Below are 41,581 nucleotides of genomic sequence, written 5' to 3' on the forward strand. Positions count from 1 at the left end.
AAGTAATATTAATTTTTACGCTGCTCTCACGAATAATTAACCGAGAGACAATTTCGTGCATTTCTATACTGTCCGGCTGCTGTTGATGTTTCACCATCTGAAACGCGAGGTGAGCAATTTCATTTACCGGCTGTGCAACGCTGGTGATTTTTTTAGTTTGCGCCAGCAGGGTATTGTCAAAGCTGGCAATCGCAATATCTTCAGGAACGGAGATGCCTTTTTCTTTTAGCCCATCGATAATATAGTTTGCCGCAATGTCGTTATACACTAACAGGCATGTACAGGTTCGCGTCGGCTCGCTGAGTTTCTCGATAATGTCATCAAGAATACTAATATGGCCTGATATCTTTTCACCCTCGCCTTTGGCTATCCAGAACGAATTATCTTTAGCAAGCTTTAAACCGTGACTCGCTATTTTTTTGCTGTACGACGAAACCTTACGGCTATCCACCCCTTCCTGGGCCACAAAGCCAAATGAAAGATGGCCTGTATGAATAAAATGTTCCGCAATACTTTCTGCGCCCCGGTCCTGATTAATCGATACGGAATTAAAGAACCGGGATACCTGGGTGACGACGGCGACCGGGATCCGGGTAATGCTTAACCATTCTGAAAGTTCGGCTTCTGCTTCTGTCGGCACCCATAGCAAACTGTCAATGCCCATCCCCACTAAGTTCTGAATAATATGTTTATCCTGCTGCGGCTGATTCTGATGCGTTTTAACGATCACCGATTTGCCGATATACCGGGCCTCTTCTTCCACCGTCGCCAGCAGTTCACAGAAGTGAGGATTCACCAGATTAGGCAAAACCACACCAATCAGCCCTGAACATTTCCCGCTAAGCTGAAACGAACTTTTGCTGGGAACATAGCAAAGATAATCCATCGCCTCCCGCACCGCCTTACGCGTTTCCGCGACTACGCTGGGGTGATTATTCAGGACTCGTGATACGGTCGCCGTCGAGACCCCAGCTCTTTTCGCTACGTCTTTAATCGATGCCATGGTGATTGATCATACCCTCTAACAATGGTGTTCACTATAAATTGTGAACTCTGCCAGGAATGTAATCCAGTTCACATGTTGCTGCGTTACATAGATCCATACTCTGGCCTCGCATTTTTATTTTACTGGTCATCTTTATTAAGATACGTTAATTGAGAAAAATAAAATAATAAAAAGATATCAAGCTTTCCAGACAGGAAATACAGAGGTGTGATGATATCATTACAGCTCATCACGAGTATGAGGGAGTTAACTTTTATTGACCGAAAGGATTATCTCTTTTTTACAAAAAGAAGAATAAGTTATAGCCCTTATATAGGGTAAAGCCTGGTACAATTCTGGCGGTTATTGTTCATTCCTTATATTTTAATGCCTACCGCTGCTTACGCGCTCTTTCATTTTCACTATAAAAATATCCTTATCTTTCAGTCACATCCATGTGATCTTACCTTCCAATGATTAAACCGTCATCGCATTATCGCGCAGCGGCTCAGTTTTCGTCTTACCCGCTAACGTAAACGCCGATATTAAAGTGACGGTGAGGGCAATACCGCCGAGGATCATATAGGTCTCCTGGAAACCGATCCGATCATACATATTGCCGGCGAAGGCGGAGAGGAAGATCGCCGCCACCTGCTTGGCGAACTGGAAGCCCACCAGGTAAATGGTCGCCGACAGGCGGACGTCAAACACGCCGGTAATATATTTAAAGGCGCCCACCAGCAGGAATGGCACCTCCAGCGCATGGAGCATTTTCAGCGCCACCACTTCCGCGGCGGTGGTGGCGAAGGAAGAGCCAATCATTCTTGCCGCCATCACCATCCCGGCAATCAGCAAGGTATTCTTCGCCCCGATGCGGTTAATAATCCACGGCGAGCTGAACATAATGATGGCGTTACAAATTTCTCCCGCGGTGGTGGCGAAACCAAAGGCACGGGTGCCTGCTTCCGGGGTCGCGAAGAACGATTTAAAGAAGGTGGCGAACTGCTGATCGAAAACGTCATACACGCAGGCCACACCGATGACGTACAGAATAAACATCCACATCTTCCGCTGGCGGAACATGCGCACCGCCGTTTTTAAATCGATCGCCGGGCGATTGGCGCCGAGCGAGTCCATTACCTGCGCGGACTGACTGGCCTGCGGTTTAGCGATAGCCACCAGCACCACCAGCAGCAGCGCGGCGGCCGAGCCCATCCAGAACACCCACTCCGGGTTAACGCTGAACAGCATCCCCGCCGTGGTGGCGCACAGCGCCCAGCCCAGGCAACCAAAGGTGCGCGCCTTGCCGTATTCAAACCCGCTGTTGCGGCTTACCCGTTCGATATAGGCCTCCATCGCGCCGGCGCCAGCGGAGAACACAAAGCCAATGTAAGCGCCGCCGCTCAGCGCCCCGAGCCAGATATTGGTTTTCAGCAGCGGAGCGAAAACATAGAGGAAGAAGGGAGCAATCAGCACCAGCAGAACGGTCACGATCCACATCAGGTGTTTTTTCAGCCCCAGCTTGTCAGAGATCACCCCGAGGATCGGCTGGAAACAGATGGCGAACAGCGACAGGCTGGAGAAAACGAGGCCGGTTTCGGTTTTATTCAGGCCGATGACGTCCGACAGCCAGATCGGCAGAAACGGAAAGCAGGTGGCCATGATGAAGAAGTAGAGAAAGAAGAACAGCCCGAAAATCCAGAAGTTGGGGTTGTTTTTGTGGGTACAGACGGTCGGGTTCATTATATTTTCCTCAAGAAGGGCCGCGGCGCGGCCCGGTACCATCACACGCGTTGCAGGCCAATCAGAATGGCGCTTTCCGGGTCGAGGATGGGCAGCGCCAGCCCCGCCTGCTGTAGCCACTCACCGCTTACGGTCTGCGGCGTCGTCATCCATGCCGGCAGCTTCCGCATGGTGTGGCCGCCCTCGCCGGTAATCTGTATGTTCGGATGATCGAGGAGCGTCACCTGATAGCGGGCGCTCGCCTCCAGCCCCGCCAGGCGCAGCGGCGCCATCAGGGTGTAGTCCGGCATCGCCAGCTGGCTGACGAGGAAAATCGCCTGCGCTTTATCCGGGCTGACGACGCCATGGGCAAGGGTGGTGGCATCCGGCATATCCATCCGCCACTGCACGCCGTGATGGATCACGTCGCGCCACTGCTTATGCAGGGCCGCGTATTTCCGGTACCCGGCGCGTTCTTCTTCATCGGCGCTCACCGGATCCAGCTCAAGCCCCATATGACCGAACAGCGCCGTCAGGCCGCGGAAGGCGATACTGTGCTGGCGGAAGGTGGCATGACAGTGGCGATTACCGATGTGCGCGCCCATCACCTCCGGCGGGAAGAAGTAGCTCATGCCGCGCTGGATGGTATTGCGTTCAAGGGCGTCATTGTTGTCAGAAGCCCAGAAGCGATGGCTGCGCTTGAGGACTTCATAATCGATACGACCGCCGCCGGAGGAGCAGGATTCAAATTCAATATGCGGGAAGCGGGCCACCAGCGTATCGAGCAGGCGATAGAACTGGCGGGTTTGCGCATCGGCGGCAGCTTTACCGTTATGCCCGGGCTGTACCAGCTCGCGGTTCATATCCCACTTCACATAATCCACCGCGTGCTCGCCCAGCAGCCAGCTCATCCGCTCCAGCAGATAATCAAAGGCTTCCGGAATATTCAGGTTCAGGACAAACTGATGACGCCCGGGAAGCGGCGTATAGCCCGGCAGCGCCAGCACCCAATCAGGGTGTGCCCGAAACAGATCAGAATCCGGGTTAATCATCTCAGGCTCCACCCAGATGCCGAACTCCATCCCCAGCGACTTCACGTGGTCGATAACCGGCGTCAGGCCGTGGGGATATTTGTCCTCATCGAGATACCAGTCGCCGAGCGCCGCCCAGTCGTCGTTGCGACCTTTAAACCAGCCGTCGTCAATGATAAAACGCTCCACGCCCAGCGCCGCTGCTTCATCCGCCATGCGCATGATGTAGTCCGGATCGTGGTCGAAATAGATCCCCTCCCAGGTGTTGAGATGCACCGGGCGCGGCTTGTTGCCCGGGAAGCGAATAATCCGTTCGCGCAGATAACGATGGAACTGCTGGCTCATGCCGTTCAGCCCGTTCGCCGAGTAGCTGGCATACAGGTACGGCGTCCATAAGGTTTCCCCTTCCGCCAGCGCCATTTCGCCAGGCAGATAGAGCGCCTCGGCCTGCAGATAGCGGCGGCCATCGGTTTTCACTTCCGCCCGCAGGCGGTGATTACCGCTCCAGCCCAGGTGCACGCCCCACACTTCGCCCTGCATCTCGCTAAAGGCGTGGCTGCCGGTGATCAGGGCCGGGAAATGTTCGTGAGAGGTACGCCCGCGGCGGTTCTCCAGCACAAAGCTGTCGTGTTCAAGGAGCAGACGATGGGGCTGGAATTCGCGGATCCAGCGGCCGTGAAAAGCCATTACCTCGCGAGCGCGTTCGGCGACCGGCAGCGTGACCGCCAGGCGATCCACCTGCCATGGGCTGGCGCGCAGATTGGTCACGCCATGGCGCACGCTCAGCACGCCGCTGCTATCAAGCTGGATTTCACTGCACAACCGCAGGCCGGCCTGCGGGTCTTCGCTGACCAGGGTCAGCGTCTGGCCCTCGTGCCGCACTTCGCTGGTGGCGAAAATCGGCGAAGCGTCCAGCCCCTGGCGATGGCCTTCAATGCCCGGAGCGCCAAACAGACCATGGCCCAGCTCCGCCATTAAGGTGACCGGGGAATCGACGTCGAGGCGGCCATTGGCGACCGGCCGCGTCAGGCTGTCGGCATCCTGCGGCGAAAAGTGGCTTAAATGCGGCCCCCAGTAGATAATTTCGGCGAAAGGGTGGGTTTTGATCACCACGTCAGCCGCTGCGCTTTGCAGGCGTATAATCGAATCAGACATTAGACATCTCCACTTCAAGGAATGCCTTACTGTTGATCCGAAACGTTTCGGACACCAACCAAAACGTTTCGGATCCGTGATCGAGTTCAGGAAATTAATCTGTGGAGAGCGGTATCAGGCGGTTTCGCCGGGGATGAATTCGGGCTGCCAGAGCACCTGGAGCGAGGCCAGATCCTCGCCGGCGATTAAGCGGCGGACCATCGTGGCTATCTGGCGGCCCACCCCCTGTCGGGTGGACTGAACCACTGCGCCTACCGGGGTGTCGATGATGCTGTCCTGCGGCAAACCGTCGTAGACCACCAGTGAGACGCGATCGGCGCCGGTAAGACGCCCGAGCTGAGCCAGGGCCATCGCCGCGCCGTCGCCATGGGTGTTGCAGTCGGTGACAATCGCCGTTGGCGGTTCAGGCAAGCGCAGCAGCTCCATCGTTGCCTGAAACCCGCCGCGGCGGGTGGGCGGCACACTGCGCAGCCAGGTTTCCGCCAGGCCCGCTTCGCGCAGGGCTTCCAGGTAACCGTTGCGCCGTTGGGTAATAAACGCCTGATTATTATTTTCACTCAGCAGCGCGATGCGCCGATGCCCCTGGCTAATCAGATGGCGGGTGGCGCGGTAGGTACCCGCCTGGTTATCGAAATCAAACCAGGCGTAGGGCTGCGGCAGGCGGCTACGGCCCAGCGCGAGGAAAGGAAAGCCGGAAGAGAGCAGCTGAATCAGGCGCGGGTCGTCGTCCAGGGTATGCGCGACGATCAGCGCATCGACGCGACGGCTCTGCACCATGCGCATATACCCGTGCTTATCGGCCTGTTCATCATCGGCGATCAGCAGTAAATCAATCTCATAGCGCGCCAGTTCGTGGCTGATTTCTCCCACCATTTCGAGAAAGACGTTGTTATTCAGCGGCGCGGGACGTACCGGGAACACGAGGCCAACGGCGTCGATTTTGCCCATTTTCAGGCGACGCGCGAACGTGTTTGGCCGATATCCGCGACGCTGCGCTTCAGCCTCGACGCGAGCACGGGTCTCCTGCGACACATCATCATAGCCGTTTAACGCGCGGCTGACGGTCGTAACCGAGATCCCAAGTTCTTTAGCAATGGCTTTCAGCGACATAGGTATGCCTGTCTTCGCGGAAGAATGCGGCTAGTGTCCCGCAATACGGCTATGGCGTCCAGCGAGAGCGCGACGCCCGCCGGTGCGATGTCAGTTTTGCTCAGCGATCAGCAGCGCCTGCGTATCCGGCTCCAGGGCCTGAAACACATGCTCCTGATCCGCCGGGTAGCAGATATAGTCGCCCTCGCCGAGCTCTTCCGGCGCCGACGTCAATCCTACCCGCGCGCGCCCCTGAGTGACGATAATATGTTCCACTGACCCTGGCGGATGCGGATGCGAAATGCGGTCGGCGCCGGGCTGGGTGAGCAGCAAATAGATGTCCCTACGCGCGCCGGGCGGACAGGCGGCCAGCAAAATAGCCTGATAGTTCGCCTGCTCCGCCACCACTTTTGTCCCCTCGCCGCGGCGGATCACCTGCGTTTTGTTCAGCTGCGGCTCAAGCAGCCGGGCAAATGGAATATCCAGCGCCACGCAGAGCGACCACAGCGTTTCCAGACTAGGATTACCGTTGCCGGACTCCAGTTGCGATAGCGTGGATTTGGCGATACCCGCCCGACGCGCGACTTCCGCCAGCGAAAGCCCGGTCCGCGCCCGCTCCCGCACCAGACTTTTGGCGATAACGCTGATTGGCTGTGTCATACCCGCCCCTTTGTTTTTTATATCGAACGATTCGTTCGCCTTGAAAAACGATTATTATGTGTTCATTATAATGGAAATTCGTTCGATATGGCTAAGTGATATGAAACAAACTCTCTCCAGTCTCAGCGGAGACACGATAAAAGCGATTGCTTTAGTTTGCCTCGCCGTCGGGGTGGTGGGCATGTCCTATGGGTCGCTGGCGGTGGCTTACGGCTTCCCCTTATGGGTGCCGCTCGTGCTTTCGGTGTCCGTGCTGGCGGGCGCCTCTGAATTTATGTTTATCGGCATTGTCGCCAGCGGCGGTAGCCCACTGGCCGCCGCCGCCGCTGGCCTGTTAGTCAACGCGCGTCATATCCCTTTCGGGGTGACCGTGCGCGAACTGGTGGGTCAGCGCGCCTTAAGCTTTATCGGGTGCCACATTATGAACGACGAGAGCGTGGTCTTTGGCTTGTCGCAGCCCACCCCCGCGCAGCGCAAAGCGGCCTACTGGCTGTGCGGCGCCGGCGTGGCGCTGATCTGGCCTTTGGGTACGCTCACCGGCGCGGCCGTCGGCAAACTGCTGCCGGCGCCGGAGACCATCGGGCTCGATGCGGTCTTCCCGGCAATCCTGCTGGCGCTGGTGATCCCGGCCTTTAAAAACCGTACCACGCTGATCCGCGCCGCCAGCGGCGCCGCGCTGGCGCTTGCCGCCGTGCCGTTTGCGCCTACCGGGCTGCCGGTGCTGCTCTCGCTGTTTGGTTTACTGTCGAGGAAAAAATAATGGGCAATATGACGCTGTTTATCGCCGGTATCGCCATCCTGTCGCTGGGAACCTATCTGATGCGTCTTGGCGGCGCGAAGCTTGGTAATCGGCTGGCCTTTTCCGAGCGCTCGCAGGCGCTGCTTTCCGATGCGGCGACGGTGCTGCTTTTTTCCGTCGCCCTGGCCACCACTTTCTATGACGGCGCGCATTTCGCCGGCATGGCGCGCGTTCTGGGCGTTGCCGTCGCCGTGTTCCTCGCCTGGCGCAAGGTGCCGCTGATCGGTGTAATTATCGCCGCGGCGGTGGTGACGGCGCTGCTGCGGCTGGCGGGTATGCCCTAGGACGGGTATGCGAAATTCGCCAGGCCGGTGCGTTGTCCGCTAATTGTGCCTTCAAGCCAGTGAATAACCGGCGTTATCTCCAGCGGGCGCCGCTGGTCTATCGTCAGAAGGGGCCCTAAAGACATGGGCTGCGCACGCCCGGCCAGTTGGGCCAGCTCCGGCAGATACTCTTCGCCGGGGTGGCCCGGCGACCGCGTCGCCAGCCGCGAGGCATAGCGCGCGACCGCCAGCTCGGGGGAGATATGGTTCCAGATCTCAATCACCTGCTCCACGCCCGCCTGCTGCAGCAATTTTTGCAAGGTCTCCCGGGGCTGGAAGCCGAACCAGGCGTCGATCAACCAGACCATGCTGGCAGGCGATGCGCCGACAATCGACCAGATCACCTCATACGCCGCACAGCCCAGTTGGCGATTCATTGGCCGGTCGACCGGGGCCAGACGCGCCATAAACGGCTCTTTGATGCCGTCGATCGTCAATACCGGCAGGCTGAAGGTCTCCGCCAGCAAACGGGTGATGGTACTCTTCCCCGAAGCCGGAATGCCGTTGATTAAAATAGCCGTTTTGCAGACTGGGGTCAGATGTCTGTTCATAGTAATGCGACAACCTCCTCCCGGCTGCGGGCCATCCGCAGTTTGGCCATCGTGTCATTGTTATCCAGCAGCGCGACGATGGAGCGGATCCCCTCCTCGATATGCGCATTGCTATCCCGGGCGCCAAACATAATGACAATGTCGGCCTTTTCACTGTCTGCAAAGGGAATCGGCTTTTCCAACAGCACCAGGCTAAAGCAGTTGCGTCTGACGCCGCACTCGGGTCGGGCATGGGGGATAGCAATACCTTCATCGAAAACGTAATAGGCGCCATGGTTCAGGGTATTGTCGATCACCGCCTGGCTATATTCGGTCGAAATAAAGCCTTTTGCCTCCAGCGGGCGGGCAGCCAGCTTTATTACCCGCTGCCAGTCGGACTCCACAACGCCAACCTGAATGGCATCGGCCTCAATAAGCAGTTCTTTTATGGTCATTCTGTATTCCTAAATATTGCGGCGAATAATATTGCGTAAATTATCAATCTGCAGAAACAGCGTATCGATATCCTGCCGGTGGGTGGTGCTTTTGGCATATATGGATAGCGCCCGGTTGTAAGTCAGCATCAATGTTTTTTGCACCTCGCTATTGCCAGGCTGGCGCTGTAGTTCGCCTTCCAGCCTGACAATCTCCTCCGCCAACTGACGGGACTGTTGATCATAATCCTGCAGCGGGGTTTGCTCTTTTTTCCACAACGTTTTCAATGATTCAAACATAGCAAGTTCCCTCCCTGGCGGAAGACAGGGCAACGAAATTGAGAGTGACGGAGAAAACGTTATTTAAATAACGCCATTTTTTCCATTAAGACATCAGTGACAGCCTGGTTGGCGGGAATTAAGAATTTCCGTACGCTGTCATTCACTTTCCCTTTCTCAAACATCGTTTTACAGCGGTCAACCCACTGCACGTTCATTTCCGTCCCGACGTTCACTTTATTAATCCCTTCGGTGACGGCCAGCCGCATATCCTCGTCGCTGACGCCGGTACCGCCGTGCAGCACCAGCGGCACGCCGGTCGCCGCGCTAATCTGTTTCAGCCGCTGGTGCTGTATCTGCGCTTTACCGGTGTAGAGGCCATGCACAGTGCCCACCGAGACGGCCAGCATATCGACCTGGGTCTCCTCCACAAAGCGTTTCGCGTCTTCGACGGTGGTAAAACAGATATCTTCCGCCGCCACCGCTTTTCCATCCTCTGACCCACCGATCGCCCCCAGTTCGCCTTCTACCGTAATATTGCGCGGGCGGGCCATCTCCACCACTATTCGCGTATTACCGATATTTTCCTCAAGGCTTAAATGTGAGCCGTCGTACATCACCGACGAAAAGCCCGCGTTCATTGCCGTCTCGATGGCCTTAATATCTGAGCAGTGGTCAAGATGCAGACAGGTTGGAATATTTTCACTGTCCGCTAATGAACGCACGGCGTCGACCAGCAAACGATAGCCGAGGTACTCCGCGGTCCCGGTTGAAATTTGGATCATTAACGGGCTGTGGCTGTTTTGCGCGGCTTTGAAAAATGCCGGTAGCATCTCAATACAGTGCAAGTTAAACGAGCCAATCGCTTTAAAATTTCTCTCTTGGGCGATTTTTAAAATCTCATTGAAATTATACAGACTCATGAACATTTTCCCCTTTCGGCTTAGCGGATTTCCCGTTGACAAACCATGCCAGTGCGGCGACAAACACAATAAATAAGGCGACAAAGAGCCAGTTATTCTGGAAGGCGTGGCCTAATACCAGACCCGAGCTGATGACGTCAGAGTCGCTGAAGGTGACGCCCGTAAAGCCGTAACTCTCCAGCATGGGCACCAGAATGGCCGGCAGAAACGTGATAAACAGACCGTGAATAACCCCGCCGATCATTGCCCCGCGGCGTCCGCCCAGCGCGTTGCCAAATACCCCTGCCGTGCCGCCGGCGAAAAAGTTGGTTAACAGCCCGGGGAGGATCATCGCCAGACCGAACATTGGGAAGATCAGCATGCCGATAATCGAGCCGACGGTCGTCGCCAGAAATCCGACAATCACCGCATTCGGCGCATAAGGAAACAGTACCGGGCAATCGAGAGCCGGCTTCGCATCCGGAACAATACGCATCGCGATACCGCGAAAGGCCGGCACCAGCTCATTGAGCAATAAACGCACGCCGCTATAGAGGACAAAGACCCCGGCGACAAACTGAATGGACTGCATAAAGGCATACATCAGGTAGTTAATCCCGCCGGAGAACTGCGCGATGTACTGGGGGCCCGCCGCGATAGCCGGGATGAGATACATCGGCACCATCACCACCGCCATGGCCAGATAGGTATCCTGCAGAAACTTAAAGTTATCAGGCAGCTCGAGATCTTCCGTGGAGCGGGAGCCTTTGCCGACGACCTTCGCGACGGCGGCCTGCACCAGATAACCGATGGTACAGAAGTGCCCCAGGGCTACGTCGTCAGACCCGGTTATGCGCCTGACCACCGGCTGCGCCAGGGCCGGCATTAACACCGCCATCACGCCGCCGAAGATGCCCCCGGTTAAAATCAGCGGTACGCCGGTGAGCCCGGATTTATAGCCAATCACGGCGCCGATCGTCGCCATCCACAGCAGCGCCTGACCGGTCAGGAAAATATATTTTAGCGGCGTCAGACGGGCGATAATTATATTGACGGCAAAGATCACCAGCAGCGTCAGCGCCACTTCCGAACCTAATTCCCGATTCGCTAACCCGGCGATGGCGGCCACATCGGTAATGTAGCCCTTCATGCCAAACCCCTGGGTGAAGATATCGTTGAGGAAGGTTAGCGTGGCGACAATGATGTTGATCCCGGCCATCATAATTAAGAAGCCGAGCAGCGTTTTAAACGTCCCTTCCGCGGTTTTGCCCGGGGATTTCTTTTGCAGGATCAGGCCAAGCATGGCAATAAAAGCAATAAGAATAGATGCCTGACCAAGTAAATCCTTAACGATAAACGCAACGAAGCTATTCATAATCAGCCACCTTCAGATGACGTTCTTTTAAGAATGCGACGATTTTGGTTTCAATTTCCTCTTTATCCGTAAGTTTATTGAGCACCACGACGCGTTTAATTTCCTCTTCAGTGGCATCGGCGGTTAAGATGTCGGCAAAGGTTTTTTGCGTCAAAATCATATCCGATTTAAAGGCTCCGGCTTCGGATACGGTGGTGTGTTCAATATGAGCGGGAATTTCCAGCTTTTTTAAAACTGCCTTCGCCGTCATTTCAATGGCAAAGCTTGAACCGAGGCCGCAGCCACATACGCATAAAATTTTCAGCATGGAGGGTCTCCTCAAATAATATTGAGTTGCTTGGCAAGTTTATAATGATGTCCTTCAGTATCGACCAGACGTTTTTTCATACTGACTAAATCAATCGGAATAGGTTTATTACTGGAATTAATTATTATGGCTTTATTTTTCATACCTGACTGAATACAGCGAACCACCTCACTGGCCATAATGGTGCCCTGATAAATCTCTTCACAGGTCGGTTCACCGCTGCGTAAGCCATAGCCGACAATCGTTTTACGGATACGGACGCCAATTTGCGGTTCCAGCTGTTTGATCATGGTATCAATCGCTCCCTGAAAGCCGGGAGAGTACTCTTTGGTGTAGCCTTCTGAGCAGAGGATAACGACGCTGTTCTGCATGCTCAGCTTCCGGGTAATCCGTTCCGCAAGCATGGCCAGCGGCATCTGCGCCTCCGGGATCAGGGCAATATCCGCATTGCATTTAATGGCGGACTGTAACGTTAGTTCTCCACAATAACCTCCTAATATCTCAACCATAAAAACCCGCCCCGGCAGCGCTCTTCCGGTATTTCTTAAACGGGAGACTTCTTTAATAATCTGCTCGCAGGCCGTGGAAAAACCAATCGTATAATCACTGCCATACACATCATTATCGATAGTCATTCCCACGCCAAAGCAATTAATATCAAATTCACTTAGGGTATTGAGAAACTGCAGGCTGCCATCCCCCCCGGCCATAATAAGCACATCAATACGCAACGATTTAAGTTTTTTAGCAATCATTTCATATTCGCTGCGCTGCAGTTTGCGACTGGTGCGTCCGGAGGTAATGATCGGCACAGCGGTAATAGAGAAATCAACCAGATCGCGCCACGCGATATCCTGATGATTTTTCTCCAGCAGGCCAGGAATACCGCCATTAAACAGGGTGATCTCGGCATCAGCCTGCCTGGCAATCTGGAATATAAAATTATTCATTCCCGAAACATCCCCGCCGCTAATAACGATGCCAATTTTCATGACGCTTCCTCGCTCATTTGCCTGACGACATTTTTCCCTGACTGCAAGACTTCTATTTGCAATGGAGATCACATAATGCGTATTAAATTAGGTCCGTGAATAGTTGACAGGAGTGATATCACACTTATTTTTGTGATAAACATCTCATTAAAAGAGAGTGATCTTCATCGCTTTCTGGTTTTAATATCTTTATATTTCATAGCGTTAAAACATCGAGATATTCAGCATTGAAGATGTTTCATTTGCGGTAATAATGGGGATTTAAGAAAAGAACGGAAACGTGAGTACTGCCACATTTTTTTCGCGGCGGTGGGAAATAGTGGCTGTTTTTTGCCAAAGCGGAAACAAAAAAAGCGCCCTGAGGCGCTCTTTCGACAGTAGCGTTACGCTTATTTGTTCAGTTCCGCAGTCATATGCACGCGGTTGCCGGTAAACGCTTCGGTAATTTTGTAAGACGAAGCGCCTGCTGCCTGGGCCTGTGCGGCGATTTTCGCTTCCGCGCCGTCCATCGTTGCCGCGGTAGCGGTGACGGTTTCAGCGGCGAAGGAAGCAAAAGAGGCGGCCATAGCGATTACTGCGACAAAAGTTTTGATGCTTTTCATGAGATAAACCCTTTCATTTAGTTGTTTAGATAAGGCGTTGTGCCTTGATGTGTTAAATAGTAGCCCGCACATCACCAAACAAAAAGCGGAAGGATTTGCTGTCATTGTTCAAATTTACTGATCAACTTTTAACCCGCATTCAAACGCTGCGGGTGGGTGTAGATCGTCGCCCTGCCCGGCTTGCAAAAGCCCACCAGCGTCAGGTTGCAGCGCTCGGCGACTTCCACCGCTAAGGTGGTAGCTGCTGATACCGCGAACAGGATCTCGACGCCGCACATCGCGGCTTTCTGCACCATTTCATAGCTGGCGCGGCTGGATACCAGCGCGGCGCCAGGCAGCCAGCCCTCGCCGATTTCCGCCCGCCGGCCGAGCAGTTTATCCAGCGCCACATGCCGGCCGACGTCTTCAAAACCGCCCGCCAGTTCGCCCGTCGACCGGACCCAGGCGGCCGCGTGGGTGCAGCCGGTGAGTCGGCCGATCGGTTGAAAGTCGTTAAGATGCGCCAGAGCCTGGTCGAGGTTGGCGAGATCGAACGTCTGGGTGAACGGCAGCGGCTGGACCGGCTTACCAATATCATTGAGCTGCTCGACGCCGCATACCCCGCAGCCGGTGCGCCCGGCCAGCGCGCGTCGCCGGGCTTTGAGCCCCATAAAACGCCGGCTGGAGAGTTCAATCTGCACCTCAAGGCCGTTGCACATCGACACCACGTCCATGCCGAAAATCTCCCGCCGATGCTCAATAATCCCTTCGGATAAGGAGAAGCCGACGGCGAATTGCTCGAGGTCTTTCGGCGTGGCCATCATCACTACGTGGGAGATACCGTTGTAGACCAGCGCGACGGGGACCTCTTCCGCTAACTCATCTGGCTGAGGGTGTTGCAGATCCTCGCGCTTCCAGAGGGAGACCTGGCGATATCCTGTGATATTCGTCACATTTTCGATTTGTTCGAGAGGCTTCTTGTTCACTTTGCTTTAACCGTATTGGAACAGGCATACACACAATGTGGTATTCTGTTTTTATCCCTTCAGGAATGAGGGAAATATGCCCTAATTCTGAACCTTTGCGGCCTTCACCGCAAAGCAAATAACTACATGTGACAATGTCGAAACAAGGAGCGAACCATGCAGGTCAGCAGAAGGCAGTTCTTTAAGATCTGCGCTGGCGGTATGGCGGGAACCACGGCAGCAGCGCTGGGCTTTGCCCCGGCAACTGCGCTCGCGGAGACACGGCAGTACAAATTGCTGCGCACACGCGAAACCCGTAACACCTGCACATACTGTTCTGTCGGCTGTGGGCTGTTGATGTATAGCCTCGGCGACGGCGCAAAAAACGCCAAAGCATCCATTTTCCATATCGAAGGCGATCCGGATCATCCGGTTAACCGTGGTGCGCTCTGTCCGAAAGGGGCCGGTCTGGTGGACTTTATCCATTCTGAAAGCCGCCTGAAATTCCCGGAATATCGCGCGCCAGGCTCCGATAAATGGCAGCAAATCAGCTGGGACGAAGCGTTCGATCGCATCGCGAAGCTGATGAAAGAGGACCGCGACGCCAACTTTATCGCACAAAACGACGCCGGCACCACCGTCAACCGCTGGTTGACCACCGGGATGCTGTGCGCCTCCGCTTCCAGTAACGAAACCGGCTATTTAACGCAAAAATTCACCCGCGCCCTCGGGATGCTGGCGGTGGATAACCAGGCGCGTGTCTGACACGGACCAACGGTAGCAAGTCTTGCTCCAACATTTGGTCGCGGTGCGATGACCAACCACTGGGTGGATATTAAGAACGCCAACCTGATCGTGGTGATGGGCGGTAACGCCGCTGAAGCGCATCCGGTGGGATTCCGCTGGGCGATGGAAGCCAAAATCCATAACGGTGCCAAACTCATCGTTATCGATCCGCGCTTCACGCGTACAGCGTCGGTGGCTGATTTCTATACCCCGATTCGTTCCGGTACCGACATTACCTTCCTGTCGGGCGTGATCCTGTACCTGCTGAATAACGAAAAATTCAACCGCGAATACACCGAAGCCTACACCAACGCCAGCCTGATCGTGCGTGAGGACTACAGCTTCGACGACGGGCTGTTCAGCGGCTATAACGCAGAAAAACGCCAGTATGACAAAACCAGCTGGAACTATGAGCTGGACGAAAACGGCTTCGCCAAACGCGATACCACGCTGCAACATCCGCGCTGCGTCTGGAACCTGCTGAAGCAGCACGTTTCCCGTTATACCCCGGATGTGGTCGAAAACATCTGCGGTACGCCGAAGGCCGACTTCCTCAAAGTCTGTGAATACATTGCCGAAACCAGCGCGCCGGATAAAACCGCGTCGTTCCTGTACGCTCTCGGCTGGACCCAGCACTCCATCGGCGCGCAGAACATCCGCACCATGGCGATGATCCAGCTGCTGCTCGGCAACATGGGGATGGCAGGCGGCGGCGTCAACGCCCTGCGCGGCCACTCCAATATCCAGGGTCTGACCGACCTCGGCCTGCTCTCTACCAGCCTGCCGGGCTACATGTCGCTGCCTAACGAAAAACAGGCCGACCTGCAGACCTACCTGACGGCTAACACGCCGAAGCCGCTGCTGAAAGACCAGGTCAACTACTGGGGCAACTATCCGAAGTTTTTCGTCTCCATGATGAAAGCCTTCTTCGGCGATAAAGCGACAGCAGAAAACAGCTGGGGCTTTGACTGGCTGCCGAAGTGGGATAAGAGCTACGACGTTCTGCAGTACTTCGAGATGATGAATCAGGGCAAAGTGAATGGCTATATTTGCCAGGGCTTTAACCCGGTCGCCTCGTTCCCGAACAAAAACAAGGTCGTCGCTTCCCTGTCGAAGCTGAAGTTCCTCGTGACCATCGACCCGCTCAATACCGAAACGTCCACCTTCTGGCAAAACCACGGTGAGTCGAACGATGTTGACCCGTCGAAAATCCAGACCGAAGTGTTCCGTCTGCCGTCCACCTGCTTCGCCGAAGAGAACGGGTCTATCGTCAACTCCGGCCGCTGGCTGCAGTGGCACTGGAAAGGTGCGGACGCCCCGGGGATCGCTGTCACCGATGGCGAAATCCTCGCCGGTATCTTCACTCGCCTGCGTAAGATGTATGCGGAAGAGGGTGGCCCGGCGCCAGAGCCAGTGCTCAACATGACGTGGAATTACTCCACACCGCATGAGCCGGCGTCGGAAGAAGTGGCGATGGAAAGCAACGGTAAAGCGCTGGCGGATATTACCGACCCGGCGACCGGCGCGGTGATCGTCAAGAAAGGGCAGCAGCTGAGCTCCTTCGCACAGCTACGCGACGACGGCACGACCTCCAGCGGCTGCTGGATCTTCGCCGGCAGCTGGACGCCGGAAGGCAACCAGATGGCGCGCCGCGATAACGCCGATCCGTCCGGTCTGGGCAATACGCTGGGCTGGGCCTGGGCATGGCCGCTCAACCGCCGCATCCTGTATAACCGCGCCTCCGCGGACCCACAGGGTAAACCGTGGGATCCTAAACGTCAGTTGCTGAAGTGGGACGGCGCGAAATGGGGCGGCGTGGATATTCCGGACTACAGCGCCGCCGCGCCTGGCAGCGACGTCGGTCCGTTTATCATGCAGCCGGAAGGGATGGGCCGTCTGTTCGCTATCGATAAGATGGCGGAAGGACCGTTCCCGGAACACTACGAGCCGTTTGAAACGCCGCTCGGGACTAACCCGCTGCACCCGAACGTGGTCTCTAACCCAGCCGCTCGCGTCTTCAAAGGCGATCTCGAGCAGATGGGCAAAGCGGAGAAATTCCCGTACGTCGGCACCACTTACCGCCTGACCGAACACTTCCACTACTGGACCAAGCACGCGCTGCTTAACGCCATCGCGCAGCCGGAGCAGTTTGTGGAGATCGGTGAAAAACTGGCGAATAAGCTTGGCATCAGCCATGGCGATACCGTCAAGGTCTCCTCCAACCGCGGCTACATCAAGGCCAAGGCGGTGGTGACCAAACGTATTCGCACGCTGAAAGTGGACGGTAAGGATATCGATACCATCGGCATTCCTATTCACTGGGGCTATGAGGGCGTGGCGAAAAAAGGCTTTATTGCCAATACCCTGACGCCGTTCGTCGGTGATGCGAACACGCAGACGCCGGAGTTCAAAGCTTTCCTCGTGAACGTGGAAAAGGTGTAACGGAGACGACTTATGGCTTATCAATCGCAAGATATTATTCGTCGTTCCGCGACTAACGGTTTCACCCCCGCGCCTCAGGCGCGGGACCACCAGCAGGAGGTGGCGAAGCTTATCGACGTCACCACCTGTATCGGCTGCAAAGCCTGTCAGGTGGCCTGCTCCGAATGGAACGATATTCGTGATGAAGTCGGTCACAACGTCGGGGTGTATGACAACCCGGCGGACCTGACCGCCAAGTCATGGACGGTAATGCGCTTCTCGGAAGTGGAGCAAAACGACAAGCTGGAATGGCTCATCCGCAAAGATGGCTGCATGCACTGCGCCGATCCGGGCTGCCTGAAGGCCTGCCCGTCAGAAGGCGCGATCATTCAGTACGCCAACGGCATCGTCGATTTCCAGTCCGAGCAGTGCATCGGCTGCGGTTACTGTATCGCCGGCTGTCCTTTCGATGTGCCACGTCTGAACCCGGAAGACAACCGCGTCTACAAATGTACCCTGTGCGTAGACCGCGTCACCGTCGGCCAGGAACCGGCCTGCGTGAAAACCTGCCCAACCGGCGCCATCCACTTTGGCTCCAAAGAGGATATGAAAACGCTGGCCGGCGAGCGCGTGGCTGAGCTGAAAACCCGCGGTTACGACAATGCGGGCCTGTACGATCCGGCCGGCGTCGGCGGCACCCACGTCATGTACGTGCTGCACCATGCCGACAAGCCGAATCTGTACCACGGCCTGCCGGAAAACCCGGAGATCAGCCAGACCGTCAAGTTCTGGAAAGGCATCTGGAAACCGCTGGCGGCCGTCGGCTTCGCCGCGACCTTCGCAGCCAGTATCTTCCACTACGTCGGCGTCGGTCCGAACCGCGCGGAAGAGGAAGAGGACAACCTGCATGAAGAGAAAGACGAGGTGCGCAAATGAAACGACGTGACACCATCGTGCGCTACACGGCGCCGGAACGCATCAACCACTGGGTCACCGCCTTCTGCTTCATCCTGGCGGCGGTAAGCGGGTTAGGCTTTTTCTTCCCGTCCTTTAACTGGCTGATGCATATCCTCGGCACGCCGCAGCTGGCGCGAATTCTCCACCCATTCGTCGGGGTGGTGATGTTCGCGTCGTTCATCATCATGTTTTTCCGTTACTGGCACCACAACCTAATCAATCGGGATGATATCTTTTGGGCGAAGAATATTCGTAAGATCGTCGTCAACGAGGAGGTAGGCGATACCGGGCGCTATAACTTCGGCCAGAAATGCGTATTCTGGGCGGCGATTATCTTCCTGGTACTGCTGCTGGTGAGCGGTGTGATCATCTGGCGTCCGTATTTTGCGCCGGCTTTCTCAATCCCGGTGATCCGATTTGCGCTGATGCTGCATTCATTTGCCGCAGTGGCGTTAATTGTGGTTATCATGGTGCATATCTACGCCGCCCTCTGGGTGAAAGGCACCATTACCGCGATGGTGGAAGGCTGGGTCACCAGTACGTGGGCGAAGAAACATCACCCGCGCTGGTACCGAGAGGTCCGCCAGAAACAGGAAAAGTCATCTGAATGAGTATTCGCATAATCCCGCAAGACGAGCTGGGTTCGAGCGAGAAACGCACGGCGGAAGCCATTCCGCCGCTACTGTTCCCCAGACTGAAAAATTTGTATAACCGCCGCGCTGAACGCCTGCGCGAGCTGGCCGCCAACAACCCGCTGGGCGATTATCTGCGCTTTGCCGCGCTGATCGCCCATGCCCAGGAAGTGGTGCTGTACGACCATCCGCTGCAGATGGATCTCACCGCCCGCATTAAAGCGGCCAGCGAACAGGGCAAGCCGCCGCTGGATATCCACGTCCTGCCGCGCGACAAACACTGGCATAAGCTGCTGCACTCGCTGATTGCCGAGCTGAAGCCGGAGATGAGCGGCCCGGCGCTGGCGGTGATTGAGAATCTGGAAAAAGCCTCTGAGCAGGAGCTGGAGCAGATGGCCAGCGCGCTGTTTGCTTCCGACTTCGCCTCGGTCAGCAGCGATAAAGCGCCGTTCATCTGGGCCGCGCTGTCGCTCTACTGGGCGCAGATGGCCAGTCTGATCCCCGGGAAAGCGCGCGCCGAATACGGCGAACAGCGCCAGTTCTGCCCGGTGTGCGGCTCGATGCCGGTCTCCAGCATCGTGCAGATCGGTACCACCCAGGGGCTGCGCTATCTGCACTGCAATCTGTGCGAAACCGAGTGGCACGTGGTACGCGTCAAATGTAGCAATTGCGAACAGAGCCGCGATCTGCACTACTGGTCACTGGACAACGAGCAGGCTGCGGTGAAAGCTGAAAGCTGTGGCGACTGCGGAACCTACCTGAAAATTATGTATCAGGAGAAGGATCCGAAAGTCGAAGCCGTCGCCGACGATTTGGCATCCCTGGTGCTCGACGCCCGCATGGAGCAGGAAGGCTTCGCCAGAAGCTCAATAAACCCGTTCATGTTCCCCGGCGAAGGGGAGTAAGTTCTCATCAAACCGGGAAGCACTTGCGACCCGGTCTTTCAATGCGTTTCTATAAAGATCATCTTGCTACGCCATTGGCTTACAGTAATCGAATCAGGCTCGTACAGCTACCAGTCACACATTACAAGTGCCAAACCGCAGTATCCAGCACCTCGGCCGGCGTACACGCATTTTTGCGAGCCGCTTTCCAGAACGTAAAGGCGATCTCATCAAGTCTGTCTTTTCGCCATAATCCAGGCTATAACACTGGATATTAAAACAGTATAAGGAACTTCACATGGCGCTGGAAAAAGGGATTGCTTCGCTGGTTGAGGCGTTTATTGCGGCAGAGCGTCCGTCATCACGCGATCAATATATTGATGATCGGAGAGCCGGCTATATCGCCAGCGCGGTGCTCGCCGGGGAGATGGAAACCAGAGTGCGGGTGGAGGATATCACGCTGGAGGGGATGAACTTCCGCATCGTTTCACCGCCCACCGCCAGCGGCTTGTTGCCGACACTTATCTACTACCACGGCGGCTGTTTTGTCAGCGGCGGCTTTGCCACCCACGACAATCAGCTCCGTCAGCTAGCCTGGTTCAGCGGCTGCCGGGTGATCGCCGTGCAGTACCGCCTGGCGCCGGAGCATACCTTTCCGGCAGCGCACGATGACGCAGAACAAGGTGTCATGATTATCCACCGACACGCGGAGCAGCTTGGCGTTGACGCATCACGCATCACCCTGGCTGGCGACAGCGCCGGCGGGCACCTCGCGCTGGTAACGGCCCTGCGCCTGAAAGCGAATACGGCGTGGCAACCCGCGCAACTGATTCTGATTTATCCCATGCTTGACCCCACCGCCAGCATGGCGAGCTACGTCAGCAACGGCGCTGACTATGTGATTACCCGGGACACGCTGCTGAGCGGCTATGAAATGTACCTCGCCTCGACGCCGGCGAACCATCCGGATGCCAGTCCGCTCTGGCGCGACGATTTTCACGGTCTGCCGCCGGTGCATATTCTGACGGCGGAGTTCGATCCTTTACGCGACGAGGGCGAAGCGCTGCATCGAAGGCTGATGGCGCAAGGGGTGGAGAGTTCCTGTCAGCGCTATCTGGGGGTGATCCACGGCTTCTTTCAGCTGGGGGGGATCAGCCGCGCCGCGCGAGAGGCCATGCGGGATATCGCCTGGCGCGTAGCATCGCCAGGACGATAACCGCCCGGGGCTACTCTTCCTCGTTGCCGCCCTCTTCGTAAGAGCCAAAGGGCTTCGCCGGCAGCACGATGTAGATCCCCTCGAATACGGCGCCCTGTTTATCGTCGCCAAAAAGCTCCACCTGCATTTGCACGCGGGCTTTACGCCCACGCGCCAGACGGTCAAGATCGCCGCTCAGCGAACCGAGGTCGGCAATGGCGCTGGGGCGGCCGCTAATGGGCTGACTGTAGCGGATGTGCGCATCCGCCAGAATGATGGTGCCCCCCAGGTGCCGCTCGCGCAGCATCAGCCAGATAAGCCCCCATCCGGTTAAGGTGGCGAGAGAGAACAAGCTGCCGGCAAACAGCGTGTGGTGCGGATTCTGATTCCCCGCTTCCGGCATGGTAGTAATAAATTTCTGCCCGGTGTACTGCTGAATGCGCACGCCCATCTTTTCACTCAGCGGGATATGCTGATACCACGCCTGCTGTAGCTGCGCGCACCAGTCGCCGCGGTGGAGAATATCGTCCAGCGACGCGACCGGTTTAATCATCAGGAAATGACGGATCGGCGTGGTGGTCGGGGTAGTAATCTCCCCCTGATTGACAAAGCCGAGCTTGGCGAAAAACTCTACCGCATCTTCGCGAGCGCTACAGGTGACCCGCTTAACCCCTTCCTGACGCGCGACGGACTCGAGGGTCATCGCCATCAGCGTACCCAGCCCTTTATCCTGCACCGAGGGATGAACGGCCATAAAGCGAATGGAAGCTTCATTCTCCGCATTGATATATAGCCGGCCGACGGCCACCAGGTTGCCCTCTTCATCCACCACCATCTGATGATGCGCCATCGCATCCCAGGCGTCACGTTCCGAACCCTTAGGCTGATGCAGCGGCTTACGCAGCATTTCCCAACGGAACTGATAGTAGCTCTCTAACTCTTCTGCTGTTTGCGGTACACGAAGGTGATACATAGTCGTACTCTCTTTTGTTACCCGCAGCCTGCCCGGAAGCTGGGTCATACCTGCAACCAAAAGGTCACGGGACCATCATTGACCAAAGAAACCTGCATATCCGCAGCGAATCTTCCGGTCTGGGTGTTCATTTCCTGCTGGCGACAGCGGGCGACAAAATACTCATACAGCGCCTCAGCGCGGTCCGGAGCAGCACCTTTCGAGAAGCTCGGCCGCATCCCCCGCTCGGTATCGGCCGCCAGCGTAAATTGCGAAACCACCAGCACGCTGCCGCCCGCCTGCTGAACATTCAGGTTCATTTTCCCCTCCGCATCGCTGAAGATGCGGTAGCCCAGCACGCGCTCGCAGAGGCGATTCGCTTTTTGTTCATCATCGTCTTTTTCGACCCCCAGCAGCACCAGAAGCCCCGGGCCAATTTCGCCCGTCACTTCGTCCGCCACGGTAACGCTTGCACGGGATACGCGTTGAATTAATGCAATCATGGTTGTTCTGTTTCTTCTGTTTTCAGTTTGCGGTATTCACCGAGAGTGACAGTAATTTCAGCGCCAAGCAAGACGATACACCAGGTCCAGTACACCCAGACGAACAAAATCGGCACCACCGAAATCACGCCATAAATGAGCTGATAGGACGGAAAGGTGGTGATATAGAGGGCAAACGCTTTTTTACCTGCCTCGAACAGCAGCGCCGCCACCAGCGCCCCGATCACCGCGTCGCGGTTCCGCACCTGGGTGGTGGGTACAATACTGTAGAGCAGCCAGAATGCTGCCCAGGAGAGGATCAGCGGGAAAAGGCGGAGCAGATTATCAATTACGCCGTCCAGGTCGCTTGCCCAGCGCAGCGACAGCAGATAGGAACTGATCGCCAGGCTGGCGCCCGCCAGCAGCGGACCAAGGGTCAGGATCATCCAGTAGACGGCAAAGGAGTAAACTTTGGGCCGGCTGCGCGTGCTGCGCCAGATGGTGTTTAGCGCGCTGTCGATCGAGTACATCAGCAGCAGCGAGGTCACGATCAGGCCAAAGGCGCCTACGGCGGTCATGCGGCTGGAATTGGCGACGAACTGCTCGATATATCCCTGGATCACATCCCCGGTCGCCGGAATAAAATTGGCGAAGATAAAATGGCGGATCTGCACGCTGACTTCGGAGAACATGGGGAAGGCCGCAAACAGCGCGAACACGACGGCAATCAGCGGCACCAGGGACAGTAATGACACATAGGCGAGGTTACCCGCCAGGGTGGTCATATGGTCTTCATCAATACGCCGCCACAGCAGCTTAAGCCACGCCAGCAGCGGCCGGGTATGGTGGAGTAATTTTTGATGAACGGTTCTTAGCATAGCTGTTTCGCGAAATAGTCAGGGATGGTCTTCTTCCCGGTCACCAGAATACTGGTGATCCCCAACCGGTTAGCCCCTGCTATATTATCGACGTTATCATCAAAAAAGACCGTATCTGCGGCGGAAAAACCCTCTTCTTCCAGTACTCGCTGATAAATTTGCGCTTCAGGCTTACGCATTCCCATCTCCTGAGACAGATAGATGCGATCGGCGGCAGCGCGCACTTCCGGGTATTCATCCGGCCAGAACGTGGTGTGAAGACGATTGGTATTGGAGAGCACCACCACGCGATGGCCCTGGGCACGCAGTTTTTGCATGATCGCAATCACTTCCGGACGCAGCGCGACAAACACCGCCTGCCAGCCGTGAGCAAACTGCTCATAGCTGAGGGACATATTCATTTCATGGCACATGGCGGCGGCAAAATCTTCATCGCTGAGCTCGCCGCGCTCATGCTGATGGAAAGCCTCTCCCATGGTGAAATGCTGCTTCAGCGTCGCCAGCGGGATGCGGGTTAAATCGCTCCAGGCCCCTAATACCCGGTTGAAGTCAATGTCGACAATCACATTACCTAAATCAAAGATATAGAGCATTTTCGTCTCCTTCCGCGCCGTGGAAAATTAACTTTAGCGGGAAAGGCAGGATTTGACTATTGGCGTGTGATGCAGGAATCAAAAAAAGAAACCCCGCCGGAGAGGCGGGGTTTTACGAACAACAAGAAGAATAAATTACTCTTCTTTTGCACCGCGCATCGCGCGTTTACGGTCGTTCTCGGTCAGGTGACGTTTACGGATACGGATAGAGGTCGGAGTGACTTCTACCAGTTCGTCGTCATCGATGAACTCCAGAGCCTGCTCCAGGGTCATCTTAACCGGCGGAACCAGAACCGTGGCTTCGTCAGTACCGGACGCACGCATGTTGGTCAGTTTCTTACCGGTCAGGCAGTTTACCGTCAGGTCGTTAGAACGGCTGTGAATACCGATGATCTGGCCTTCGTAAACTTCCGCACCGTGACCGAGGAACAGCTTACCGCGATCCTGCAGACCGAACAGGGCGAACGCTACCGCTTTACCCTGACCGTTGGAGATCAGCACGCCGTTGTTACGCTGGCCCACTTCGCCCGGACGAACGTCGTCGTAGTGGCTGAAGGTGGAGTACAGCAGACCGGTACCGGAGGTCATGGTCATGAACTCTGAACGGAAGCCGATCAGACCGCGGCTTGGGATCACGTAGTCGAGACGTACGCGGCCTTTTCCGTCCGGATTCATGTTTTTCAGGTCGCCTTTACGCTCGCCCAGCGCCTGCATAACAGAACCCTGGTGCTGCTCTTCGACGTCCAGCGTCACGTTCTCGAACGGCTCTTGTTTACGGCCGTCGATTTCACGGAAGATAACTTTCGGACGGGAAACCGCCATCTCGAAACCTTCACGACGCATGTTTTCAATCAGAACGGACAGGTGCAGTTCACCACGGCCGGAAACGCGGAACGCATCAGCGTCTTCGGTTTCTTCAACGCGCAGCGCCACGTTGTGCACCAGCTCTTTGTTCAGGCGGTCCAGAATCTGGCGAGAGGTAACGAACTTACCTTCTTTACCGCAGAACGGAGAGGTGTTGACGTTGAAGAACATGGAAACGGTCGGTTCATCGACGGACAGGGCCGGCAGCGCTTCGACATTCTGCGGGTCGCAGATGGTGTCGGAGATGTTCAGCTCGCCCAGACCGGTGATCGCGATGATGTCGCCAGCTTCAGCTACGTCGCTCTCGATACGCTCAAGACCCAGGTGGGTCAGTACTTTACCGACTTTACCGTTACGGGTTTTGCCTTCGCTATCGATGATAGTGACCTGCTGGTTCGGCTTCACTTTACCGCGTTTGATGCGGCCGATGCCGATGACGCCAACGTAGTTGTTGTAGTCCAGCTGGGAGATCTGCATCTGCAGCGGACCGTCAAGGTCAACGTCCGGCGCCGGCACGCGATCGACAATCGCCTGGTACAGCGGGGTCATGTCTTCAGCCATGTCTTCGTGGTCCAGACCCGCGATACCGTTCAGCGCGGACGCGTAAACGATCGGGAAGTCCAGCTGTTCGTCGGTCGCGTCGAGGTTAACGAACAGGTCGAACACCTGATCGACAACCCAGTCCGGACGCGCGCCCGGGCGGTCAACTTTGTTGATGACCACGATCGGCTTCAGACCGTGGGCAAAAGCTTTTTTGGTCACGAAGCGCGTTTGCGGCATCGGGCCATCAAAGGCATCTACCACCAGCAGCACAGAGTCAACCATGGACATAACACGCTCAACTTCACCTCCGAAGTCGGCGTGCCCTGGGGTATCAACGATGTTGATACGGTAATCATTCCATTTGATTGCGGTGTTTTTCGCGAGGATGGTAATCCCACGCTCTTTCTCCAAATCGTTGGAGTCCATCACACGTTCTTGTGCTTCAGTACGTGCGTCGAACGTACCGGATTGCTGTAGCAGCTTGTCAACCAGGGTAGTTTTACCATGGTCAACGTGCGCGATGATGGCGATATTACGCAGATTTTCGATCACAACTTTGCCTCAGGCATTAGAAATAGCGCGTTATTGTACACGTATTAAGCGAAGGACTGAACAGGATCACAAACATCCTCCGCAAACAAGTATTGCAGAGTTTCTTTGTGACCGCTTTCACGGAGCGATAAAAGGGCACCGTAACAAAAATTGCACCAAAATGGTGCTCAATGTTCACACTGAGGCACTATTTTGGTGCATTATCTCCATCATGGTGCAGTCCTTTTGCACTATGGTGCGCATGATACAGCGTTTTATAGGGCATTTAAAAGTTGGCACAGATTTCGCTTTATATTTTTTAAGGCAACAACGCCACTTTTAAGCAGTATGAAGTTTTCGTTACCACGACGACAATGACCAATCCGGGAGAGTTTAAGTATGTCCGCTGAACACGTTTTGACGATGCTGAACGAGCACGAAGTGAAGTTTGTCGATCTGCGCTTCACCGATACCAAAGGTAAAGAACAGCACGTCACGATTCCGTCTCATCAGGTAAATGCCGAATTCTTCGAAGAAGGCAAAATGTTTGATGGCTCCTCGATTGGTGGCTGGAAAGGTATCAACGAATCTGACATGGTCCTGATGCCGGACGCTTCCACCGCGGTCATTGACCCGTTCTACGAAGAACCGACCCTGATCATCCGCTGCGATATCCTCGAGCCAGGCACCCTGCAGGGCTATGACCGTGACCCGCGCTCCATCGCGAAACGCGCTGAAGAGTACCTGCGCGCCACCGGCATTGCTGACACCGTCCTGTTTGGGCCAGAACCAGAATTCTTCCTGTTCGACGACATCCGTTTCGGCGCCTCTATCTCCGGCTCCCATGTCGCGATCGATGACATCGAAGGTGCGTGGAACTCCTCCACCAAATACGAAGGCGGTAACAAAGGTCACCGTCCGGGCGTGAAAGGGGGTTACTTCCCGGTTCCGCCAGTAGACTCTTCTCAGGATATCCGTTCCACCATGTGTATGATCATGGAAGAGATGGGCCTGGTTGTTGAAGCTCACCACCACGAAGTGGCTACCGCAGGTCAGAACGAAGTGGCAACCCGCTTCAACACCATGACCAAAAAAGCGGACGAAATTCAGATTTACAAATACGTTGTTCACAACGTCGCTCACCGCTTCGGTAAAACCGCGACCTTTATGCCGAAACCGATGTTCGGCGACAACGGTTCCGGTATGCACTGCCATATGTCTCTGGCGAAGAACGGCACCAACCTGTTCTCCGGCGACAAATACGCAGGTCTGTCTGAGCAGGCGCTGTTCTACATCGGCGGCGTAATCAAACACGCTAAAGCCATCAACGCCCTGGCGAACCCGACCACCAACTCCTACAAGCGTCTGGTCCCGGGTTACGAAGCGCCGGTTATGCTGGCTTACTCTGCCCGTAACCGCTCTGCCTCCATCCGTATTCCGGTGGTGACCTCTCCGAAAGCGCGTCGTATCGAAGTGCGCTTCCCGGACCCGGCTGCCAACCCGTACCTGTGCTTTGCGGCGCTGCTGATGGCTGGCCTTGATGGTATCAAGAACAAAATCCATCCGGGCGAAGCAATGGACAAAAACCTGTACGACCTGCCGCCGGAAGAAGCGAAAGAGATCCCGCAGGTTGCCGGTTCTCTGGAAGAAGCCCTGCAGGCCCTGGATGCTGACCGCGAGTTCCTGACAGCTGGCGGCGTATTCACTAATGACGCTATCGATGCTTACATCGCCCTGCGTCTGGAAGAGAACGACCGCGTACGCATGACTCCGCATCCGGTTGAGTTCGAACTGTACTACAGCGTCTAATTTTGCTGTAAATCCAGGGTATGTCGTGTTGTGGCGCGAGATGCCCGGGATATTTTGTTGCCGTGGAAACTTTCAGCCCATCTCAGGATGGGCTTTTTTCTCCACCAACACGCTGATCTCGCGAGCTTTTTACCGATAAAAAGCTATACTGCACTAAATTGGTGCACTCTTTTTCAGGAGACTGTCGAATGGCAACAGGCACACTGCCCGATGCTGGGCAGATCCTTAACTCTCTTATCAACAGTATCTTACTGGTCGATGACGACCTGGCGGTGCACTTTGCCAATCCTGCGGCCCAGCAGCTGCTGGCGCAGAGTTCGCGCAAACTGTTTGGCACCCCGTTACCTGAGCTGTTGAGCTATTTCTCATTAAATATCGGGCTGATGCAGGAGAGTCTGCAGGCGGGCCAGGGTTTTACCGATAACGAAGTGACGCTGGTTATCGATGGCCGCTCGCATATCCTGTCGCTGACCGCCCAGCGGCTGCCGGAAGGCTTTATTCTGCTGGAAATGGCGCCGATGGATAACCAGCGCCGCCTGAGCCAGGAGCAGCTGCAGCACGCGCAGCAGGTCGCCGCCCGCGATCTGGTCCGCGGCCTGGCGCACGAGATTAAAAACCCGTTAGGCGGCCTGCGCGGCGCGGCACAGCTGCTCAGCAAAGCCCTGCCCGACCCGGCGCTAACGGAATATACCAAAGTGATCATCGAGCAGGCCGACCGGCTGAGAAATCTGGTCGATCGCCTGCTCGGGCCACAGCATCCGGGCATGCACGTTACCGAAAGCATCCACAAGGTCGCCGAACGGGTAGTGAAACTGGTCTCGATGGAGTTGCCGGACAACGTGAAGTTGATCCGTGATTACGACCCCAGCCTACCGGAACTCCCCCACGACCCGGATCAAATTGAACAGGTGTTGCTGAACATCGTCCGTAATGCGCTGCAGGCGCTGGGGCCGGAAGGGGGCGAAATTGTTCTCCGTACCCGGACCGCTTTCCAGCTGACGCTGCACGGGGTGCGTTATCGCCTCGCCGCCCGTATTGACGTCGAAGATAATGGCCCGGGTATTCCGCCCCAGCTCCAGGATACGTTGTTTTATCCGATGGTCAGCGGCCGCGAAGGCGGTACCGGCCTGGGCTTATCTATCGCCCGCAGCCTTATCGATCAGCACTCCGGCAAAATTGAATTCACCAGCTGGCCGGGTCATACCGAATTTTCGGTATACCTGCCTATTCGGAAGTAGAGGTGTTTATGCAACGAGGGATAGCCTGGATCGTTGATGACGATAGCTCCATCCGCTGGGTGCTTGAACGCGCGCTCACCGGAGCCGGCTTGAGCTGCACAACGTTCGAAAGCGGCAATGAGGTGCTAGATGCCCTCACCACCAAAACCCCGGATGTACTGCTGTCAGATATCCGTATGCCGGGAATGGATGGCCTGGCGCTGCTCAAACAGATTAAGCAGCGTCATCCAATGCTTCCGGTCATCATAATGACCGCGCATTCCGATCTGGACGCCGCGGTCAGCGCTTATCAACAAGGCGCGTTTGATTATCTGCCCAAACCTTTTGATATCGATGAAGCCGTCGCCCTCGTCGACCGGGCGATTAGCCACTATCAGGAGCAGCAGCAGCCGCGAAATGCGCCGATAAGCAGCCCCACCGCCGATATCATTGGCGAGGCGCCGGCCATGCAGGATGTCTTTCGCATTATTGGCCGTCTGTCGCGCTCATCCATCAGCGTGCTGATCAATGGCGAATCCGGTACCGGTAAAGAGCTTGTCGCTCATGCCCTGCATCGTCATAGCCCGCGCTCAAAAGCGCCATTTATCGCGCTGAATATGGCGGCGATCCCCAAGGACCTGATCGAATCGGAACTGTTTGGGCATGAAAAAGGGGCCTTTACCGGCGCCAATACCGTCCGTCAGGGTCGCTTTGAACAGGCTGACGGCGGTACGCTGTTCCTGGATGAAATTGGCGATATGCCGCTGGATGTCCAGACTCGCCTGCTGCGCGTTCTGGCGGATGGCCAGTTTTATCGCGTGGGCGGTTACGCGCCGGTGAAGGTCGATGTGCGGATCATCGCCGCCACCCACCAGAATCTGGAGCAGCGGGTGCAGGAGGGGAAATTCCGTGAAGATTTATTCCACCGCCTGAACGTGATCCGGGTGCATTTGCCACCGCTGCGCGAGCGTCGGGAAGATATTCCTCGTCTGGCCCGCCATTTTCTGCAGATTGCCGCCCGCGAGCTAGGTGTTGAAGCCAAACAGCTGCATCCGGAAACGGAGACAGCGCTGACCCGCCTGGCGTGGCCGGGCAACGTTCGCCAGCTGGAAAACACCTGTCGCTGGCTCACCGTCATGGCCGCCGGCCAGGAGGTGCTGACGCAGGATCTGCCGAGCGAACTGTTTGAGACCACCATTCCTGATAGCCCGACGCAGATGCAGCCAGACAGCTGGGCGACGCTGCTGGGTCAGTGGGCCGATCGGGCGCTGCGCTCCGGTCATCAAAACCTGCTCTCAGAAGCGCAACCCGAAATGGAACGCACGCTGCTGACAACCGCCCTGCGTCATACTCAAGGACATAAACAGGAGGCTGCGCGCCTGCTGGGATGGGGTCGTAATACCCTGACGCGTAAGCTAAAAGAGTTGGGTATGGAGTAGGGTTTAACGGCGTGATGAAAAATAGCCGATCAGCGCAAAGTGCTGCTATTTTGTACTTTACTGTTCCGATGAGTTGAGTATGATCGTGCCCGGCATTAGGGGAGAGCATCATGTTTGAATCACTGGTGAGTATGATATCGAGCGGCGCCGCTGCGAGTCACACGCCGCAAACGGCAGTCGCTGCCGTGCTGTGCGCTGCGCTGGTCGGGCTGTTCAGCTAATTGTTCCCCCTCTCCTGCGGGAGAGGGGGAAAACATTAAATCACCCGTGAGAACTGCTGCATCCGAGCCTTTTGCCGGAGATAGGCATCAAAGCACATGCAGATGTTGCGGATCAGCAGGCGGCCTTTCGCCGTTACCTGGATAGCCTTACTCTCCACCACCACCAGCCCGTCATGCGCCAGCGGCGCCAGCAGTTTCAGGTCCTCGGCAAAATAAGTCTGAAAATCCACGGCCCACTGCGCTTCGACGGCATCAATATCCAGACGGAAGTTACAGATCAACGCCTTAATCACGTCGCGACGCAAACAGTCGTCACGGGTTAACGCGATCCCGCGCCACAGGGCGTTCCCTTGCTCTGCCACCTGCTGGTAGTACTGCTTCAGCTCTTTTTGGTTCTGAGCGTAGCTGTCGCCAATCATGCTGATCGCAGACACGCCCATCCCCAGCAAATCGGTATCGCCCTGAGTGGTGTAGCCCTGGAAATTGCGATGCAGTACGCCGTGACGTTGCGCGACCGCTAATTCATCATCAGGACGCGCGAAGTGGTCCATGCCGATAAACTGATAGCCCGCCGCCGTCAGCGAGCCGATGGTCTCCTGGAGGATCTCCAGCTTCTGTTCAGCAGAGGGCAGATCGGCATCTTTAATTTTGCGCTGTGCGGCAAAGAGCGTGGGCAGATGCGCGTAGTTAAACACGCTCAGGCGGTCAGGGTTGAGCTCGGCGACCTTTTGCAGGGTGAAGGCAAAGCTCTCCGGCGTTTGCTTCGGCAGGCCGTAGATGAGGTCGATATTGGTCGAAGTAAATCCAATCTCCCGCGCATGGCGAAGCAAGTCAAAGATGAACGCTTCGTCCTGCTCGCGGTTAACCAGACGCTGAACCTCTTTATTGAAGTCCTGCACGCCCATACTCAGGCGGTTGAAACCCTCAGCGCGTAAATGATCGAGGACATCCAGCTCGATTTCACGCGGATCGACCTCGATAGAGATCTCGGCTTCGGCGCTGAAATGAAAATGGGTACGCAACAGATCCATCAGGCGACTGATTTGCGCCTTATTGAGATAGGTCGGCGTGCCGCCTCCCCAGTGCAGTTGCTTAACCTGACGGTTGGCAAACAGCGGCGCGCGGTGGATGATCTCCTGTTCAAGGAGATCGAGATACTGATCGGCCTTATGCTGCTGGCGGGTGACGATCTTATTGCAGCCGCAGAAATAACACAGCTTATGGCAAAACGGGATATGAACATACAGCGACAGGGGACGCTGTGGGTAACGGGCCACAGCGGCATCGAATTCCGCCGCGCCGAATTGTGGTGAAAACTCCAGCGCGGTGGGATACGAGGTATAGCGCGGCCCGGAATAGTTATATTTCTGGATCAGGGCCAGATCCCAGTCGATTATCTGCTCAGACATGCTCACTCCTTCCGATGGTGCCGCCGACGGGTACGCCGTCCCGGCCCCACCGCACCGCGGGTCATGAGCCGGTTGCGCAGCCATTTCTGACGCCGCGACAACCGTCGTAGTTTAACGAATAACCACAGCAGATAACATATAACCAGAAGGGTTATAAACAGTACCGGGGATCCGATGGGATGCAAATGTTAGTTTCCACCCTTCAGCAGACGCATCATATCTTCCTGACGCTCTTCCTCTTCTTCATCTTCGTCATCGTAAGAGAGGCCGAGCTGCTGCATCAGCTCATCAATACGATCCAGTTTGGCATCCACCCAGCTCTGCTCTTCAGCATTCAGGGTACCGCCCTCTTCCAGACGTTCCAGCAGCGCGTCCAGGCGCTCATCATTCTCCAGCAACTCCAGCTCAGCCTGCGGTGAAAGCATAGGTTTCTCGCTCTTTGGTTTATGCTGCTTGGGAGCTGGAGCGCTGCTTTCGCTCGCGCCCAGCGGGATTGGTTTTTTGCTGCCCAAGCGCGGATCTTGCGCCTGGCGCTGTTTTTTACCCGCTGAAGCCGCATCGCCGCCGTTCGCGCGACTTCCTGCCGCGTGGCCACGATGTTTCTTCTGCCGTTTGCGATCGCGAGCTTCCTGATTTAACTCTTCACGCGACTTGCGGCCGGATTTGCCACGGGTGGCGGATGTCGGTTTTTTCATGGTGTGTAATCTTCAGACAGTATTATTCAGTATAGAATTGAGGCGGAATCTAGCAGAAAGCAAGCAAAGAAAAAAGGCGACAGATTACTCTGTCGCCTTTTTCCTCACTGACCACCCTTAACGGGCTCTTCTTTCCCTGTTCGCTAACGACTTACCCTGTCTTTCCCTTAGCGTCCAACGGTCCCTGTTTCTTCCTTTTCCCTTTGAAACGTTTCCAAAACGCGTGTCATCCTGACAATCCTGTGGTCTTCGCCTCCTGGCGCTTCCTGACCCCTCGTCCTGAGTCCTCATCCTTTTCAGCATCCTCGCCGTTGTGTATTACTTTACCGTGTTGACAAAAATCGACAACCAGTCTGGCCGTTAAAAATCTACTTTCAGATTTCTCTATTTTTATAATTTATTTAGTTTCATATGGTTATGATTTATTGGCCTTATTTTTCTCAGGCATGTCCTATACGAAGAATAGCCAATGTCTCACAAAGTGCAGGGTTTTTACTTACAGAACCGGCGTGCGGTAAAAACAGCCTTTTTCTGCTGTTCAGGTATAATCCCTGCCATAGCCTGTTTTAACGGAGACGACCGTCTTGACCAACTGGAATTATCAACTGACGCACTTTGTCACCAGCGCGCCAGATATCCGCCATCTTCCTGCCGATACTGGTATTGAAGTGGCATTCGCCGGCCGCTCCAATGCGGGAAAATCCAGCGCACTGAATACGCTGACCAACCAGAAAAGCCTGGCGCGGACCTCCAAAACGCCCGGACGTACACAGCTGATTAACCTGTTCGAAGTTGCCGAAGGCAAACGCCTGGTCGACCTGCCCGGCTATGGTTATGCGCAAGTCCCGGAAGAGATGAAGATCAAGTGGCAGCGCGCGCTGGGAGAATATCTGGAAAAACGTCTGTGCCTGAAGGGCCTGGTGGTTCTGATGGACATTCGCCACCCGCTTAAAGATCTCGATCAGCAGATGATCCAATGGGCGGTAGAAAGCGATATTCAGGTGCTGGTGCTGCTGACCAAAGCCGATAAGCTCGCCAGCGGCGCGCGTAAAGCGCAAGTGAATATGGTGCGTGAAGCGGTACTGGCCTTCAATGGCGATGTCCAGGTTGAACCCTTCTCCTCGCTGAAAAAATCTGGCGTGGATAAGCTGCGACAGAAGCTGGATAGCTGGTTTAACGAAATCCCGCCGCAGGAAGAAGAGCGCGCCGCAGACGAGTAATCGTCACGAACAGCCGGATAAGAGCGTACCGCGCCTTATCCGGGTTCCTCTCCAGAATCAAGCACAAGCGTGTCCTGTCCCTTTGCCACTTTTCTTTCGCGCAATAAAAAACGCCCCGGCCATAAATGACCGGGGCGGCTAAAATATTCAGCCAAATCCGATTACGTGAAGTAAAAGGTCTGAAAGATAGAACATCTTACCTCTGTACCCTACGCGAATAACTCTACTCTTCTTTCGCTCACGGATAAAGCATTTTTTGTAGTTTTTTTTCACTATTTACATAGCAAATTCAAATGATCCTCACAAAACTCTATAAGTTATGTTGCTTACTTACAGAAAATCGCGTTGCGCTTTGTATACTTAGTGCGCTTGATCCCAGTTTTCTCCGCTGCCCACTTCCACCAGCAACGGTACCGCCAGCGTAGTGCTGTTCTCCATCAGTTCGTGGATCTTTTTCGATACGGCATCGAGCTCATCTTTATGCACTTCAAAGACCAGTTCATCGTGAACCTGCATGATCATCCGCACGCGAGGCTTCTCGCTGCGCAGCCATTCATCAACGGCAATCATCGCCCGCTTGATGATATCCGCAGCCGTCCCCTGCATCGGGGCGTTAATCGCCGCACGTTCCGCACCGGCGCGACGAGCGCCATTGCTGGACTTGATATCCGGTAAATAGAGTCGACGGCCATCCAGCGTTTCAACATAACCTTGCTCCTTCGCCTGTGCGCGGGTGCGCTCCATATACTCCAGCACGCCCGGATAACGCTCGAAATAAAGATCCATGTACTTCTGCGCTTCTTTACGCGGGATGTTCAGCTGGCGGGCCAGGCCAAAGGCGCTCATGCCATAGATCAGACCGAAGTTGATAGCTTTCGCACTGCGCCGCTGTTCGCTGCTGACGCTGTCCAGCGGTAAGCCAAACACTTCAGCCGCCGTCGCCCGGTGAATATCCTTCCCTTCCGCGAAGGCGGTCAGCAGGCCTTTATCCCGCGACAGGTGCGCCATAATGCGCAGCTCGATTTGCGAGTAGTCCGCCGAGACAATGACGTAATCTTCCGGCGCGATAAACGCCTGGCGAATACGGCGCCCTTCTTCGTTACGCACCGGAATGTTTTGCAGGTTAGGATCGGTAGACGACAAACGGCCAGTGGCGGTAACCGCCTGATGATAGGAGGTATGCACGCGGCCCGTTTTGGGGTTAATCATCAGCGGCAGCTTATCGGTATAGGTCGACTTCAGCTTCGCCAGCCCACGGTACTCCAGAATCACCTTCGGCAACGGGTAATCGAGCGCCAGCTCTTCCAGTACCTCTTCAGAGGTTGACGGCGCGCCGCCCGGCGTCTTCTTCAGCGGTTTGATACCCTGTTTTTCAAACAGGATCGTTTGCAGCTGTTTGGTGGAGGAGAGATTAAACGCTTCCCCGGCGATCTCATGCGCCCGCTGCTCCAGCTCAACCAGGCGCTGGGCAATTTCCTGCGAGTGCGCATGCAGCACGGCGGGGTCGATTTTAACGCCATTGCGCTCAACGCGAGACAGCACCGGCACCAGCGGCATTTCAATGTGCTGGAAGATATTTAGCGGACCTTCATGCTGCTGCAGCTTCGGCCACATTTTCAGATGCAACTGAAGCGTGACGTCGGCGTCTTCCGCCGCGTAGCGACCAGCCTCTTCCAGCGCAATCTGGTTAAAGGTGAGCTGATTCTTACCCTTGCCAGCGATCTCTTCGAAGGTAATCGTTTTATGCTTCAGCCAGCGGTCGGAAAGACTGTCCATATCGTGGCGGCCCGCCACGCTGTCGAGAATGTAAGATTCCAGCATGGTATCGAACGCAATCCCGCGCAGCTCAATGTCGTAATTAGCCAAAATGCCGCGATCGTATTTGAGATTTTGCCCAACCTTGAGCAGCTTCTCATCCTCCAGCAGCGGTTTAAGCAGCGCCAGCACGCGCTCGCGCGGGATCTGGTCCGGCGCATCAAGGTAATCATGCGCTACCGGGACATAGGCGGCCACGCCCGGCTCAACAGCGAATGAAAGGCCGACCATGTTGGCGGAGATGTTATCCAGGCTGTCGGTTTCCGTATCAAAGGCAAAGAGCGGCGCCTGCTTCAGCTTATCGATCCAGGTGAGCAGCGTGGCCTCATCAAGGATAGTGACATAGTGCTCTGCTGAAAGTGCAGTAGCGGCTTCAACCTCTTCTTCGGCTTCTGCCGCTGCTGCAGGCACTGCAGGTTTCGCAGCCGGTTTGCCCCCCTTCGCCTGCAGCCATTTCCCGGCTTCAACGTCGGTGGTCCAGCGCTTAAACTCATACTGTCTGAACAGCGCTAGCAGATCGTCTGCCGCCGGCGGCTGCACCTCAAGCTCTTCACAAGTGAGCTCCAGCTCGACGTCGGTTTTGATGGTCGCCAGCTGATAAGAGAGATAAGCCACCTCCTTGTTCTGCTCCAGCTTCGCCGCCATCGTTTTCGCGCCGCGGAAGCTCAGTTCAGCGATTTTCTCCGGTTCCGCATACAGCGTATCGAGGCCGCCAAGGCCTTGCAGCAGCGCCTGGGCGGTCTTTTCGCCCACGCCCGGCACGCCAGGAATGTTATCCGAGGAGTCGCCCATCAGCGCCAGGAAATCAATAATCAGCTCCGGCGGAACGCCGTATTTGGTAACCACCTCATCCGGCCCGAGGATAGTGTTGGTCATGGTATTGATCAGGGTGATCCCCGGCGTCACCAGCTGGGCCATGTCTTTATCGCCGGTACTGATCAGCACCGGACGTCCGGCCCTTTCCGCTTCCCGCGCCAGGGTGCCAATCACATCGTCAGCTTCGACGCCCGGGACTGCCATCAGCGGCAGCCCCATCGCTTTCACCATCTTATGCAACGGCTCAATCTGCGCGCGCAGATCGTCCGGCATCGGCGGGCGATGAGATTTGTAATGTTCGAACAATTCATCACGGAAGGTTTTCCCTTTCGCATCAAAGACCACGACGGCATGAGTCGGTTGATACTGCAGAATCAAACTGCGCAGCATATTCAGTACGCCGTACATAGCCCCGGTGGGCTCCCCTGCGCTGTTAGTCAGCGGCGGAAACGCATGATACGCCCGATAAAGATAGGAGGAGCCGTCAACGAGGATGAGAGGGTTTTCTGGGATCTGAACCATAATTTCCGTGCCTGTTTATCAGATTATGGATAAAGGATGCCACAGACGGGCATGAAATCCTGAATTTTTCCCGCATTTCGCGGAAAAGATTCAACGATCGTCGCGATCGCGCGACAACTTAGCTTGTGGATAACTTTGTGCATAGTTTTACAACGTCAGCTTATCCGCCCCGGGAAATAAATGAATAAATAGTATTAATTACTATTTATCAATCACTTAAAAACAGATCAACGATCCTGGCATTAATTTGATGACCTAATCTTCCATGTGGATAGAAGATCCTTGTTTTTTTCTGTTCTGGTAAGACCCGTCATTTGCCGCGTTTTCTGGTAAAATCAGCCCCTTGCGCAGCTTAAAGGCGCTCTTTGTCAGCCTAACTTTCTGAATAAACTAACTATGTCGAGATTACTCGCTGCGATAACACTTCCGCTGAGTATCGCCTTAACCATCTTAGTCACCGTTATCTGCTCTGTACCGATCATCGTCGCCGGGCTGATTAAACTGCTGGTCCCCATTCCAGCGGTATGGCGCTCTATATCCGTTTTTTGCAATTTTATGATGTACTGCTGGTGCGAAGGGCTGGCGCTGCTGTTGCATCTCAATCCCTGGCTAAAATGGGACGTCCAGGGTCTGGAAGGCCTGAACAAAAAGAACTGGTATCTGCTGATCAGCAACCACCACAGCTGGGCAGATATCGTGGTGCTGTGCGTACTGTTCCGCAAGCATATTCCGATGAATAAGTACTTCCTTAAACAGCAGCTGGCGTGGGTACCGTTCATCGGTCTCGCCTGCTGGGCGCTGGATATGCCTTTTATGCGCCGCTATTCGCGTAGCTATCTTATTCGTCACCCGGAACGCCGTGGTAAAGATGTCGAAACCACCCGCCGTTCATGTGAGAAATTCCGCTCACATCCGACGACTATCGTCAATTTCGTGGAAGGCTCGCGTTTTACCGACGCAAAAAAGCGCGAGACGCGCTCCCCTTACCACAATCTTTTACCACCGAAAGCGGCAGGTATTGCCATGGCGCTCAATGTTCTCGGTTCGCAGTTCGATAAACTACTGAACGTTACGCTGTGCTACCCGGAAAATAATGCAAGGCCGTTTTACGACATGTTAAGCGGCCGACTGACGCGCATTGTGGTTCGTATCAATCTGGTACCGATTGGCGAGGAGCTACACGGCGATTACGTCAACGATAAGAACTTTAAGCGTGGCTTCCAGCGCTGGCTGAATGGGCTGTGGGAAGAGAAAGACCGTCAGTTAACTGACATTATGCGGGACAAAGAAAGGGCGCCACGGTAAAGCAGATAGAGTAACGCCGGTCAGTGACCGGCGTTTTTTTTATTTCTTCTCAACCAGCTGCTTCACGGTATCCGCATACTGAGCGACGAAGACATCCATATTGCTGGTGTCCATCCCCTGCGGGTTCAGCTGGTACTTACCATTGACGTACATAGCCGGTACCCCCTGCAGCTGCAGATCGGCTGCCGCTTTCTCCTGCTGAGCGACCAGAGATTTCACCACGAAGCTGTTCCATGCGGCATCGTAGTCTTCCCCTTTCACGCCAGCGTCGACGAACACTTTACGAATGTCAGCCAGGCTCTGCACGGTCTGGTTTTTCTGCACCGCTTCGAACATCGGCGCCGTAATTTTATCTTCAACGCCCAGCGCGATGGCAACAGCCCATGCCTGCGTCAGCTCCTTGCCCAGCGGCCCCAGGAACTCGACGTGGTATTTGGTCATTTTGGTGCCTTCTGGCAGTTTCTGGCGCACGCTGTCAGAGACATGCAGCACTTCTTCAAACTGATAGCAGTGCGGGCAGTAGAATGAAAAGAACTCAAGCACCTGTGGCTCGCCAGCAACCGGCTTATCAAGGGTGATGTACTGCTTGCCGTCGGTGATCTGGGCAGCGGATGCACTAAAAGCCAGAATCATACCAGCCAGCGCCAGCCAAACTTTTTTCATGATTTACTCTCTCCTGGATATATCACATTAATACATTGGCGTTAACTGAAGCGGGGGTTCCTGTAGAACCTTCACCTGCTCGAGAAAAGTAGACGTCTGCCCTCGCCAGTAATCCTCCCCGGTTAACCAGGGGAAATTAACCGGGAAAGCCGGATCGTCCCAGCGTCTGAGCAACCACGCCAGATAATAAACCAGTCGCATGGCGCGTAAAGGTTCAATAAGCGCGATTTCATCGCTGTTAAAGGGGCTGAATTCCTCATAGGCCTCGACGATGGTCTCCAACTGCATACGCTGTTCAGCCTTATCGCCGTTGAGCAGCATCCACAGATCCTGAATCGCCGGGCCGGTTCGCGCATCGTCTAAGTCAACAAACAGCGGCCCATCGCGCCAGAGGATATTGCCTGCATGGCAGTCACCATGCAGGCGCAAAGTAGTCCCGCCACCGTGCCATTGGGTCATGACAGCAGCGATGAGTTTATCGGTCGCCTTCAGGAAATCGGCCTTCAGGCCTGACGGGATAAGCGTCGACTGTTCAAATACCTGGCGCGGTTCCAGCAGATACTCCTGCACGCCAATCTCCGGACGCGCAGAAAAGCGCTGTTTGCGCCCGGTCTGGTGCAGGCGCCCAAGATAACGGCCAACCCACTCCATCTGATCAAGGTTATCCGCCTCGAACTGTCGGCCGCCAAGGCTTGGGAAAACGGCAAAATAAAATCCCTGATGCTGATGAAGCGTACTGTCGTTAAATAACAGCGGCGCAGCAACGGGCACTTCATCTTCTACAAGCTGAAGCGCAAACTGGTGTTCTTCAAGGATCTGCGCTGCCGACCAGCGCTCAGGACGATAGAACTTCACCACATAGCGATGACGCTCTTCGTCCTGGAACTGATAAACGCGGTTCTCATAGCTGTTCAGCGGGGTAAGACCGGAGTCCACCCGCATACCCAGATCGAATAATCCATCGATAATGGTATCCGGGCGAAGCGTCTGAAAAGTAAAAGCCTTATCGTGCATCCTGACATCCGATAATCGTACGAATAGTTCAGGATATCATCTCATTGCGCTTTACGCGGCAGCGCTTACAACCTTTTACTCTTTTATTACGCCGCGGGCGCGCAACAGCGCGGTTTTAAAGTCCTCTTCATAATCCTTCTGAATACCCGGGATGACAGCATCTTTTGAAGAGTCACGCATCTTCAGGTGATAGATCAGAATATCGTCGGAAAGATCGCTCAGTTCGCCATCATAGCCGGCCTCTTTCGCCAGCTTCTGCAAAAATTGCATCAGGTTCAGTTCAGGCTCTTTCTGCCAGGCGGGCTGGAGGAGTTCAATTACTTCATTCAGACGTTTACATTTCATGGTCATGCTCCTTACTCTTGATAGGGACAAGTTAACAGGGTCAATCCCACAATGAAAGAGGCGATATTCATATGCAAAGCGAGGCGATAACCGGCGTCGTGCTGGCGGGCGGCAGGGCCACGCGAATGGGCGGCATTGATAAAGGATTACAGTTGCTCAATGGACGTCCTCTCTGGCGACACGTCGCGGAGGCATTAGCTCCGCAGGTAGATGAGTTAGTGATTAGCGCCAACCGTCACCTTACGCAGTGGCAAGCCAGTGGATATCCGGTGTTTCGTGATACGCAGGCGGGGTACCCGGGTCCTTTAGCCGGTATGCTTGCCGTGATGCAGCAGGTCGCGAGTCCATGGTTTGTTTTTTGCCCCTGCGACACGCCCTTCATTCCGTCATTTTTAGTTGAGCGCTTTATCCAGCAAAAAAGCGCTGCGCCGGTGGTTTGGGCCCATGACGGCGAACGGGATCATCCCGCCGTTGCGCTGGCGCATCGGCAAATTATTCCGCATCTGGAGGCCTATCTTGCCAGCGGCGAACGCCGGGTAATGGTGTTCATGCGCCAGATGGGCGGCCATCCGGTTAGCTTCAGCGAGGTAAAATCGGCTTTTATGAATGTGAATACGCTCGAGGATTTGCAACGTATGCAGGAGCCATCATGATCCCGCTATTAGCGATTGCCGCCTGGAGCGGTACAGGGAAAACGACATTATTAAAGCGTCTCATTCCTGAGCTGTGCGCTCAAGGATTACGCCCTGGTCTGATCAAGCATACCCATCATGATATGGACGTGGATAAGCCGGGCAAAGATAGCTATGAATTGCGCAAGGCGGGCGCTGCGCAAACCATTGTCGCCAGCGAACAGCGGTGGGCGCTGATGACCGAAACACCCGAGAAGCCGGAATTAGATCTCACATGGCTGGTCAGTCGAATGGATGCCAGCAGACTGGACCTTGTTTTGGTCGAGGGTTTCAAGCATGAAGCAGTGCCTAAGATCCTGCTTTTTCGGCAAAACAGCGGCCATCGTGTGGAAGAGTTAACGATGGATGATCATACCATCGCCGTGGCCAGCGATGTATCGATCGCGACCTCACTTCCGCTGTTGGATTTAAATAATATTCCGCAGATTGCGACATTTATTGTCGGCTGGTTAGCGAAGCAGTAGCAGAACTTCACCCTGAGTCAGTGCTGCATAGCTTGTCCGCGCCACAGGGGCGTAGCCCCATGTCGGATCCGTAGCCCCGGTAAGCGCA

40 protein-coding genes (1 of these 40 running past the window's edge) are annotated in these 41,581 nt (G+C 55.4%); 15 read left to right on the forward strand and 25 right to left on the reverse strand.

From position 1 onward, the window contains the following. The 5 genes from ACOI7Z_RS23210 to ACOI7Z_RS23230 all read right to left on the reverse strand — a co-directional run. Window positions 1-1,003: the 5' portion of a LacI family DNA-binding transcriptional regulator gene (locus ACOI7Z_RS23210; protein WP_087849060.1), read on the reverse strand. Its footprint begins 8 nt before the window's first position; only the first 1,003 of its 1,011 coding nucleotides appear in the window; the start codon lies at window positions 1,001-1,003; its stop codon lies off the left edge, out of view. Window positions 1,004-1,462: 459 nt separating this feature from the next. After that, entirely contained in the window at window positions 1,463-2,728 is a 1,266-nt protein-coding gene (locus tag ACOI7Z_RS23215; RefSeq protein WP_023291509.1) for an MFS transporter, read from the reverse strand. A gap of 41 nt (window positions 2,729-2,769) precedes the next feature. Further along, window positions 2,770-4,893 carry an alpha-galactosidase gene (locus ACOI7Z_RS23220; RefSeq protein WP_087849061.1) on the reverse strand — a complete coding sequence of 708 codons (2,124 nt, stop codon included), beginning with the start codon at window positions 4,891-4,893 and terminating at the stop codon, window positions 2,770-2,772. 114 nt (window positions 4,894-5,007) lie between these two features. Then, complete coding sequence (locus ACOI7Z_RS23225; protein ID WP_032454463.1) at window positions 5,008-6,003, reverse strand: substrate-binding domain-containing protein; 996 nt, start codon at window positions 6,001-6,003, stop codon at window positions 5,008-5,010. 90 nt (window positions 6,004-6,093) lie between these two features. Then, window positions 6,094-6,642 (reverse strand): helix-turn-helix domain-containing protein, encoded by a 549-nt coding sequence (locus ACOI7Z_RS23230; protein ID WP_087849062.1) that lies wholly within the window; start codon window positions 6,640-6,642, stop codon window positions 6,094-6,096. 100 nt (window positions 6,643-6,742) lie between these two features. Here ACOI7Z_RS23230 and ACOI7Z_RS23235 point away from each other — a divergent pair, with 100 nt between their 5' ends. Further along, complete coding sequence (locus ACOI7Z_RS23235; protein ID WP_044520898.1) at window positions 6,743-7,402, forward strand: AzlC family ABC transporter permease; 660 nt, start codon at window positions 6,743-6,745, stop codon at window positions 7,400-7,402. Next, a complete protein-coding gene (locus ACOI7Z_RS23240) occupies window positions 7,402-7,725 on the forward strand; it encodes an AzlD domain-containing protein (RefSeq protein ID WP_087849063.1) in 324 nt (107 codons plus the stop codon). The genes ACOI7Z_RS23235 and ACOI7Z_RS23240 overlap by 1 nt, the downstream gene beginning before the upstream one ends. Here the strand turns inward: ACOI7Z_RS23240 and ACOI7Z_RS23245 are convergent. From ACOI7Z_RS23245 to fdhD, 9 genes are all read right to left on the reverse strand, one after another. Further along, window positions 7,722-8,315 carry an AAA family ATPase gene (locus ACOI7Z_RS23245; protein WP_044520894.1) on the reverse strand — a complete coding sequence of 198 codons (594 nt, stop codon included), beginning with the start codon at window positions 8,313-8,315 and terminating at the stop codon, window positions 7,722-7,724. The genes ACOI7Z_RS23240 and ACOI7Z_RS23245 overlap by 4 nt on opposite strands. After that, window positions 8,312-8,749: a PTS sugar transporter subunit IIA gene (locus ACOI7Z_RS23250; RefSeq protein ID WP_004203645.1), complete on the reverse strand. Its 438-nt coding sequence runs from the start codon at window positions 8,747-8,749 to the stop codon at window positions 8,312-8,314. The genes ACOI7Z_RS23245 and ACOI7Z_RS23250 overlap by 4 nt, the downstream gene beginning before the upstream one ends. 9 nt (window positions 8,750-8,758) lie before the next feature. After that, complete coding sequence (locus tag ACOI7Z_RS23255) at window positions 8,759-9,028, reverse strand: hypothetical protein (RefSeq protein ID WP_065883481.1); 270 nt, start codon at window positions 9,026-9,028, stop codon at window positions 8,759-8,761. A gap of 59 nt (window positions 9,029-9,087) precedes the next feature. Further along, window positions 9,088-9,930 carry a class II fructose-bisphosphate aldolase gene (locus tag ACOI7Z_RS23260; RefSeq protein ID WP_087849064.1) on the reverse strand — a complete coding sequence of 281 codons (843 nt, stop codon included), beginning with the start codon at window positions 9,928-9,930 and terminating at the stop codon, window positions 9,088-9,090. Next, window positions 9,917-11,284: a PTS sugar transporter subunit IIC gene (locus ACOI7Z_RS23265; RefSeq protein ID WP_023291503.1), complete on the reverse strand. Its 1,368-nt coding sequence runs from the start codon at window positions 11,282-11,284 to the stop codon at window positions 9,917-9,919. Before ACOI7Z_RS23265 ends, ACOI7Z_RS23260 begins: the two co-directional genes overlap by 14 nt. Next, window positions 11,277-11,591 carry a PTS sugar transporter subunit IIB gene (locus ACOI7Z_RS23270; protein ID WP_004203640.1) on the reverse strand — a complete coding sequence of 105 codons (315 nt, stop codon included), beginning with the start codon at window positions 11,589-11,591 and terminating at the stop codon, window positions 11,277-11,279. The genes ACOI7Z_RS23265 and ACOI7Z_RS23270 overlap by 8 nt, the downstream gene beginning before the upstream one ends. An 11-nt stretch (window positions 11,592-11,602) precedes the next feature. Further along, window positions 11,603-12,583 (reverse strand): 6-phosphofructokinase, encoded by a 981-nt coding sequence (locus tag ACOI7Z_RS23275; protein ID WP_032454459.1) that lies wholly within the window; start codon window positions 12,581-12,583, stop codon window positions 11,603-11,605. Between the two features lie 389 nt (window positions 12,584-12,972). After that, window positions 12,973-13,185 carry a YdgH/BhsA/McbA-like domain containing protein gene (locus ACOI7Z_RS23280; RefSeq protein ID WP_004203637.1) on the reverse strand — a complete coding sequence of 71 codons (213 nt, stop codon included), beginning with the start codon at window positions 13,183-13,185 and terminating at the stop codon, window positions 12,973-12,975. A gap of 128 nt (window positions 13,186-13,313) precedes the next feature. Continuing rightward, window positions 13,314-14,150, reverse strand: coding sequence for a formate dehydrogenase accessory sulfurtransferase FdhD (gene fdhD, locus ACOI7Z_RS23285; RefSeq protein ID WP_023291500.1), 837 nt, complete (start codon window positions 14,148-14,150; stop codon window positions 13,314-13,316). Between the two features lie 156 nt (window positions 14,151-14,306). On the opposite strand from fdhD, the gene fdnG reads away from it, so the two are divergent. From fdnG to ACOI7Z_RS23310, 5 genes are all read left to right on the forward strand, one after another. Next, window positions 14,307-17,357 (forward strand): formate dehydrogenase-N subunit alpha, encoded by a 3,051-nt coding sequence (fdnG, locus tag ACOI7Z_RS23290; protein ID WP_085956538.1) that lies wholly within the window; start codon window positions 14,307-14,309, stop codon window positions 17,355-17,357. 12 nt (window positions 17,358-17,369) lie between these two features. Further along, a complete protein-coding gene (gene fdxH / locus ACOI7Z_RS23295; RefSeq protein WP_002882822.1) occupies window positions 17,370-18,272 on the forward strand; it encodes a formate dehydrogenase subunit beta in 903 nt (300 codons plus the stop codon). Next, window positions 18,269-18,904: a formate dehydrogenase cytochrome b556 subunit gene (gene fdoI / locus ACOI7Z_RS23300; protein WP_004203632.1), complete on the forward strand. Its 636-nt coding sequence runs from the start codon at window positions 18,269-18,271 to the stop codon at window positions 18,902-18,904. Before fdxH ends, fdoI begins: the two co-directional genes overlap by 4 nt. After that, complete coding sequence (gene fdhE, locus ACOI7Z_RS23305) at window positions 18,901-19,830, forward strand: formate dehydrogenase accessory protein FdhE (protein WP_004203631.1); 930 nt, start codon at window positions 18,901-18,903, stop codon at window positions 19,828-19,830. Before fdoI ends, fdhE begins: the two co-directional genes overlap by 4 nt. 277 nt (window positions 19,831-20,107) lie before the next feature. After that, on the forward strand, window positions 20,108-21,025 hold the full coding sequence (locus tag ACOI7Z_RS23310; RefSeq protein ID WP_065883488.1) for an alpha/beta hydrolase: 918 nt from the start codon (window positions 20,108-20,110) through the stop codon (window positions 21,023-21,025). Window positions 21,026-21,035: 10 nt separating this feature from the next. Here ACOI7Z_RS23310 and fabY read toward each other — a convergent pair whose 3' ends face one another. The 5 genes from fabY to typA form a co-directional block, all read right to left on the reverse strand. Continuing rightward, window positions 21,036-21,977 (reverse strand): fatty acid biosynthesis protein FabY, encoded by a 942-nt coding sequence (gene fabY, locus ACOI7Z_RS23315; protein ID WP_004178031.1) that lies wholly within the window; start codon window positions 21,975-21,977, stop codon window positions 21,036-21,038. Between the two features lie 44 nt (window positions 21,978-22,021). Further along, entirely contained in the window at window positions 22,022-22,459 is a 438-nt protein-coding gene (dtd, locus tag ACOI7Z_RS23320; RefSeq protein WP_004203627.1) for a D-aminoacyl-tRNA deacylase, read from the reverse strand. After that, window positions 22,456-23,316 carry a virulence factor BrkB family protein gene (locus tag ACOI7Z_RS23325; protein WP_004203625.1) on the reverse strand — a complete coding sequence of 287 codons (861 nt, stop codon included), beginning with the start codon at window positions 23,314-23,316 and terminating at the stop codon, window positions 22,456-22,458. Before ACOI7Z_RS23325 ends, dtd begins: the two co-directional genes overlap by 4 nt. After that, window positions 23,310-23,909, reverse strand: coding sequence for a glucose-1-phosphatase (gene yihX, locus ACOI7Z_RS23330; RefSeq protein WP_017899838.1), 600 nt, complete (start codon window positions 23,907-23,909; stop codon window positions 23,310-23,312). Before yihX ends, ACOI7Z_RS23325 begins: the two co-directional genes overlap by 7 nt. A gap of 135 nt (window positions 23,910-24,044) precedes the next feature. After that, window positions 24,045-25,868: a ribosome-dependent GTPase TypA gene (gene typA / locus ACOI7Z_RS23335; protein ID WP_023291496.1), complete on the reverse strand. Its 1,824-nt coding sequence runs from the start codon at window positions 25,866-25,868 to the stop codon at window positions 24,045-24,047. A 378-nt stretch (window positions 25,869-26,246) separates the two neighbouring features. Here typA and glnA point away from each other — a divergent pair, with 378 nt between their 5' ends. From glnA to ACOI7Z_RS23355, 4 genes are all read left to right on the forward strand, one after another. Beyond that, complete coding sequence (gene glnA, locus ACOI7Z_RS23340; protein ID WP_004203622.1) at window positions 26,247-27,656, forward strand: glutamate--ammonia ligase; 1,410 nt, start codon at window positions 26,247-26,249, stop codon at window positions 27,654-27,656. A 188-nt stretch (window positions 27,657-27,844) separates the two neighbouring features. Then, a complete protein-coding gene (gene glnL / locus ACOI7Z_RS23345) occupies window positions 27,845-28,894 on the forward strand; it encodes a nitrogen regulation protein NR(II) (RefSeq protein ID WP_004203621.1) in 1,050 nt (349 codons plus the stop codon). 8 nt (window positions 28,895-28,902) lie between these two features. Next, window positions 28,903-30,312, forward strand: a complete 1,410-nt coding sequence (gene glnG / locus ACOI7Z_RS23350; RefSeq protein ID WP_002882749.1) for a nitrogen regulation protein NR(I) — start codon at window positions 28,903-28,905, stop codon at window positions 30,310-30,312. A 110-nt stretch (window positions 30,313-30,422) separates the two neighbouring features. After that, entirely contained in the window at window positions 30,423-30,533 is a 111-nt protein-coding gene (locus ACOI7Z_RS23355) for a YshB family small membrane protein (protein WP_004152951.1), read from the forward strand. A 35-nt stretch (window positions 30,534-30,568) separates the two neighbouring features. On the opposite strand, the gene hemN is transcribed toward ACOI7Z_RS23355, so the two are convergent. Further along, window positions 30,569-31,942: an oxygen-independent coproporphyrinogen III oxidase gene (hemN, locus tag ACOI7Z_RS23360; protein WP_050534191.1), complete on the reverse strand. Its 1,374-nt coding sequence runs from the start codon at window positions 31,940-31,942 to the stop codon at window positions 30,569-30,571. Between the two features lie 188 nt (window positions 31,943-32,130). Then, window positions 32,131-32,637, reverse strand: coding sequence for a Der GTPase-activating protein YihI (gene yihI, locus ACOI7Z_RS23365; RefSeq protein WP_087849066.1), 507 nt, complete (start codon window positions 32,635-32,637; stop codon window positions 32,131-32,133). Window positions 32,638-33,221: 584 nt separating this feature from the next. Between yihI and yihA the strand changes: the two genes are divergently transcribed. Continuing rightward, complete coding sequence (gene yihA, locus ACOI7Z_RS23370; RefSeq protein WP_023291493.1) at window positions 33,222-33,857, forward strand: ribosome biogenesis GTP-binding protein YihA/YsxC; 636 nt, start codon at window positions 33,222-33,224, stop codon at window positions 33,855-33,857. A 360-nt stretch (window positions 33,858-34,217) separates the two neighbouring features. Here yihA and polA read toward each other — a convergent pair whose 3' ends face one another. Beyond that, window positions 34,218-37,010: a DNA polymerase I gene (polA, locus tag ACOI7Z_RS23375; protein ID WP_048296380.1), complete on the reverse strand. Its 2,793-nt coding sequence runs from the start codon at window positions 37,008-37,010 to the stop codon at window positions 34,218-34,220. Window positions 37,011-37,406: 396 nt separating this feature from the next. Between polA and ACOI7Z_RS23380 the strand changes: the two genes are divergently transcribed. Then, window positions 37,407-38,315, forward strand: a complete 909-nt coding sequence (locus tag ACOI7Z_RS23380; protein WP_060591356.1) for an acyltransferase — start codon at window positions 37,407-37,409, stop codon at window positions 38,313-38,315. A 39-nt stretch (window positions 38,316-38,354) separates the two neighbouring features. Here ACOI7Z_RS23380 and dsbA read toward each other — a convergent pair whose 3' ends face one another. The 3 genes from dsbA to ACOI7Z_RS23395 form a co-directional block, all read right to left on the reverse strand. Continuing rightward, entirely contained in the window at window positions 38,355-38,978 is a 624-nt protein-coding gene (dsbA, locus tag ACOI7Z_RS23385; RefSeq protein ID WP_004203613.1) for a thiol:disulfide interchange protein DsbA, read from the reverse strand. 27 nt (window positions 38,979-39,005) lie between these two features. Next, on the reverse strand, window positions 39,006-39,992 hold the full coding sequence (locus tag ACOI7Z_RS23390) for a serine/threonine protein kinase (RefSeq protein ID WP_004203612.1): 987 nt from the start codon (window positions 39,990-39,992) through the stop codon (window positions 39,006-39,008). Window positions 39,993-40,067: 75 nt separating this feature from the next. After that, window positions 40,068-40,337 carry a YihD family protein gene (locus ACOI7Z_RS23395; RefSeq protein ID WP_002882612.1) on the reverse strand — a complete coding sequence of 90 codons (270 nt, stop codon included), beginning with the start codon at window positions 40,335-40,337 and terminating at the stop codon, window positions 40,068-40,070. Between the two features lie 71 nt (window positions 40,338-40,408). On the opposite strand from ACOI7Z_RS23395, the gene mobA reads away from it, so the two are divergent. Beyond that, window positions 40,409-40,990 (forward strand): molybdenum cofactor guanylyltransferase MobA, encoded by a 582-nt coding sequence (gene mobA, locus ACOI7Z_RS23400; RefSeq protein ID WP_023291489.1) that lies wholly within the window; start codon window positions 40,409-40,411, stop codon window positions 40,988-40,990. Beyond that, window positions 40,987-41,493, forward strand: coding sequence for a molybdopterin-guanine dinucleotide biosynthesis protein MobB (mobB, locus tag ACOI7Z_RS23405; RefSeq protein ID WP_023291488.1), 507 nt, complete (start codon window positions 40,987-40,989; stop codon window positions 41,491-41,493). Before mobA ends, mobB begins: the two co-directional genes overlap by 4 nt. Window positions 41,494-41,581: the final 88 nt, after the last annotated feature.

Source organism: Klebsiella sp. C283, assembly GCF_048822555.1.
In the GTDB taxonomy this organism is placed as follows: domain Bacteria; phylum Pseudomonadota; class Gammaproteobacteria; order Enterobacterales; family Enterobacteriaceae; genus Klebsiella; species Klebsiella quasipneumoniae.

Bases quoted from the DNA above. Each gene is read 5' to 3' on its own strand.
- ACOI7Z_RS23215 (WP_023291509.1), bottom strand. From the start codon at position 2,728: ATGAACCCGACCGTCTGTACCCACAAAAACAACCCCAACTTCTGGATT.
- ACOI7Z_RS23220 (WP_087849061.1), bottom strand. From the start codon at position 4,893: ATGTCTGATTCGATTATACGCCTGCAAAGCGCAGCGGCTGACGTGGTG.
- ACOI7Z_RS23225 (WP_032454463.1), bottom strand. From the start codon at position 6,003: ATGTCGCTGAAAGCCATTGCTAAAGAACTTGGGATCTCGGTTACGACC.
- ACOI7Z_RS23230 (WP_087849062.1), bottom strand. From the start codon at position 6,642: ATGACACAGCCAATCAGCGTTATCGCCAAAAGTCTGGTGCGGGAGCGG.
- ACOI7Z_RS23235 (WP_044520898.1), top strand. From the start codon at position 6,743: ATGAAACAAACTCTCTCCAGTCTCAGCGGAGACACGATAAAAGCGATT.
- ACOI7Z_RS23240 (WP_087849063.1), top strand. From the start codon at position 7,402: ATGGGCAATATGACGCTGTTTATCGCCGGTATCGCCATCCTGTCGCTG.
- ACOI7Z_RS23245 (WP_044520894.1), bottom strand. From the start codon at position 8,315: ATGAACAGACATCTGACCCCAGTCTGCAAAACGGCTATTTTAATCAAC.
- ACOI7Z_RS23250 (WP_004203645.1), bottom strand. From the start codon at position 8,749: ATGACCATAAAAGAACTGCTTATTGAGGCCGATGCCATTCAGGTTGGC.
- ACOI7Z_RS23255 (WP_065883481.1), bottom strand. From the start codon at position 9,028: ATGTTTGAATCATTGAAAACGTTGTGGAAAAAAGAGCAAACCCCGCTG.
- ACOI7Z_RS23260 (WP_087849064.1), bottom strand. From the start codon at position 9,930: ATGAGTCTGTATAATTTCAATGAGATTTTAAAAATCGCCCAAGAGAGA.
- ACOI7Z_RS23265 (WP_023291503.1), bottom strand. From the start codon at position 11,284: ATGAATAGCTTCGTTGCGTTTATCGTTAAGGATTTACTTGGTCAGGCA.
- ACOI7Z_RS23270 (WP_004203640.1), bottom strand. From the start codon at position 11,591: ATGCTGAAAATTTTATGCGTATGTGGCTGCGGCCTCGGTTCAAGCTTT.
- ACOI7Z_RS23275 (WP_032454459.1), bottom strand. From the start codon at position 12,583: ATGAAAATTGGCATCGTTATTAGCGGCGGGGATGTTTCGGGAATGAAT.
- ACOI7Z_RS23280 (WP_004203637.1), bottom strand. From the start codon at position 13,185: ATGAAAAGCATCAAAACTTTTGTCGCAGTAATCGCTATGGCCGCCTCT.
- fdxH (WP_002882822.1), top strand. From the start codon at position 17,370: ATGGCTTATCAATCGCAAGATATTATTCGTCGTTCCGCGACTAACGGT.
- fdoI (WP_004203632.1), top strand. From the start codon at position 18,269: ATGAAACGACGTGACACCATCGTGCGCTACACGGCGCCGGAACGCATC.
- fdhE (WP_004203631.1), top strand. From the start codon at position 18,901: ATGAGTATTCGCATAATCCCGCAAGACGAGCTGGGTTCGAGCGAGAAA.
- ACOI7Z_RS23310 (WP_065883488.1), top strand. From the start codon at position 20,108: ATGGCGCTGGAAAAAGGGATTGCTTCGCTGGTTGAGGCGTTTATTGCG.
- fabY (WP_004178031.1), bottom strand. From the start codon at position 21,977: ATGTATCACCTTCGTGTACCGCAAACAGCAGAAGAGTTAGAGAGCTAC.
- dtd (WP_004203627.1), bottom strand. From the start codon at position 22,459: ATGATTGCATTAATTCAACGCGTATCCCGTGCAAGCGTTACCGTGGCG.
- ACOI7Z_RS23325 (WP_004203625.1), bottom strand. From the start codon at position 23,316: ATGCTAAGAACCGTTCATCAAAAATTACTCCACCATACCCGGCCGCTG.
- yihX (WP_017899838.1), bottom strand. From the start codon at position 23,909: ATGCTCTATATCTTTGATTTAGGTAATGTGATTGTCGACATTGACTTC.
- glnA (WP_004203622.1), top strand. From the start codon at position 26,247: ATGTCCGCTGAACACGTTTTGACGATGCTGAACGAGCACGAAGTGAAG.
- glnL (WP_004203621.1), top strand. From the start codon at position 27,845: ATGGCAACAGGCACACTGCCCGATGCTGGGCAGATCCTTAACTCTCTT.
- glnG (WP_002882749.1), top strand. From the start codon at position 28,903: ATGCAACGAGGGATAGCCTGGATCGTTGATGACGATAGCTCCATCCGC.
- ACOI7Z_RS23355 (WP_004152951.1), top strand. From the start codon at position 30,423: ATGTTTGAATCACTGGTGAGTATGATATCGAGCGGCGCCGCTGCGAGT.
- hemN (WP_050534191.1), bottom strand. From the start codon at position 31,942: ATGTCTGAGCAGATAATCGACTGGGATCTGGCCCTGATCCAGAAATAT.
- yihI (WP_087849066.1), bottom strand. From the start codon at position 32,637: ATGAAAAAACCGACATCCGCCACCCGTGGCAAATCCGGCCGCAAGTCG.
- polA (WP_048296380.1), bottom strand. From the start codon at position 37,010: ATGGTTCAGATCCCAGAAAACCCTCTCATCCTCGTTGACGGCTCCTCC.
- ACOI7Z_RS23380 (WP_060591356.1), top strand. From the start codon at position 37,407: ATGTCGAGATTACTCGCTGCGATAACACTTCCGCTGAGTATCGCCTTA.
- dsbA (WP_004203613.1), bottom strand. From the start codon at position 38,978: ATGAAAAAAGTTTGGCTGGCGCTGGCTGGTATGATTCTGGCTTTTAGT.
- ACOI7Z_RS23390 (WP_004203612.1), bottom strand. From the start codon at position 39,992: ATGCACGATAAGGCTTTTACTTTTCAGACGCTTCGCCCGGATACCATT.
- ACOI7Z_RS23395 (WP_002882612.1), bottom strand. From the start codon at position 40,337: ATGAAATGTAAACGTCTGAATGAAGTAATTGAACTCCTCCAGCCCGCC.
- mobA (WP_023291489.1), top strand. From the start codon at position 40,409: ATGCAAAGCGAGGCGATAACCGGCGTCGTGCTGGCGGGCGGCAGGGCC.
- mobB (WP_023291488.1), top strand. From the start codon at position 40,987: ATGATCCCGCTATTAGCGATTGCCGCCTGGAGCGGTACAGGGAAAACG.